The 47,474-nt window shown below is 32.8% G+C and carries 28 protein-coding genes, 1 tRNA gene and 1 pseudogene; 13 read left to right on the top strand and 17 right to left on the bottom strand.

Translation table 11 applies throughout. The annotated features are described in order from the left end of the window. The first annotated feature begins 255 nt into the window (after positions 1-255). From CVD18_RS22545 to CVD18_RS09060, 3 genes are all read left to right on the top strand, one after another. Positions 256-489 (top strand): hypothetical protein, encoded by a 234-nt coding sequence (locus CVD18_RS22545; RefSeq protein WP_103865123.1) that lies wholly within the window; start codon positions 256-258, stop codon positions 487-489. 70 nt (positions 490-559) lie between these two features. Further along, complete coding sequence (locus CVD18_RS09065) at positions 560-814, top strand: Tox-REase-5 domain-containing protein (protein WP_158250418.1); 255 nt, start codon at positions 560-562, stop codon at positions 812-814. Positions 815-978: 164 nt separating this feature from the next. Continuing rightward, positions 979-1,734, top strand: coding sequence for a hypothetical protein (locus CVD18_RS09060; protein WP_103865121.1), 756 nt, complete (start codon positions 979-981; stop codon positions 1,732-1,734). Positions 1,735-1,743: 9 nt separating this feature from the next. Here CVD18_RS09060 and CVD18_RS09055 read toward each other — a convergent pair. From CVD18_RS09055 to CVD18_RS22535, 12 genes and pseudogenes are all read right to left on the bottom strand, one after another. Beyond that, positions 1,744-1,896: pseudogene (locus CVD18_RS09055) on the bottom strand (IS3 family transposase); the annotation flags it as partial. A 101-nt stretch (positions 1,897-1,997) separates the two neighbouring features. Beyond that, positions 1,998-2,954: a type IX secretion system membrane protein PorP/SprF gene (locus CVD18_RS09050; RefSeq protein WP_103865119.1), complete on the bottom strand. Its 957-nt coding sequence runs from the start codon at positions 2,952-2,954 to the stop codon at positions 1,998-2,000. Between the two features lie 86 nt (positions 2,955-3,040). Further along, positions 3,041-18,400 (bottom strand): T9SS type B sorting domain-containing protein, encoded by a 15,360-nt coding sequence (locus CVD18_RS09045; RefSeq protein ID WP_158250417.1) that lies wholly within the window; start codon positions 18,398-18,400, stop codon positions 3,041-3,043. Positions 18,401-18,418: 18 nt separating this feature from the next. Further along, the gene (locus tag CVD18_RS09040; RefSeq protein ID WP_103865117.1) at positions 18,419-21,649 is read right to left on the bottom strand and encodes a PorP/SprF family type IX secretion system membrane protein; all 3,231 of its coding nucleotides are present in this window, start codon (positions 21,647-21,649) and stop codon (positions 18,419-18,421) included. 4 nt (positions 21,650-21,653) lie between these two features. After that, a complete protein-coding gene (locus tag CVD18_RS09035; RefSeq protein WP_103865116.1) occupies positions 21,654-23,759 on the bottom strand; it encodes a gliding motility-associated C-terminal domain-containing protein in 2,106 nt (701 codons plus the stop codon). A gap of 650 nt (positions 23,760-24,409) precedes the next feature. After that, entirely contained in the window at positions 24,410-24,952 is a 543-nt protein-coding gene (locus tag CVD18_RS09030; RefSeq protein WP_103865115.1) for an OmpH family outer membrane protein, read from the bottom strand. Positions 24,953-25,179: 227 nt separating this feature from the next. Beyond that, complete coding sequence (locus tag CVD18_RS09025; protein WP_103865114.1) at positions 25,180-26,031, bottom strand: class I SAM-dependent methyltransferase; 852 nt, start codon at positions 26,029-26,031, stop codon at positions 25,180-25,182. Positions 26,032-26,171: 140 nt separating this feature from the next. After that, on the bottom strand, positions 26,172-26,321 hold the full coding sequence (locus CVD18_RS22540; protein ID WP_158250416.1) for a hypothetical protein: 150 nt from the start codon (positions 26,319-26,321) through the stop codon (positions 26,172-26,174). A gap of 744 nt (positions 26,322-27,065) precedes the next feature. Next, a complete protein-coding gene (locus tag CVD18_RS09015; protein ID WP_103865112.1) occupies positions 27,066-27,533 on the bottom strand; it encodes a hypothetical protein in 468 nt (155 codons plus the stop codon). After that, positions 27,533-29,404 carry a tRNA uridine-5-carboxymethylaminomethyl(34) synthesis enzyme MnmG gene (gene mnmG / locus CVD18_RS09010; protein ID WP_103865111.1) on the bottom strand — a complete coding sequence of 624 codons (1,872 nt, stop codon included), beginning with the start codon at positions 29,402-29,404 and terminating at the stop codon, positions 27,533-27,535. The genes CVD18_RS09015 and mnmG overlap by 1 nt, the downstream gene beginning before the upstream one ends. 112 nt (positions 29,405-29,516) lie before the next feature. Next, on the bottom strand, positions 29,517-29,936 hold the full coding sequence (ybeY, locus tag CVD18_RS09005; RefSeq protein WP_103865110.1) for an rRNA maturation RNase YbeY: 420 nt from the start codon (positions 29,934-29,936) through the stop codon (positions 29,517-29,519). Then, on the bottom strand, positions 29,929-33,318 hold the full coding sequence (locus tag CVD18_RS22535) for a DUF4175 family protein (protein WP_103865109.1): 3,390 nt from the start codon (positions 33,316-33,318) through the stop codon (positions 29,929-29,931). The genes ybeY and CVD18_RS22535 overlap by 8 nt, the downstream gene beginning before the upstream one ends. A 295-nt stretch (positions 33,319-33,613) precedes the next feature. Here CVD18_RS22535 and gltX point away from each other — a divergent pair, with 295 nt between their 5' ends. The 3 genes from gltX to CVD18_RS08985 all read left to right on the top strand — a co-directional run bounded on the left by gltX (position 33,614) and on the right by CVD18_RS08985 (position 37,034). Next, positions 33,614-35,125 carry a glutamate--tRNA ligase gene (gene gltX / locus CVD18_RS08995; protein WP_103865108.1) on the top strand — a complete coding sequence of 504 codons (1,512 nt, stop codon included), beginning with the start codon at positions 33,614-33,616 and terminating at the stop codon, positions 35,123-35,125. Between the two features lie 167 nt (positions 35,126-35,292). Next, on the top strand, positions 35,293-36,237 hold the full coding sequence (locus CVD18_RS08990) for an SPFH domain-containing protein (protein WP_103865107.1): 945 nt from the start codon (positions 35,293-35,295) through the stop codon (positions 36,235-36,237). Positions 36,238-36,524: 287 nt separating this feature from the next. Beyond that, positions 36,525-37,034, top strand: coding sequence for a hypothetical protein (locus CVD18_RS08985; protein ID WP_103865106.1), 510 nt, complete (start codon positions 36,525-36,527; stop codon positions 37,032-37,034). A 65-nt stretch (positions 37,035-37,099) separates the two neighbouring features. Here CVD18_RS08985 and CVD18_RS08980 read toward each other — a convergent pair whose 3' ends face one another. Beyond that, positions 37,100-39,145, bottom strand: a complete 2,046-nt coding sequence (locus tag CVD18_RS08980) for a glutamine--tRNA ligase/YqeY domain fusion protein (protein ID WP_103865105.1) — start codon at positions 39,143-39,145, stop codon at positions 37,100-37,102. A gap of 153 nt (positions 39,146-39,298) precedes the next feature. Between CVD18_RS08980 and folB the strand changes: the two genes are divergently transcribed. Both folB and CVD18_RS08970 read left to right on the top strand, forming a co-directional pair. After that, positions 39,299-39,655 carry a dihydroneopterin aldolase gene (folB, locus tag CVD18_RS08975; protein ID WP_103865125.1) on the top strand — a complete coding sequence of 119 codons (357 nt, stop codon included), beginning with the start codon at positions 39,299-39,301 and terminating at the stop codon, positions 39,653-39,655. Between the two features lie 95 nt (positions 39,656-39,750). Then, a tRNA-Cys gene (locus CVD18_RS08970) sits at positions 39,751-39,821 on the top strand. Between the two features lie 36 nt (positions 39,822-39,857). On the opposite strand, the gene CVD18_RS08965 is transcribed toward CVD18_RS08970, so the two are convergent. The 3 genes from CVD18_RS08965 to rnr all read right to left on the bottom strand — a co-directional run bounded on the left by CVD18_RS08965 (position 39,858) and on the right by rnr (position 43,581). Then, a complete protein-coding gene (locus CVD18_RS08965; RefSeq protein WP_103865104.1) occupies positions 39,858-40,553 on the bottom strand; it encodes a LysE family translocator in 696 nt (231 codons plus the stop codon). A 38-nt stretch (positions 40,554-40,591) separates the two neighbouring features. Then, entirely contained in the window at positions 40,592-41,266 is a 675-nt protein-coding gene (locus tag CVD18_RS08960) for a head GIN domain-containing protein (protein WP_103865103.1), read from the bottom strand. A 116-nt stretch (positions 41,267-41,382) separates the two neighbouring features. Beyond that, a complete protein-coding gene (gene rnr / locus CVD18_RS08955) occupies positions 41,383-43,581 on the bottom strand; it encodes a ribonuclease R (RefSeq protein ID WP_103865102.1) in 2,199 nt (732 codons plus the stop codon). 515 nt (positions 43,582-44,096) lie between these two features. Between rnr and CVD18_RS08945 the strand changes: the two genes are divergently transcribed. From CVD18_RS08945 to CVD18_RS08925, 5 genes are all read left to right on the top strand, one after another. After that, positions 44,097-44,336: a hypothetical protein gene (locus CVD18_RS08945; RefSeq protein WP_103865100.1), complete on the top strand. Its 240-nt coding sequence runs from the start codon at positions 44,097-44,099 to the stop codon at positions 44,334-44,336. Positions 44,337-44,896: 560 nt separating this feature from the next. Next, on the top strand, positions 44,897-45,331 hold the full coding sequence (gene rpiB, locus CVD18_RS08940) for a ribose 5-phosphate isomerase B (protein WP_103865099.1): 435 nt from the start codon (positions 44,897-44,899) through the stop codon (positions 45,329-45,331). Positions 45,332-45,342: 11 nt separating this feature from the next. After that, positions 45,343-46,260, top strand: a complete 918-nt coding sequence (locus CVD18_RS08935) for a cation diffusion facilitator family transporter (RefSeq protein WP_103865098.1) — start codon at positions 45,343-45,345, stop codon at positions 46,258-46,260. Positions 46,261-46,265: 5 nt separating this feature from the next. Next, positions 46,266-46,709 (top strand): GNAT family N-acetyltransferase, encoded by a 444-nt coding sequence (locus CVD18_RS08930; RefSeq protein ID WP_199185061.1) that lies wholly within the window; start codon positions 46,266-46,268, stop codon positions 46,707-46,709. A gap of 80 nt (positions 46,710-46,789) precedes the next feature. Further along, entirely contained in the window at positions 46,790-47,176 is a 387-nt protein-coding gene (locus tag CVD18_RS08925; protein WP_103865097.1) for a MarR family winged helix-turn-helix transcriptional regulator, read from the top strand. Positions 47,177-47,218: 42 nt separating this feature from the next. On the opposite strand, the gene CVD18_RS08920 is transcribed toward CVD18_RS08925, so the two are convergent. Then, positions 47,219-47,474 (bottom strand): integrase core domain-containing protein (locus tag CVD18_RS08920; RefSeq protein WP_146052742.1); only part of this gene is annotated, 256 nt, incomplete at its 5' end.

Here is a 47,474-nt window from a genome sequence, read left to right as displayed (position 1 = left end):
TTTTTGAGTATTAGACCAAAAATTAAAGAAGAAGTAGCTTATAAAAAATTTGAACGCTTTTTGTTATCATTACCCAAGTTTAAGATTCCGCTAGATACTGTAAAAGTAGATGGATTCCACTGACGAGAAAGCATTCCTGTAGACATATATGATAATGAATTAGACCCAAACGACCCATATTTTTATGGAAGTTCAGAGTATAGCTACTCCAATAAGTACCATAAGGATAAAGCAGTTACAAAGTTTAAAAGTAGTGTGTATATAACCATACCCTATGAGGGGTTGGGGCATAAAATCAAGCTGTATATACCTATTGAGCATACTGTGATCAATATGAAGTTCTATCTACAAAAAGAATTACCCATCTATGTAGAGAAGGTAAAGGATGAAGACATGACAGAATATCTTAGGTTTTTTCTTGATTTTAGATTTTTAGAAAGCCCACATATTTCAATAATAGCCACAGAATTTTTAGAGAAAAAGGCATAGGTTATAAACTGCTGAGACTATAGAAGATGGTACAAAATTACCTCCTGTACCAGAAGAATTGGGGGCGGTGGTGAATGATACCAGACCTTCATTTAGGCATGGACAAAGTGATGGTGGTCCAGGTATATGGAAAAAAGAAACAACCCCACAAAAAGGAGCAGAATATCAAGAGCATGTAACTAAAGCACCCAAGGATACAGAATATGTAGTAAAAACAGATATTATGCCTAGTGGTAAAAAGAAATTTGATGGCTATGACCCCGAAACCAATACATTAATAGATGCCAAAGATTGGGATGGATGGCCACCAGAAGGGCAAAGATAGGCAGCAGATAAAGTTGCTAGGGTAGCAAAAAAAGATGCTGAAATAGCCAAACAAGTTGGTGCAAATTTAGAATATCATGTACCTCCGCAACATAAGGCAGATCATTTAGTGATGAAGGTGTGGAAGGAATAAAGGTAGTAGTAACCCCTAAATAAGAAATAACTATGAGAGAAAAAACAATTGTAATGATTCGGTTTAAATCAAGAAGATTAACCGTTCAAGAATATTTAGATTTTAGTAAAGTAGTATTACAAACACTTCAACCTCTACATCCTATTTTTGAAAACTTATGTAGTTGGGGTCATAAAGCAAGTCACTGGACATTTCTAGATAAAAACTTAACCAACTTTGATGCTATAGTGTTTGAGCATATTAATGATACAGACTATACTTACATCAATAAAGATGAGAATGATAAACAAATGCATTTAGATTCTTATGATTCTACAGGGTTTTCGAATAGCTATTCTAATACAAAAAAAGAGAAAGAAGTGCAGGTTTCAGTTGATATTTCAGATGGTAAAGGAGAGGGAATAGGATATATTAATATAGAGTTTCCAAAAGTTGGTTATGATGAATTTTATACAGAAACTTTTTGTATACGGTTGTTAGAAACGTTAATCAAATTAACCAATGCAGAATATGCAGTGATTGTTCCAGATAAATTGTGGGGTAATGTAGAACAATTATACGATAAATTTTGGATAGGATGGTTTACTTATTTCTCAAACAATGGAGTATATAATCATCTGCCTAAAGTAAAGACCCTGCAACGGAGTATTATAAATGAAGGGACATTATTTTGGATTGATAGTATGCAACCCGATAACATGGATGCATACGAAATAGAGCAAGCTAAAGAAATCAAGAAAACCCTTGAAACTTCTCAACTGCTAGAAAATCATTATAGTTTTTCTTGATTTGTAAAAGAGTATTATAAAACCAGTACTTCGGCCTTGGATACCATACTTCTTTTGAGCTTGCTTATAAGTCAACGCTCCTTTCTCAACTTCCTGAACTACAGAAAGTTTAAAGCTCATTGAGTAATCCTTCTGGGTACGTTTTTTATATGTTCTTTTCATTACACTTGTGATTTTGTGTAACGCTATTTCAGGACGGGACAGAATAACAAATAAAAAAAGACTGCCTTTTCAGACAGCCTTTTTTGTTTAAATTTTTAATTCTAATAGGTACACCCACATTTACTTTGTCTACATCCAAAATCAAATCCTAAAGTAATCATATGCGATCCTGCTGCTGTAGTAGGTTGTAAAACTTCATTTACATTAATTTGATATCCATATGAGACATAAAAGTTTGATTTCTTAATTCCCACCATAGGAGAAATAGAAAGAGGTTTAAAATCCTGATCTACCAGAGATCTAAGACTCGCACCTATCCAATAGTAATCACCTCTATGCATTTTACGTACTTTTAGATTAAGATCTGCTGTAGAACGACCATCTCCTGCAAAATTTTGATATAATACAGAAGGTTCTATCTCTATATCACTAAATCTGTGATAAAAGGTATATCCTGTATACAAATAATAATTCTGTATTTGTGACGGCTCTGTCGGATTAAAATCATCTATTTCTTTTTGTAATAAATTAACTGCATTTGCACTCAAAAAGAAACGTCCGATTCGATATAAAAGTCCAATATCAAAATTAGAATCATTGACATTTATACCTGCTAATCCTGGATTAAACGGATTATCGGGATCTCCATTGTTAAACCTTGAGGTATCAATACCAAACTGAGTAAACTTATAACTAATTCCAAATGAAAGATATTGGTTATTATACTCACTCAATGTAAGGTGATGCGCAAAGGATAGTTGAACTCCTTTTTGGGTAGTTGCTCCATTTTGATCATTAAACAAAATAGCTCCTATTCCTGAACGATCCGATATTCTACCATCGATAGATAAGGATTGTGTACCAGGAGAATCCTCAATACTAACCCATTGCTCAAAACCAGAAGCTCTGACCTGCCAACAGTCTCCGATACCCGCATATGCAGAGGATATCAAATATGGGTTATCTGCAATATACTGATTCTGTACAGGGGCCAAAAACTCCTGCGCAAAAGTCCAATAACTTGCAAATAGGCTACATATGATTATATATTTCTTCATCTAACTTTAAAAATTACAGATCGTTAACTCTTCTATATTCTATGGTTCTATACTCAATTCTCATAACTCACTTATATGATTATATATTATCTATATAGTGTAAAGTGACCTGTGAACTCTCTATTATCTATATCATTAAGGATTATAGTATACCAATAATCTCCAGAAGGAAGTTGTTTTCCTTGATATAGTCCATCCCATCCTTGTTGATCTCCTTTAAACTCTGCCAGCTTTCTTCCGTATCTATCAAATACCATTACTTCCATGTTTTCAAAGAAGAAAGGATCATCTGTATTTGGAGTAATCTGTCTAGGATACCATAAACGTTCTTCTGTTGAACTGTTAGGGCTATCTGGAGTAAAGTAATTAGGAATACGGATATTGATATATGTTAAGTTTTGTACTATGCGAATTTCACATCCATCTGCATCTATTACACGTAGTACATAATCTGCCGTTTCTCTAATTACAAAAATGTTTCCTTGTAGTTCTGTAAAATCTGATGATTGTAATTGGTTTACTGTCATTCCATCAGGTAAAATAGTAAATGAGAACGAATAGAAAGGATTATTCTCAAATCTTCTTCCTCCAGAAGCTACAATTTCATATTCATTAGGATCTTCAGGATTATTCGTCATTTCTGCTACTGGGATAGCTAAAGGAATATATTCTTCTATAACAATCCTACCCACATCAACTATACACCCACCTGAGTGTTCCATAGTACCTTCATATTCTCCTGGATTTACCTCAAATCTACCTTCAAGGTTAACATTCTGGGCAGGGTTAACTGTACCATTAACACCAGTAAGAGTATAAATAATATCTGTATCTATAGAATTTTCAAATGTCTCAAAGTCTACAAAATATCTAGGTCCTTGTATAATAACAGACGGATCATTTTCATCTCTTACAGGACATTCTAACCTTGGAACTAAAGTAGCATTCAACATTACACCAGCTGGAATATTTACTGGTAAATCAATTCTACAGTTATTTGCATCTCTTACATAGATAGTGGTAATTCCTCCTGGTAAACCAGTATAAGTAAACATATCCTGTACAAAATCAGCATCATTATTGGTTATATTGGTCTCATAAGGAGCAGTACCTCCTGTAATAATAATAGTAACTTGCCCATCAGAATCACCAAAACATGTTTCTGGTGTTGGATCTCCATCTGGACTTACCATCAATGTATTTGGTTCTAGAATTTCAATATCTCTAATTTCATTACATCCTAAAGCATCCTGAGCAATTACATTATACATTCCTGGTGCCAATTCATCAAATACAAATACACCATCTTCTGCTCCATCAGAACCATCATTTAAAAACTCTCCATTATCAATTGCAAAAGAATATGGAGGAGTACCACCTATCGCTTCAATTCTAATTAAACCATTATCTAATCCTTCACAGGTTACATTCTCTGATGAGAATACTGGTTCAAACAATGGTGGATCAATAATAGTAAATGATTCACTATCAGAACAACTTCTATCTGTATTAACTGTATAGATATAATTTGCAGGAGCTAAGTTTCTAAACTCGCTATTAGATTGTATTATTGGTGTAAATGCTGTTCCATCTGTTAATACATTACCAACTGCACTAAGCGTATATGTATATGCTCCTGTACCTCCAGTAACATTGGCATTAATTATACCATTTGCAGCTCCATTACAATTTACAAATGCAAATCTAGTATCTAATGTAATTTCTACATCTGGAATTGCAATTACTGGTAATGCTCCCGATGGTTGAGACTGACATCCATTGGCATCAATAACATAGAACTGATAATCACCTACTGGTAATGTAAATGTTCCTGTACCATTTCTTTGCAATTCTATAGGGTTTAATGGATCTGCAATATTTAATACTACATATTCTGTGATTGCTACACTACTAGTACCAGTAACTGTAACATCCACTGTAGGATTAGGGTTACCTGTACAATCTACCAAAGTAGCACTAAAGTTAACTGTAAGCTCAGCGGGTTCATTAATAGTAGCTGAAGTGGTATTACTACAATTAAGGCTATCATAAACAGTAACGGTATATGTTCCTGGTGCTAATAAAGTAAACTGATTAGAATCTTGTCTAGCACCTTCTGTTTCTCCTGCTGGAGTAAGTGTATATTCAAAAGGCCCATCACTACCATTTGCAGTAACAGTAATTATACCATCTTGAACACCATAACAACTTACACTACTATCTGGTATTGCTGTAATGGCAACATCATTTGCTGGGGCATCTATTATTATAGTATCAGAATCAGAACAAGTAAACGTACCCATATCATCAATAGCAGTCACCTCGTATGTATTTGCAGCATACCCTTCAAAAACACCATCTGTATTTGTCTCTATTATTGTTGCTGGAGTAGCTAGTAAAGCCAAGGTGTAAGTAACGGTTCCTTGTGCACCCGTTACACTAGCCAAGAAAGAACCATCTGATCCAGGGCTACAGGTCTCGTCTAGATTACCTGGGTCTAAAACAATATTGAAATTATTTGTAGGACCAGAAATCGTAAAGTTGGCTGTACCTGTACAATTTGGTATGCCGTTCTGAGTAATATTTACTGTATAATTACCAATACCTAACCCAGGTTCTGTAGCACGAGGTATAACAAAATTGTCCTCTGTATTCACATCTAGATCAGTATTTTCTGTAGTTCCAGCGACAGCACTATCATATACAGTGCTACCAGATGCATCTACAATTGTATAATCAAATGCACCAGCATATCCTAGAATAAATAGTTCTCCTCTACCATCGTCTGCACCAAAACAGGTTTCTCTACTTTCTTCTTCGGCACGAACTTCTATATTGTCAAATGCGTCTATACGATAATCTACCTCAACAAAACAACCTGTTGTTTGATCTGTAATTCTGAATATATATAGACCTACGTCAGTAAGAGTAAATGTTGTATTCGTCGCATTGGTTTCTATAGCAGGTGTTCCTGGATTATCAGCAGTTCCAGCAGGCACATTATTTTGTGGTGCTACTGCAACAGGACCACTAACTACTTCAAAGTTAAATGGACCCACTCCATCAGTTACGCTTACTATTACCTCTTCATCAACTAGACAAGTGATTGCCGTATCTTGCGTTACTGTAGGGTCTTCCATAATTGGTAGATCTACTATTGCTTGTACGATTGTAGCTAATCCACAACCTTTACTATCAGTAACATTATTAATATCATAAGTACCGCTTTCATCAGCTATAAATTCATACTGTACTCCAACAGCTACTGCATCTGCATCCGTAATATTTGTGTCTGTAACTACTACACCTGATGGTGTTGTGTAAGTAATACTATATGCAGGAGTACCGTTCTGAATGGTAACCGTTACGGTTGGGAAATTTTCATTAGTTCCCGTACATGTATAATTTCCAACATTAGTACTGGCTGTTACCTGAGTTGCGTTTGGTACATTGGCCGTAGCTTGCTCTTCACAAAGGCTATTAGATCGGATAACTGTTACATAATCTCCAACAGGAACATTCGTAAATACAGGATTATCAATTTGATCTGTTCCTACTTGAGCTCCTGGAACACCTCCTCCAGCATCTACAAATAATTGATATGTATATTGTTGCCCATCATCTGTAGTTGGGTCAAGAGTAATAACTACTCTACCATCACTATCACCTATACATGAAACTGCTTCTCCTACGGCTGTAATACTAGGTAGTACAGGTATAGGTAAAGAAACTGAATCATTTACAGAACATCCTGAGCCAGTTGCAGGAAGTACATTACTATCGGTAACACTTACAGTATAAGAACCAGCAGTAATACCGTTAAATATATTTCCACCTGCACCTGTTTGTACAACTGGAGCAATTGGTGTTCCGCTACTATCTGTACCTGTTAATGTAAAGATAAAGTTACCTGGGTTGGCAACAAAGTCCGAACCTCCTGTAACCGTCGCAGTAATCTGTCCATTAACACTTGTTCTACATTCTGGTGTTCCTGTAAACGTAGCACTAATGGTTAACTCTGGTACTATAGTAATTGTTTCATCAGTAGACACACAACCATTTTCATCATATACTCTTACAGTATACGTTCCTGGTGTAGTTACAGTAAAGTCATGAGTAGTTCCATTCACATTTCCTGCTACTTGCCCACTACCCACAGCACCTATTTCAAAAGTTAACGCATTAGTAGCTGGAGCTATTACTGGTACATTACTAGTACCAACCACTCGTATGGTATAGCTATCATCAAACACACAAGAATCTGTCCAAGTTACTGAGTCTACTGTTGGATCTCCTGTTCTAAACACAGTTTCATTAATAGAAACTGGTGTTGATGTACAAGAATTAGTATCAATAGCACTTATTATATATGTAGTTCCAGCGATTGTTGCTGGTAATAAAAATGTTTCAGTAGTATTAGCAGTAGTTGTTTCAAATAAGAATGGAGCAATACCATCATCATCTGCTCTATAGGTATAAGGCCCTGTTCCTCCAGTTACAGAAACTGTTACTCTAGCATCTTCATTACAATTAGCATTGATATTCTCATCTATTGCTAATGTTAATAGTTCTGGTTGTGTAATCGTAAATGGATCTGTAGTAGTATCACAGAAAGGCGCAGCTAATGCTTCAACCTCTACTACATATGTACCTGCTGGCACTCCATTTGCAGGTAATCCTATACGAACTGGATTTGTAAATGGAGCAGTAATACTTCCTGAAGTAACTACTGCTGCTGTAGTTGTATTTACAACTCTAAAATCGAAATCTCCTGTATAATTTAATACAGTCAAATCAAGTTCACCTGTAGAGGCTCCATTACAATTTACTGGAGTAGCTTCTACCGCACTTGCCTCAATAGAATCAAATGGATCAACTCTATATGTTGGTGAATCTACAGGACAAGCTCCGTTAGCGTCTGTATCTGTTATGGTAAACTGGTAAGTCCCTACTGATGGTAACACAAAAGTTGCCACAGTTTGAACACCTGGAACAGCAGTATCTCCTGTTCCTGCAACGATACCATTTTGAGCAGGTACAGCTCCACTAGTTTCTACAAAATTAAATGGTCCTACTCCGCCAGTTATAGTAACTGTAACTGTTTCACCATTATCACAGGAAATTTCTCCATTATTCGTTGCAGAAGTATCTCTAACCACTGTTGGGTCAGTAATTTCTGGGAAAACAGGTATGGTTTCTGTTGGCTGTACTGTAGGACAGTTATTACTATCATATATTGTGAATATATAATCTCCAGGTATAACCGCAACGATCTGAATACCAGCTGCAGGATCAGTATCCAAAGTTGTAGGATCTACTGGAGATGCTACAACTGGAGTACCATCTACCGTATAAGAAATAGTATAGGTGGATCCTGTTCCACCAGAAATATTATCTATTGTAATAACAGGTACGCTTTCTGTTCCAGCTGGACACGAGTAATTTGTGGATGAAATTGTTGCTGATACCGCAGTTGGATCATTTATAATATAATCCTCTGTATCAAAACAAAATACATTTAATGATCCATTTGGTTTCGTAGCCCTAACCTCTACCGTATAAGTTCCATTATCCAAACTTGAGAATACTGAATTCGTTTGATAAGGAGTTGGAACCACTGCTGGTGTTGCAGAGGTTGAAGCTGTAATTCTATATTCATAAACCACCGTTGGATCTGAATCTGTAGAAGCTGGTGTTAATGCCGCAGTAACTACTCCATCAGTATTTCCTATACAGCTAACAAAAGTAGTTTCTGGAACTAATACGGGTTCTTCTGGAGCTTCTATACTTACTGGAGCAGTAAATGAACAGAAAGGAGTTGTTCCTCTACCGTCATCTGTTACTTCTACAATATAGCTTCCTGGAGCAACTCCTGTATATATTCCTGAAGCATCACCTGTTGTATTACCTGTAGCTGTACCTGTACTATCTTGTAGTTCATACGTCAACGTACCTTGTGCAGCTCCTGAAACAATAGTTGTTGCATCAATTACTCCATTAGCCGTATTACAATCAGGTGCAGTGGTAAATTCTGGACTTATTTGTAGTGGTATGTAAACCGTTACTGTATCTGTATTTGTACATCCAGATTCATCTGTAATTGTAATAGTATATGTTCCTGGTGCAGAAACAATGAATTGGTGGTTATTATTGTCAATACTACCAGCGACAGGAGTTCCTGCGCCTAATTGGTATGTCAATGTTCCTAGACCTGTTCCATCGATATCTATTACGTTTGTATTATCATAAGCACAATCATCTATAAACGAAGCTGTAACTGTTGGCAACGGATTAACAACAGTTGTCACCGTAATTGGCCCAAAACTACATCCGTTTGAATCGGCTGCCCATATATCTAAAGTTTGAACTGTATTTCCTAAGTCAATTACATTACTTGTTAAAGGATAAACTCCAGGATCTCCAGCACCCGTAGGTACTACTTCATATCTATATCCATCAGCAGGAGGTGTTGCAAATGGCGTTCCTCCGTTAGTATTCATAATCACTTGAGCATTAGTCCCACAACTATTTGCAGGTGTCTGATTAGTAGCTATTGAATTTAATGGATCTGGAAGATCAATTGAGAAATCATATCTGGTCGGACATTGCGTACCATCAACTTCTTGTATAGCCACATAATATTCACCTGGTGGTAAATTATTAATAGTAACTGGAACATTAGGTATTGCAGGACCAGGTGTAGAGTTATCAGAACCTGTAAACGCGGCTCCAAGACTTACGTTGGTAAAAGCATTAAATACTTCCCATGATATTTCTGTTACTGTAGCACCGTATGCAGAAACATCAAATGTAACACTTCCATCATCTAATGCTGGTGTTTCGTTACAACTTACATTGGTAACCACATCGTTTATTATAACAGGAGAAGACGGAGGGTTTTGAGGAGGAACCATTTCCTGATATAAACATCCTGTTTCATTATCTCTTACTTCTAATATATACGTTCTATTAAAACTCAGACCTGCATAAGTATGATCTCGAATTGGAGTATTTGCGTCAACCGCTGTAGGTCCTCCAACACTATCGTCTAAAGGCACAAAATCTCCTAATCCAGGTGAAGGCTCTCCTACAATACGAATATCAAATCCTGGAGGTGGGTTTGTTGGTGGTGAAGTAACACCAGAACCACCCTGAACATCAATTTCGAATGTTACTCCCCCTGGACAAGTTGCAGAAACTGTAATGTTCTGAACCAGATCATTAGGAGGTGAGAAAATATTAAATGGTCCAAATGGAGCATTATCAGTACATCCATTTGCATCGGTAACAAAAATAAAGTACTGACCAAAATCTAACCCTATAAAGTTAACGGTTGTTCCTGTAGTTGTTGGGTTTGGTGTTGCAACTGCAGTAGTTGCTGGCACTAATGGCCTAACAGAGAAATTAGCGGCTCTAACTAAAGTATAAGTGTAGTTCCCTGTTCCTCCAGCAATTTCTAGATCTATCTCACCTAAATCGGTTACAGTTCCTGAACCACCACAGGTTACAGGAGTTTCTGCGCTGCTTACTTCTGTAATTAATGCTGGTTGATTTACATTCACACTTCCTGGGTATAAACATCCTTTACTACTTCTCACTGTATAGTTATACGTAGATGTGTTTGTGGTTGGATCAGCATCACCTGCATCACCAGCCAAGTTAGGAAACGTAATTTGAGTTCCTGTAATGGTTACAAATCCTGCTCCATTGAAATCAATTTCATATGGTGTTTCAGTACCTGTTACTGTAATTACTACAGTTCCTGTATCTCCAGAACAATCCAAATTAACATCTGGATCTGTTACTGTTGGTGCAACAGGGTCTGTAACATTAAATGGAAGTGTTGTAAATGTACATCCTCTTGCATCGGTAACTCTAAAAGTATAAGTTCCTGCTCCAGAAGTAGCCGTATAATTAGTAAATGGTGGAATAACCGCAGTTAAATAATTTGCAAAAGCTCCTCCATCAAAAGAAACATCAATAGTATAAGGTGCATATCCAGGGTTTGATGCCGGAATCGCTAAAGAGAATGCCGCATTTACTGGATTACCTAATGCATCACAAGTAATATCAGAAACTGGAGTTACCTGTAATTGAACTGGTTCCTCAACTGTTGGAACAGTTATAGAGGTAGGGCATCCATTGGTGTCAAAAATAGTAATTATATAATCTCCTGGTGCTGTCAAATTAGGTAAAGTTGTAAATGAAGGTCCAGGAACATTCGTATCTGGAATTACCACAACACCGCCCAAAGTAACATTATAAGTATAAGGAGGAGTCCCTGCATTAACAGCATCAATATCTACAGTAAAATTAATTGCTCCATCATCCAAACAAAAGTCTGAACTTGCAGCATCTAAAGTTGCTGTAAGTTGTGGCAATTGATTAATATCTAAAGTTTGTGTAGCCGAAATACAACTATTACTATCTGTTACAACAAGTTGATACCCTGTTCCATTAGGAACGTTCAAATATGGATCACTTGCAGGTCTGCTTGGTCCTACTAATGTTCCTCCTGAGTTACTTAACGTATACGTGTACCCTGTTCCACTACCTCCTCTAGGGTTACTTATCGTAACTGTATTGGTGTTGGTAGCACAATCCTGAACCACTGTGTCAATATCAAAATTAACTACATCAGGTTGACCAATGGTAACTGTTGTGGTTACTTCACAAAGAGTTGCTTCATCAGTAACCCTTATTGTATAATTACCTGCTGGCAATACATCTCCTGTAGGAATAGTAACTGCTGTTTGACCCGTTGCTGTAATAGGTATAATTGCAGGTGTTCCACCTGTAATTTCATATTCATATGTTGCGGTTGCTGGAATATCTATTCCAGATACTGTAAATGATAACTCTCCATCTGAACCTCCATTACATGTAGGCTCGTTAACTGGAGTTGCATTTACAACGATTTGATCAATATCTTCTATTATAAAGTTTTCACTAAACACACAACCATCATCTGTTCTTGCTAAAAACGTGTAGGTTCCTGGAGCAAGATTATTAAATAAATTCGACGCTTGTGGGCCTACTGGTGCTGGTGCGGTAATTTCATATTCTATAACACTACCCGATCCTACTATTGTAGGTGTTACTGTAACGTTAGAAGTAAGTGCAGTACATTGAACGGCAGTCGCTGAAAAACTAAGATCTGTTATTTCTGTTACAGCTTCTATCGTAATATTTGTAGGCACTGAACAGGTTTCTGGTGAACCTTGATTTGCTACATGTACGGTATATGTTGCATCTGTACTAATTGGGATATCTACTGGGAATGTCGTAATATTTGTATATCCTGTTGATGGATCCAAAGTATATGCCCAGCTTCCTGAACCTCCTACTATTCCCGAAATACGAATAATCGCATCGGTTGGAGCCACACAACTTAAATCTCTTTCTATATTAATTGTTGGAACAATTGGATCAGGGTCTGTAAGTATTGTTGTAAAATTAAACGTACAAGCTGGTGTACCACCAGAACCATCAGTAATGGTTACAGTGTGAGGGTTTGGAGTATCGCCAACATTATTAAAAGTTACTGTCGTATCTCCAGTAGGCCCTATTTGAGTAGTTAAGTCTCCATCAAGAACATAGGTAAATGGCCCTTGCCCAACAGTCACTTCAACTTGAATGGTTCCATCTGGATTGGTAAGACCAGGACATGAAGGATTAGTAGGGGTTAATGTTGCCACTACTGCATCAAACGGTGTTACTGTTCTCGTATTCGAAAATGCAGTACATCCAGCATCATCAGTTACTCCTATCAAATAATCTCCTGGAGTACTTGTCGCATGTGGTGATGTTATATTTGCCTGTACCAAAGTTGGCGTAGTTGCTGGAGGTACAGGTGGATTATATAAATCGTATTGTGTATACACAGTACTTCCTCCAGAAGCTATAAACGTAATGCTTGCTTCAGAATTACAATCTATATCCTTAGCAAGTGCTGCCGTTATAGTAAGCTCTGGGTTTATTGTAAATGAAACAAGAGTTGATACACAATTGGTTTCTGTATTGGTTACTGTAACCGAATAGTTTCCTGCAATTAAGTTATCAATTTCAAAAGTATTTGCAGGAGCAGATACTGGAGGTGTTGTCGATAAAAATGTTACTGGAACATCGTTTGCTGTTACAGGACCTGTTAATGTATATTCAAATGGTCCTACAGCAGTTGTTGTTGGACTAGGTGTAATTGTTATCCATTGTGATGCAGGATCACTGTCTACACAAGCATCTCCTCCAGCTACCGCTGCAATGGTAGGCGAAGTAGATTGTATTACCTCGGCTGTGGTAGATCTTTCGCAAGCATCAGAAGAATTACCATCTCTAACAAATATAGTATATGTACCTGCTGCCAAGCCAGGAAATACATTATCAGTATTTGGATAATCAATTACTATTGTACTCGCGCTATCTACAAGTCGATATTGATGGCTTCCTCTTCCTCCATTTCCTGTCGCAGTTATAGTACCTGTATTAGCACTACAATCTGTAGAGGTGGCAGTAGCAGAAATTGTAAGTTCTGTTGCAGGACCAGTAATATCAACTGTAGTTGTATCTGTACAATTATTACTTGTTAAGCTAGTGTCTTCTACGGTAATCGTATATGTACCTACCGCTAATGGTGTAGCTGGGCTTTCAATTGTTACCGAACTTGTTGCAGAAGTTCCTGTAACCACTACCGTTAATGCTGGTGATGGTCCTGTTATTGTATAATTAAATGAACCGCTGTTTGCTACATTAAATGTAAAAGCACCATCAGTATCATTAAAGCAAGTTATCGCGCTGGTTTCTGTAGCGCTGGTAATATCAATTTCTGGTAATAAAGCTCTATTGAATGATAACTCAGCATCACATTGATTATCGCTTCTTACCGCTGTAACTGTATAATTAACATTTCTATCAAAAGTAAGTGTCTGAATACCAGCAGTAGTTGTTATATTAAATGTTGCAGGACCTGATGCGGGTGCTGGAGTAACTGTAAATGCAATTTGAACAGCATTACCTACATCTGCAGCAGACAACGCTGGAGAAGCAGAAATATCTCCTACAAAAGTTTGATTTGCACAATCAGAATCTCTCTCATTTGCCAATACCACATTATCAAGATCTAATAGAGCTGGTATAGCAACAGATTGAGGTACTGCACAATCTGGGGCACTTGGATCTCTTACATATATCGTATATGATGTTGCGGTTGTAACACCAGTAGCGTTTATTACCAGTGAAGTACCTACTAAAGCTGTAAAAGGTCCTGCTGGATTTGTAGCCCATTCATAGGTACCTGATACTCCTCCTTGAAAATTATCAATGGTAATCTGTGCTTCTGCATCTATACCTGTATTACAACTTAAAGATCTAGTTAATGCAGCATCAAAAGCAACAGCTATCGCTCCATCAATATCATACGTTCCCATTTCTACAGGACAAATTGGACTGCCCGAAGGATCAGTTGTATTATTATGTGAAACTCTTACCGTGTATCCAGTAGCCACAGCAACACTAGGGAATGTTCTATCAATACTAGTACTTGTTATCGTTTGTACCACTGTTCCTGTACTATCTAATAATTCATAGATAAATGTTCTACCTGTAACAGCAGATGCTGGAGTAAGCTCTACTTGGATTCTTCCTAAGTCTGTAGGGCAAACAGGATCTGTAACTGTAATCGTTTGGATTGCAATAGGTACATAAGGTTCTGGGCCATTCACTCTTGCTTCAATTACACATCCTAGCCTTGTAGAAGTATCACTTACTTCAAAAATAAATTCGTCTGCTGTAGTTGCTGTTGTAGGAAGTGTAAATTCAAATCTATCTATTGGATCTCCACTAGCTGGGCTCTGAAAAACTCCTCCTTGTTCTGCAAATCGATAAGGTCCTGTTGCTGCCCCTGGTTGACCATGAGAAGTAACAATTACTTCTACTATGGCCCCTGTATCACAAGTTGGTGGAGCAATAATACGAGCTACTGCTGTAAAATCAGGCGCATCATTAATAGTTACTACTTCACTATGCAAACATTCTGGATCTGGATTACGATTAGATACCACTTCTATAGTATAGTTTCCTGGTTTTAAGCCAGTAAATAAATGGTCTCCATTATTGAGTTCACTATTACCTGTTACTATATCTATATTATCAGGCCCTCCCGTAATATGATATTCATATTGAGGAGCACCTCCTGTAACCTCAATGTTGATACTTCCTAAAGCATTTCCATTGGTAGTATCAACACATTCAGGATGAAAAGCATCTACATCGAATACTGGTTGAAAAGCTCGTACTGTGCCGTCTATCTCATAAATACAATTTGGGAAAGCTGTATCAACCGCATATACAGTAAATAAATAAGGGTTTACTTGAAAAGCAATTGGGAAAAGACCATCTGTGTTTGTAAATAATCCTAAATCTCCTGGTAAAGTAGGTGCTACAGCCGTTTGATCTCTAATCAAAAATCTTAAGGTTCCACCTGCTGTAAAATTATTTACCTGTACTGATCCATCATTATTACACTCCATATCCACAATATCTACTTGTGGTTGGTAGTTGTTTTTGTTGATATCAAAATAAAATACTTGAGTACATCCACCTTCAAATTCTACAACAATTCTGTATTCACCAGCATCAGTAAATCCGTAACTAGTTGTTTTGGGTGGGGTTGCTATTGTTGTCCAGTTTGCTAAAGCATCACATCCTCCTGTAACCGCAGGACAATTATCACCTCTATCTAGACAGCTATTGTTTGTAAGTTCTTGCCAAGTAATATTAACAATATTATCAGGAGCAAATCCTGAATCAACAGTATATTGCTGGTTTCCGCATAAGTTTATTTTAGCCAAAGGAACATTACATCCTCCGCTAGAAGCATCATAATAAGTTATAAAATTTTCTGTCACTGCATCATCCTGTAATGGATGCGCTATTATAGTAAAGTCTGTGACTACAAATTCTTCTGTAAGTGTCATACACACATTACCTTGACTATCTGGTGTCGTATCTCTCTTAATCACAGAATATGTTCCTGAAACTGCACCAGGTACAGTTACAGTATTTATAGTTGTAGTGGTTGAAAACCCCCCAGGTCCTGACCATACATACTCATCATATCCATCTCCTGCTACCAAAATTAGATCTCCACCACAAAAACTAACGTCTTGACTACATGCACCAACATTTGCTAAAAAATTGGTAGCTAACCCATCAGTACTACCACAAGCTAAAAGAGCACTACTACTTGGATCATCTCTTACAAGTGTATTAGATAAAATACCTCTATAAGTACCTCTGGCAGTATTTGTTATTCTATCGGAACATGCATCTCTTAAGTCATCACAAGTAGCTACCAACTGTACAATAAAATCTATGGTAAGTTCTCCTGTACCTGGTGCTCCAGATTCACTATGTGTGAGTAAATTAGGAGGGACAGAAAATTGTATGGTTTGTACACCTCCCGTTCCTATTCCAGAAGTTGTATAACTTATTGATGGAATTGTAATTAAGTTTCCTGATGGATTCGTACTTACATTAATACCATCTACACTCAATAAATCCACATTTGCGGGTAATTCATCATCAATGATTACATTACCTAAGTAATCTTCATTACCAATATTTTCTACACGTAATCTATATACCAATTGATCTCCTAATCCAACTGAAGAATTATTAATAGGTGTGGATAGATCACTAGGGTTGTACACTTCTTTAAGTATTCTAAGCTCTGGTATAATGTTCTCTACAGAAAATGCTAACAAAAATGACTGATAGGTATCTCCCGTTGTAGATAACCGAAAATTTGCATTGGTAGCGCCATTGGGTATTAGACCATTACTATCATTAGCTAGATCAAAAATATCCGAATCAAAACCAAGTGTGTTTCTAGATGCTGGATTACGATTAGTCGTATACAGTCCATCAACTGATATAGAACTATTAAAGAAATTCCCGTTTGGATTAACAGCATCTACAATAGGTACAAAAGTACCTCCTGCATTTTGAATTAATAAATTATCTCCTGTAATACCATTATCTCCTTCTAATGAGGCAGAACCTAACCTTACATTTACAGGGTTTGGAGCTGGCAAAGTTGTAAATCCAGTAATTGGTAAATTTACAGGGGCAGCACCTGATTGTATTTCTCTAAATCCATCATAAACTGATATAAACCTATTTACTGAAGCAGGACTCGGATCTTCATAAATAACAACTAAGGTCCATCCTCCTGCTGCTCCAGAAACACCAGAGGTAACCCCCAATGTAGCTTTCATATCAGCAACTGTATATCTACCATATCCATTACTTCGTACTATACTTGTAACATCTGCATAACATACATACGGTACATTATCTGTAGCATTAGCATTATTATTTGATACAGTATTACTATATCCATCGTATATTACCCCTGGATGCGTATTTACAATGGCACCACTACCTAGTGTAATGGGCAATGTACCAACCTGAGGTTGAACTGGAGAATAACTAACACTTCCTGAAGGACCAAAACCTAATCTAATATTTTGAAAATCTGCTGTTCCTAATCTACGTACATCGGTTGCTGATAAATTAGTGGTATCCTCATTTCCTGTGGTAGAAAGGGTTGCATTCACTACATTGGCTTGAGCCTGAAGCTGTGTAATTAAGTTACCACCACCTATATCATCATTACCAATTGTAACAGATGGTATGGTTATTTGACTTCCTCCCCCCAAAAGTCTATGTAAATTACCACTAGAGCTTACAATAACAACTCCTATAGCTCCTGCTGCCTGAGCATTTAACACTTTATTTCTATCAGAACAACCTCCTCCTGTTTGTACAACAGCAATATTACCTACCAAAGCAGCACCATTGGTAATCCCACACCCACTAGTGGGTTGTGCTACTACCAAATTAGAAGAAGCTGGTCGTAATCTTATATCAGAGTTATCACTACTAAACTCATCATTTCTTACTGTATATACTCCTGCAATAGTAGTATTGTTAATGGTAAGTACAGTACGTGTATTGGTACCACTACTAATATTAGTATTAGAATAATTATTAGGAAAATCTTGTCGTGCCAAATAATAATTTGCACTCCAATATAAACCAGCAGATACAATACTTGAACACCCAATATTTGGATCTAACAAATCAGCACTACTAGAACTAAATGTAGTATTATCACCATCTATATCAATATATGCTGTATTACGATTAGTTCCACCATTACTAGTTCCCATAATGTTATAAGCACTATTGGGAGGATTATTGGTTAATCCTAAAATAGCATTACCAGCCATTAATACATCTCCTCTCACAGTAGTATCTCTACGATGCTGAAAACCTTGTTGAGAAAACATCAACGCAGCATTAAAAAATAGAAATAAAGCTAAAAATACTTGTTTGTAATTAGCTTTCTTCTCTAGGAGTTTTAAAATATTCTCTATAGATTCCATAGTCATCCATCTTTGGGGTTATTGTACTTTTAGTATATAAAGATCTCCATCATATGAGTTATTGACATTAGAGAATAAGCTTTGTTTCGCTTCGTCTATAGTGCCATATCTCTTCAGATACACATAAATGTAATTATCCTTCGGGTTTCTGAAATATTGCGGCTCCAGTCCCTGAGATCTTAATTTGGCCATTCCTCTTTCAAAATAATTTTCTCTTTTGAAAATATTTGTAATGAGATAATATCCATTTTCTATATTGTGTCCTCCAATAAAAGACAAACTCTCTGTCAAGACTGTATCATCTTTTACAGTGTCTTTTATCAAACGTGTTTCTTGTAATAGTTTTTTATATGATTCTACTCTATTCTTGGCAATATGTAATATCCACATATCTCCAAAATACCTATTATCAATATTATTAAAATACTTTTCTGCTGCTTCATCTTTATCAGTATAGCTTTCTATAGCAACATATTGAAATTGATTTTCTGGATTAAGTATAATCTGAGAGTCATTAAACCCTAAATCTTTTAAGGTTCCTGTAAATTTATCTGCATAAGCTCCTCCTTTAAATACATTACCAATAAGATAATATCCTTCTGGGTATCCAGGTATATATTTGGTAGCAAATTGAGCTTGCGGCCTAGACGTTTCAGCAAATTTCACAAATCTATTCTTTGCAGTAAGCCTTTTTGAACTTGCAGGGTCAGATTCATTTTTAGCTTCTTCTGCATCTGTATCCATACTAACTAGAGATTCTAAAAGCTTACTAAACTCCCTCTTATCAACATTCATACTTGTGTTTAATAATGAATCTCGTCGTGCAAATATTTTATCTGTAATTCGACTACTATTATCTAATTCTTTCTTAATTTCATCTAACCCTTCTTCTTTTTCTTCTGACCTAGATGCTGCGGCTGCTTGTCGTAATCGCTCTTCCTCTGCTAATCGTGCTGCTTCGGCTGCCGCTTCTTGTTGTAATCGCTCTTCTTCAGCCAAACGTGCTGCCTCAGCTGCCGCTTCTTGTCGTAATCGCTCCTCTTCAGCCAAACGTGCTGCCTCAGTTGCCGCTTCTTGTCGTAATCGCTCTTCCTCAGCCAAACGTGCTGCCTCAGCTGCCGCTTCTTGTCGTAATCGCTCCTCTTCAGCCAAACGTGCTGCCTCAGCTACCGCTTCTTGTTGTAATCGCTCTTCCTCTGCTTGTTGTGCTGCTTCTCGCTCTGCTACTTCGCGATCTAATCGTTGCTGTGATGCCAAACGTGCTGCCTCAGCTGCCGCTTCTTGTTGTAATCGCTCTTCCTCTGCTTGTTGTGCTGCTTCTTGAACTGCTACCTCACGTTCTAGTCGTCGCTGTGTCTCTAAACGTGCTGCTTCGGCTGCTACTGCTTGTCGTAATCGCTCTTCCTCTGCTTGTTGTGCTGCTTCTTGAACTGCTACCTCACGCTCTAGTCGTCGCTGTGTCTCCAAACGTGCTGCCTCAGCTGCTACTTCTTGTCGTAATCGCTCTTCCTCTGCTTCTCGCTCTGCTACTTCGCGATCTAATCGTTGCTGTGATGCCAAACGTGCTGCCTCAGCTGCCGCTTCTTGTTGTAATCGCTCTTCCTCTGCTTCTCGCTCTGCTACTTCGCGATCTAATCGTTGCTGTGATGCCAAACGTGCTGCTTCTGCCTTTTGCTCTTCTGCTTCACGCTCTATTTCTTGCTGTGCTGCTAAACGTTCTTCTATTTCTTGCTCTGCAGCAGCTTCTGCTTCTCTTTCCGCTTCTTCAGCTGCTATTCTTTGTTCTGTGCCTCTTTGCTCTGTTGTCTCACGTTCTATTCGTTGTTGTGATGCTAAACGTTCTTCTTCAGCTTTTTGCTGTGCCGTCTCACGTTCCAATCTTTGTTGTGATGCGATACGTTCTTCTTCAGCTCTTTGTTGCGCTGTCTCACGTTCCAATCTTTGTTGTGATGCGATACGTTCTTCTTCTTCCTTCTGTGATGCCTCTTCTCTTTCTAAACGCTGTCTTGATGCCAGACGCTCTTCTTCTCTTCTTTTATTAAGTAGTTTAACTTCTTCTTCACGTTGCAATTCTAACTCTCTAGCAGCCTTAGCTTCTTTTTCTTTAGCTTCTGCAATTGATCTTTCGAGATCACTCATTGCTCTTTGAGATTGGCTCTTAGATTCTCCTTTTTCCTCTTGTAACTCTCTTATTAATTTATTTTGTTCTAAAATTTCCTTTTTAAGCCTTCTAATTTCAGAATCTCGTTCTTCATATGCTTTTTGAGTACTTGATTTTGATTTGCCTCTTCTCTTTCTTGGGCGCTCTTTTTCAAAATTATAAGCCAATCCTACTTCATGAGTAGCTCCAAAATTACTGGTATCTCCAAAACCTGTTTCATATGTATATCCTATAGAGACATTTGAAGTAATATTACCTCCAATACCTACAGAAGCCCCATAAAAACTATTATAGCCTGCCTGTGCCCAACCTAATTCTGGTAAATCGACAATAACATTACCACCGTATCTAAGATTTGAATCTGCACCAGTATCAGGTAACATATTTGCGTATACCATTCCTTTGATTGTCTTATCAGACCTTCTTTGTAAACTTGTTGTATACATAACGTGACCCCTAAAGGCCATGTTATCAGTTAGTAATTCACTAGCTGTTAAATTATACGCAACGAGATTAGATACAGAAACTCCTACATCAAATTCAGCATAATTAAAATTTACTCCAGGGGTTAACTGAAAAACCGAACTTTTTTCATAATTAAGAATAACAGGGTCACTTACTTCTACTCCGCTATTCAAAATAATACTTGTAGCAGCATCAATATTAGATTTTACACCACTTTGTGAAAAACCAAGATTCATACCAAAAGTAAGGTTCATATCTCTATCTATCTCTACATTGTAAGCGAAGTTTGCTATTCCTCCAAAATATCTATAGATACCTTCGTTTTGCTGATGCAAACCAATAGAAACTCCGATTTGTTCATCAAAGTTAGCTGTATAGTTAATTAAATAAGTTTGTGGGTTATCATTAAAAGAAGCCCATTGTGTTTTGTTATAAACATTAATAGATTTTTTATTTTCTCGTACTAAAGAAAAGGTTGGGTTAAAATAAAATCTATTATATTTTACTAAGTTATGAGTAGGGATATCGGTAGGTAGTACACCATAAGTAGTAGTATTCTCGTCTTGTCCTCTAAGAAGGTTAAAGGATATACATACAATTATTAAAAGTAATTTTTTGACCATAAAACTATCTCATTACCGTTATCGAACCTTTTCTGACCACGGAATTATTTTTTGTTATTATATAATAATAAAACGGTTCCTGACCAGAAGATTTTGAATTTTCTTCGGGCCAGTTGTTTTGATAATTCGCTGATGTAAAATCAATTTGACCTCTCGAGTTATAAATTGTAATCTCGACATCTTGTTGATTAAATAATGATGAAGGTAACAACCAACTATCATTGATACCATCACTATTTGGTGTTACTATATTGGGTATAATCTCTGATATTCCTGGTACATTACCAATATTTATTGTTGGTGTATCAAAAGAGCATATTGAAGATGATATTCTTACAAAATAAACTCCTTCTTCTGTAACTTCTATTGTATTACCAGAAGCACCTGCTATTAATTCATTGGTGTCATTTACAACTCTAAACCATTCATAAGTATAATTAGCATTCACAGGAACGGTTAAAGTAACCGATTCATTGTTTGGGATTGTAAGTGAAGAGGCAACTATTTCTATATTAGAAGGTATTGTAGTCAATGTTAACTCATTTGATACGATATCAGTAAATTCTCCAGTAATCAGATTCGCCATCAATGTATAGTTAGAATTCTCTTGAGAAGTTTCAATATCCAATGTAGTAGTAGTAATTCCTGTAGCTTGACCATCTTTATACCATTCAAAATTAAAAAATGAAATTTGATTTTCTGTAAGGGATATTTGTGGCGGAGCTCCACTACCGTTTTGTGTAAAACCAAACATGTCTTTAATTTCTAAAACTACATTGCTATCTTCACATGTAAAATCATCTGATAGTCCAATCTCAATTCCTATTGCAATAGGAGAATAAATATCTGTGGCAGATGTTAAAACACTAGAGCAAGCATCATCTGCAACAATCTGAACTCTATATGTATCTGGGTTATTTATATCTATAGATATTGTGGGATCAGTTAAGGCTAATATACCAGTGAGAGGACTCGTATTTCTAAACCACTGAAAAGAACTAATAGAAGGAGAAACAGGTGCATCTGTTGTAACCTCTAATGTAATCGTTTCTTGTGGTAACAAAATCATGTTTTCTAGCAAAGGGGTTGTAATTGAAGACCCATTATTAACCACTGTAACTGGCGAGGTTGTTATAGAACAATCTTCACTATATGTAACTTCCAGCGTATATACTCCTCCAAAATCATTATCTGGCAATTGATAATCAGAATCTATTGCACCTTCAATTTCAACATCATCTTTAAGCCATTGATACGTATTTCTAAAATCTGTAACACTAGAGTTTAAAGTTTTTCCTATATCCTGTGGGCAAAAATTAACACTTGGCTCTTCAAGAATTCGCACATCTGCAGGGTCAATTAACTGGATCGTAAAATTATTTGTTCTAGAAGATGGAAATTGTGAATTACATGCACCTAAATTAATTTGAGCATAATAGATAGCTTCACCACTTCCATCTAAATCATTTTGAGTAATGTCTATACTTGAGCCTGTTTCACCAGCAATAAGGGTTCCAAACGGAAAACCACCTTTAAACCATTCGTATGTAAATTGATCGGGATTAACAACACTATCATCATCAATATCAGTAATACCGATAGAAACAGTACGTACAAAATTTACAACATTACAAAGAATAACATTTTCAGTGTTATTAATTCTTAAAGATAAATCGTTTCTATAATAATAAATTGGTATTGAACTTGATAAGGCACTTACAATAGTTGTTTCAGATGATGTTATTCTTATTCTGTAGTTATCACCATTTGTATCTTCTGGAATCTGAACACCATCAAAACGAATTTCAGAATCTACAAAATCTACATCATTGGAACCAGTTACTCGAGCTAACTCTAATGGGCTACCAAAATTTCCTGTATCATCAGAAAGTTCTAAAATAAATTCATTGGTAGCAGGAAGAGCAGGTCCAGGGGACATATTGGCAACTACACTAAAAAGACTAATCGGTTGGCTACAAACAGCGGACATTACTCCACCAGATTCATTTACAAAATCTGGTGCACCAACAATACGTTGTGCTCGTATTTCCTGAAAGTTCAGAAACACCAGCATTCCGATTAATAACGATAGGTTAAGTTTTTTTTTCATGATATCACACTTATAATTAAGGTGAATATGCGATATTAACTTTGCGATTTGGGGCGCTTGTTAATAATATTGTTAATATTTTTTTACCAAGTCATAAAATTATAAATTAAATATTTATAACAAACTAAAATTTAAGTTTTTTTTGTAATATTTTTCTCACTTTTTATTAACTTTTTGAATTCAATCAAACATATTACACTCCTAAAAAGCTATCAATATACATAATTTTTTGTTAATCAAACCTTTGAGTACACGTAAAAAATTATTTTATAGCTAAATAAAAGTTGCAAATATACTCCTCTTATTGTTAAAAAAACAAGAGTATTGTCAAGTAAAAAAGTAAAAAAGTATACTTTTTTTATGCTTTTCCTGTAACTACCAATTATTTAGTATTCATTTTTTCTTCGATTAAGTGTAAAAAATAGTGTTGAAATTAGATAAAGCTCTACTTCATAAGTATAACTATTATATCATTACAAATCAATACATAATGTTTCTTTTCTACCTTCTACAAAAATATACTATGTACACATAGTATTACCCAGTAATCAAATATTCAAAGATACTTTTAAGTATCCTATTATACTTACAAATAAGCCCCATTAGAAAAGAATATCTATGGGGCTTAATAAATTGTTATAAAATGAAGATTACTCTTCTTTCTTATCTTCTGTTTTTTCTACAGTTTCACCACCATTCAACTCTTTAAGAATTGCATCTGTAAGGTTTAATTCTTTTTTACCATAGAGTATATTACTGGTTTCTGTATCACCATAGATATAGGTGTATCCATTCTTCTTACCATACCCTTCTATAAAAGTCTTTACTTTACCTATAATAGAATCTATTTCTACCTGGCTTCCTTGCTGAATTTCTTGCATTCTGGCTTGTTGCTCTCTTTGTAACTCCTGTTGCTTTGCCATTAATTCTTGCTCCTTCTTCTGTCTATTAGATGCAGACATAGATTTCATAATATTCTGGTAACCTTGTACCTCTATTTGAAATTGCTTTGCTTTTTCTTCAAGTTCTGCTCGCACTTCATTATTACGCTTTGTCCACTTTTCTTGTGCAACTTTCATTTCTTTAAAATCAGAAACAACTTTGGTATTATTTACATAACCTGTTTTTTCTGTTTGTTGATTACAAGAAGTTAAAATTAATAGCGCACTTGCAAGCCATACTATTTTTTTCATTTTTCAAAAATTTAATTCAAAGCAAAAATATCAAAGTTAGATTGATGTTATCCAATATATCTAGTCAAAAAAACATGTATAAGAAAAAACAATTAATATTGTTTTTATAATATATAAAAACTATTATAAATAAGTCAAAATAAAGCGCTTTAAGCACTTTAAAATAAAAAGATATCTAATTACACCTTATATGGTTAAAACAATAAAAAAACCTTCTAAAAAGAGTTTTAGTTGTTTTTAAGTATATAAATATGTGAAGAATATTCACCCGATCGTTTAGCTAAATAATTTGAACGTATTCCTAGCCAAAATGCTCTTATAAAATTCATTTTACCTCGCTTATATTTCTCTGATAAAAGAGAGACATAAAATGAATCAAACTTCATAGGTTGTATTTCTACTAGGTCTAAACCTTCTTCTTTAAAAAATTTTTGAATTGATGTTTTAGAGAAATGCCATAAATGTCTCGGTACATCATATGCTGCCCAAAACGACTTATAGTAATTTGCATCAAAAGATTTAAAATTAGGAACGGCAATAACAACAAATCCACCTGGCTTTATAGCTTTTTTAATTTTTTTGATTTGATCTTTCAAATCAGGAACATGTTCTAAAACGTGCCACATTGTAATAACATCAAAATGATGAGATTCTAAGCTTAGCATATCAGCCTGTAATGTGACTCCTTTTTGCTTTGCTATTTTTTTTGCTTGATCATTTGGTTCTACCCCTTCTACTTGCCAACCTTTTTGTTTTGCTACATTCAAAAAATCACCTGTTCCTGCTCCTATATCTAGAAGTTTACCTGGGTGATTGTTTAGCTTATAGATAAGTTTAACTTTTTTGTTTAAAGAATATGTCTTTACTGTATGGTAAAGTTTTTCGAAAAAAGATCGTTTGGAATCTGTATGAGAAATATAATCTTCGCTTTCATAATATTTACTCAATTCATTATTATTAGGTTTTGGAGAAGTAATCAACATATCATACTCTTTGTCATAAAGTAATTGAAATTTTTCTCCTGAAACTGTATGATCTTTACATTCTATAAAAAGATCCAACGTCTTCTGCTTGTTCATATAGTAAATACTGTTGATTTAAAATAAAGGTTCTTTTTTTATATTGTTTTTAAGATGAATCAAAAAGGATCGTGTTTTGTCATAAAATAAAGAATGAGTAGATAAACAATTACCACCGTTACTATCAAATATTTTAATTTTCACAAAAACTTCAAATTATTTACCATTTCTTCTGGTTCATCACCATAAATAACAAATGGTAAATAATTTGAAGTAACAGATCTATCTCCTTCAAAACTTATTATAACATTAAAATCCATTTCGAATTCATCAAATAGTTTTGTTTTCAAAATTTTCTAATTTCTGACTATTTTTTAATTTAAACTGTTTTCGTAACGATCGTTTCACATCACCATAAGAAAACGGTGGTTTAAATAAAAATTGCTCATCATTAAACTCATCTTCTAATTCTATTCTAAAATTATCAACTTGTTTAACTCTATGAACAGGAACACATGAAAACAGATAGAATAATATTAACAAGACGCTAATTTTATTTATCATATTTCTATTTTATGATATTTATCTATTATTTACAATAGAATATTTAAATTCTTAGAAAACAACTATCATCCTATTCTGTTTAATCAAATCACATATTAATATTACATTAACCTGTCATACATTTTGATATTTTAGAATTCCATATTCATCAATTCAATAGTTTCAATTTTAATAAGAAATGTATCAGAAATAGTTTTAGGATCAAAAAACTATTCTTGATACAGAGTTTCTCTTCAAACTGATACTTTTTTATAATATTGTTTCAAAACATAAAACAGATCGTATTATACACTTAACAAACACTATTTTAATTTTTTCTTATACAAGAAAACACATTTATAAAAAAATATACATTGCTATTATTACACTTATACTTTTTACTTGTTTTTTTATATAGAAGTGATTTAAACTTTTTCAATTGATCAAAAAATAACTATTTTTCGCCAGAATCAAAAAAAGTTTAAATCACTTTATAAACTCGAATTAGAACTACTAAAAAACATTAACAAAAAAAATGTTCCACGTGGAACTTATTCTTTTGATCTATCAAATACTTCAACTTCTAAAAGTTTTCCTAATTCAATTGCTTTTTCTGAAATGTAGTTATAATCATTATTGATACCTACTGTATCATATTTATTACCAACAAAAAAACGGACAACCCATCTTTTATGCCTACTATGAGTTCCTGATTCACGATCTATACTCAAAAACGAAGCATGAAATATTGAGATATAATCAGGAAATGACACTTCTAACTTAGATTCCCAAATTAACTTACCAAAAAGATATGTCTGAATTTTATTATCAAAATCCTTTGTGATTTTATAGACTTGAGAATATCCTCTTAATACTATTACAACACAAAGTATATAAATAGCTCCAATCAAAAACGAGCCAATCATATAAACAAAAAGACCAATCGCAGCAACTATTAGTATACTCCAATTTAATTCTGTATAAATAGCTTTAGAATTATCTATAACCACATATTCCATCACCTACCCATATAAACTAAAAGTACAGAAATATCACTAGGAGAAACTCCACTAATTCTAGATGCTTGAGAAATAGTTGCTGGTCTTATTTTTTCCATTTTCTCTTTTGCTTCAAAAGACAAGGATTTTAATTTTGAATAATCAAAATCTTTAGGGATTTTCAAATCTTCTAATCTATTTAATTTATCAGCATTATTTTTTTCTTTTTCTATATACCCTGAATATTTAACTTGTATCTCTGTTTGTTCTAAAACCTCTTTATCTAAATCATGATCTTTTATATATTTTGAAACTTTCTCAAAATCTTTAATATCATCTAAAGTAATTTGAGGTCGTGAAAATATCTTAAACAATTTTCCACTTTGATTAATTGGTGAAGAGTTGTTTTTTTCTAAAACAGGATTTATTTCTTGAGGTGTAATACTCGTGTCTTTAAAAAACTGAACAAAGGCAGATGCCTTTTTTTCTTTTTCCTGCATCCTTCTCATTCTCTCATCAGACGCTAAACCTATAACATGCGATTTAGGTGTTAACCTAAAATCTGCATTATCCTGTCTAAGTAACGTTCTATACTCTGCTCTAGAAGTAAACATTCGATATGGTTCTTCTGTACCTTTGGTTATCAAATCATCAATTAACACTCCTACATAAGCTTCACTCCTTTTCAAAATAAAGGACTCTTTTTCTTTTACTTTTAAGGCTGCATTAATACCTGCCATTAGTCCTTGCGAAGCTGCTTCTTCATATCCAGTAGTTCCATTAATTTGTCCAGCAAAATATAATCCAGATATTAATTTTGTTTCTAACGTATGTGTTAATTGTGTTGGAGGAAAATAGTCATACTCTATTGCATATCCAGGTCTAAAAAATTTAACCTTTTCAAAACCTGCTACAGATCTTAACGCTTTGAATTGAACATCCTCTGGTAAAGATGTAGAAAATCCATTTACATATACTTCTACTGTATTCCATCCTTCTGGTTCTACAAAAAGTTGATGCCTATCCTTATCAGCGAATCTATTTATTTTATCTTCTATAGACGGACAATATCTTGGCCCTATACTTTTTATTCTACCATTAAACATTGGTGATCTATCAAAACCTTCTCTCAACAAATCATGTACTTGTGTAGAAGTATATGTCATATAACAAGATCTCTGTTCTATCAAAGGTTTTGTTATATCAGAATAACTAAATTTTTCTGGATTCTCATCTCCTGGTTGTTCAATCATTTTAGAATAATCCAAAGATCTACCATCTACCCTTGGGGGTGTTCCCGTTTTCATTCTACCAGCCTCAAAACCCAAATCAATTAACTGTTCTGTTATTCCAGTAGCAGATTTTTCTCCTGCTCTACCTCCACCAAATTGTTTCTCTCCAATATGAATTAATCCATTTAAAAAAGTACCATTTGTCAACACAACAGACTTTCCTTTTATTTCAATTCCTAGAGAAGTTCGCACTCCTTTGATTTCTCCATTTTCTATAATAAGTCCGCTTACCATTTCTTGATAAAAATCAAGATTTGGAGTTTGCTCTAACATCAACCTCCATTCTTCTGCAAATCGCATTCGATCACTTTGCACTCTTGGACTCCACATTGCAGGTCCTTTTGATTTATTCAACATTTTAAATTGTATTGCGGTCTTATCACTTATAATACCACTATACCCTCCTAATGCATCAATCTCTCTTACTATTTGTCCTTTTGCTATTCCCCCCATAGCTGGATTACAACTCATCTGAGCTATGTTTTGTAGATTCATTGTAATCAACAACGTGCTACATCCTAAATTAGCTGCTGCGGCTGCCGCTTCACTTCCTGCATGACCTCCTCCTACTACTATAACATCGTATTCTATTCCAAACATAATTTTACTACTATTGTTCCACGTGGAACATGATTTTTTTTTAAAATCTATTTTTTTTAATATTATTACAATGTCCCACGTGAAACATTGTAATAATATTAATATAAAATTACTATTGTTCCACGTGGAACAATAGTAATTTTTCATCTTCCTTTGCTGTCATTATATCTTGTTCATCTTCTGTCTTATCCTTGTATCCACAAAAATGTAACACCCCATGAATCAAAACACGCTTCATTTCATCCTGCATAGATACATTAAACTTCTTTGCATTATCCTCTACTCTTTCTACAGAAATAAAAATATCTCCATTAAGCTGATTACCTACTTTATTATCAAAACTAATGATATCTGTATAGGTGTCATGTTGTAAGAATTCTTGATTTATCTTAAGTAAATATTCATCATTACAAAGGATAAAATTGATCTCTCCTTCTGATTTATTTTCAGATAAAATAACTCTGCTTATCCAAGAAGATACTACATCACTGTTACTTAATTTAAAATTTGTTTCGTAAAAAAAATTAATCATTATCTTTATTAAAATACTCTTGTACTTTCTGTTTATAATTTTGCCGCAAAGGTAGTGTTTGTCTGTTTAATATTTCTGTAGTATTAAAATATTGTTTAGCCTTATTAAGTTGAAGTACGCCATTATTATTAAATTGAAATTGATTTGTTTTACTTTCTCTTTTTTCATCTTCTCCTTGTTCAAAAGTAGCGTCTTCCATTTTAAGTAATTCATGTTTTAAATCCAACATTTTACTTAAAGTGTTATTATCAAAACCTTTGTTTAGTAGTTCTTCTTCTACCTCCTTCATCTTTTTTAATAGGTTTCCTCCTTGTTTATTTCCTATTCCTTCTTTTTTAATTTTGTCTTCCAGAGCATTTCTTAATTGTTGCTGTTGCTTATATATTTCATACAGTTCACCATTCATTTCTTCTTTTTGCATTTGAGATTCACCCTCCCCATTTTGATCTTCTCCTCCTTCTTTACCATCCTTTCCTTTTCCTTTTTTATCACCTTTCTTATTTCCATTCTTCCCTTCTCCTTCTTTACCTTTATCACCACTTTTCTTACCTTCTTTTTCACCATCTTTTTCACCATCTTTCTTTCCTTTTTCTGTTCCTTCTCCCATCTTTTTATTAAGCTCTTCCTGCTTCTTGATAATATCTGGTAACTGAAAATCCTTACCCCCACTTTTACCTTTACTTCCTGAAGCAGACATACTGTTTTGCATTTGATCCAATGTTCTACTTAATAAATAAGCAAGATCATTTGATCCAGTAATTGTATATTGCTGATTGGCGGTACCATGTATAATTTGATTCTCTGCAAATGACTCCAAAGATTTGTCGATATTAAATTCAATATCGGTTAATTTCTTTGTTACTATCTCAGTAATCTGTGGTGTTCTTAATGCTAATGCATATAAACTATCATCGATATGTATAAAGTTTTCTCTAAGTATACTTTGCTTTTTAAGTCTTGTAGAATATGCTGGACTATTCATGTCAATCTTTTTGAATTTCTTCATCAGCCCTTCTTGTTCTATAGAGAAATCAACAAGGTTATCCAGAATTTGTCTTAGCATTTGCATGTCCTCTTGCTGTTGTTCTTCACCAGACATATTCATTTGCATATTCATTCCTTTGCTCATTTGTTTCATTTTCTGAGCGGCACTTTTTTGATTTTTCTTTGCTTCTGAATTCTTTTTCTTATCTAAATTATCACTTGCATTTTCTTGTTCTTCCTTTATAGCATTTTCATCCTCCTTCTTTTGATCCATAGACATAGGCTTCTTCAACTCCTTATTATCTTTTTTAAGATCCTCCATTTCCTTTTGAAAATTTTCAAACTCTTTGTTTAATTTATCCTGTTCTTCTTTTGTGTTTTCTTCATCACTTTTATTAGATAATTCTTCTTGCTTCTTGGATAATTCTTCTAATTCATTTGATAATTTTTCGTGTTTCTCTATTACATAATACCTTTTGGTGAGTTCTAGTAATTGTTCCAGATTCTTCTTTAAATTTTTATTTTCCTTTCCTAATTCTTCAAGTTTCTTTGTCAATTTCTCCTTATCAATCTTCTCTGCCAAACGCTCAATTTCTTTCAAAAGCTCTTCATTCTTTTTTAGCTCATTCTCGTTTCTTTCTAATCTTTCTTTTAATGCATCCTTAAAAGGTTCTTCATTTTTTTTATCAAATTGATCTAAATTTTCCTTTAATTGTTTAGAAAAATTCTGCATCATTTTTTCCTGTTTCTTCTGTCTATTTAAAAAATCCTGAAGTTTCTTTTTATCATTATAGTCCAAGTTTTTCTTTTCTTTTTGTAGTTTACTTAAATTTTTCAATTCTGCTTCCTGCTTCTTAAATTTACGTATTGACTTATTTAAACCGGATATTGTTTCGCTTTGTTTTTCTAGTAACTTATTCTCCTTTTCTTCTTTGGTTAATTGTCTAAAATTAAAAATTTGACTTTTTGTTTTCTTATAATTATGCAACACATCATTATCAAAAACCTCAAAATAAAATTCATAATTACCTCCTTCTTTTAAATCTAAATCTCCTGGAAATGAATAAATAAATTCATCAAATTCTGATGTTTTTATGTCTATATTTCTAAATTTTACTTCTGATGAATTATCAGTATCATAATAAGCAAGTCTTAATTTACTTAACCCATAATCATCACTAACTCTTCCAAAAAAATATATGGTTTGATTGTCTATAGAGTCAATCTTTGATTTTAAATTTAATTCAGGATATTGATCCTTTATCACATTTAGATTAAAAGATAGGTTGTCGTAATTTTTCACACTTTGATTGGATGTAGTTATCTCATAATCTAAATCTGAAAAGACTCTTTTATTGTATGAAAAATTATCGCCATTATTGTATAAAGAAATAATTGAATCGTTAGTTTTTAATTCAACCTTATTTGTGTTTCTTGTATATACAATCCAATCAATTTTTGTACCCTCGGGTACGGTAGCATTTCCTGAACTTTTAATTACGATATCTTTCTTTTTAGTATAGGAAGGGTAATCAAGTTTCATTTCAAAATTTAATAAAGCAGGAACAGAAACTATAGATAACATTCGTGGAACAGAATTAATTCCATTGGCATTCAAAACAAATTCTACAGATTGCTTAGGTTGAACAAAAGTGTATTCAAATTCACCAACTCCTACATTTTGTAAAAAATACACTTCTTCATTATATTTGATTGTTGCATTATCAGGAATTATATCTCCAGCCAATTTTACTTTGAGTACAAAATCTTTATTTTCTATTGCATTAAGGTCTTTATTAACAATATAAAACTGAAAAGGTGCTGGTGGCTCATAAGCGACCTCATAGTTTACTACTCTTTTATAACTATCTGAAATCCAACTAGTTTTATTAAAAACAGTTAATAACATTAAAATTATAACCGGAATCGCTGCATATTTCAAATATGTACTGTTTTTATTGAAATTAATGGCTAATTTGAAAGGAATTGGTTTGAGCTCACTTGATTTCTGTTCTATACTTGCCAATAATAAATCAGATGATGAAGTATCATTACTTAATTGTAAAAGGTTTAATAATTTATCATTTACTTCTTGAAAATGACTACCAATAATATCAGAAGCTTTTTCATAATTTATTCCTTTGGCTAGTTTAAATAGCTTTGCAATAGGTATAATTATAAACTTAATAAACAAGCCTAACTCCACTACTATAAACAACCAGAATAAAATTGTTCTTCCAATTCTGCCCAGCCACAAGAAATTCTCTATCAATAAAGTTGCTAAAAAATAAAGTACTCCTATCGCAAAGAATAGTATAACTCCTTTTATTAATTCGTTTATATAATATTTTCTAATAAACTGTTCTAGCTTGTTTTTTATGAACTCAAAATTTTCCATATATCAAGTCTTCCTTTTTCATTAACCTCTAAATCTACAATTTTATTTGCAATGGGATTGTTATATTTATGATAATTCAAACCTCTATCCTACACGTTTTTACTTTGCTTAAGCTTAATTAAATTTATACAATCTTATTTTATATGCTATAAACAATGTTTCACGTGAAAAAAATTTGTCTTATTCTATCAACTAATCTTAGTATATCATAGCAATTCATTTTAATAGCATTATTAAGATTGTATCTTTGTAACTTATTGACAAAACCTCAAAAAAAGTTTAAAAAAATATAATCATGGCGAAAGATATTAGGGTACGATTTGCTCCTAGTCCAACCGGACCCTTACATATAGGGGGTGTAAGAACTGCATTGTTTAATTACCTTTTTGCAAAAAAAAACAATGGAACTTTTATATTAAGAATAGAAGATACTGATCAAAACAGGTATGTTCCTGGAGCAGAAGAATATGTTACAAATTCTCTAAATTGGTGTTCAATACCCTTTGACGAAGGACCTGGTAAAAATGAAAAATTTGGGCCTTATAGACAAAGTGAGCGTAAGCATTTATATAAACAATATGCTGATCAATTAATAAAAGATGGGTTTGCTTATTATGCATTTGATACTTCTGAAGCTTTAGACACCCATAGAAAAGATCATGAAGCCAATGGAAAAACCTTTATTTATAATTGGCACAACAGAGAAAAACTTACCAATTCTCTTTCTCTTTCTAAAGAAGAAGTTACTAAAAGACTAGATTCTGGAGTACCATTTGTTATACGTTTTAAATCTCCTCAAGATGAAACATTGCATTTAAATGATGAAATACGAGGTGATATAAGAATTGATACTAATACCCTAGATGACAAAATCCTATTTAAAAGCGATGGTATGCCTACCTATCATCTAGCAAATATTGTAGATGATCATTTAATGAAAATTACTCATGTGATCAGAGGTGAAGAATGGTTACCATCTATGGCATTACATGTATTATTATACCGAGCTTTTGATTGGGAAACTCCTTCTTTTGCTCACCTACCTTTAATACTAAAACCTGTTGGTAAAGGTAAATTAGGTAAAAGAGATGGTATCAAAGGAGGTTTTCCTGTGTTCCCATTACAATGGACTGATCCTAAAACAAACGAAGTTGCATCTGGTTATAAAGAAGATGGATATCTTTCTGAGGCAGTTATCAACATGTTAGCTTTTCTTGGTTGGAATCCAGGAACCGAACAAGAATTATTTTCTCTTGAAGAACTAATTGCAGAATTTGATCTAAAACGTGTTAATAAAGCTGGAGCTAAATTTGATCCTGAAAAAACAAAATGGTTTCAACAACAACATTTGCAAAGGTTGAATACTGAAATATTATCTGAACAGTTTAAAAAAATACTATCAGAAAAAAGTATTTCTACATCCTTAGACATACCTACTATTATAAATACGGTAAAAGAACGTGCAATTTTTACCAATGATCTTTGGGATCTGAGTCATTTTTATTTTGTCTCTCCTACTCAATATGATGAAAAATCAGTAAAAAAAGCATGGAAGGAAGATACACCAGAATTGATGCATGAGCTAACAAGGATATTAAATGATATCAATGATTTCTCTGAAAACAACGTTTCAACGATTGTAAAAGGCTGGATAAAAGGTAAAGAAATAGGTTTTGGCAAAATAATGATGCCATTACGCATTGCACTAGTTGGCTCCTTACAAGGTCCCGATTTATTTCAGATTGCATCTATGATTGGTAAAAAAGAAACTATACAAAGAATAGAAAATGCAATAGATGTTAATTAAAAAATTCATTTCTATATTGCTAAAGCATCTTTGTTACACAATTATAAACAAAGATGCTTTTTTAATTTTGTAACATACTACTTAAAAACAATACTAATTAGGTAACAATACTAGCACAACATACATTAATAATTTATTAGTACATTCATAACTCTAAATACAAAACAATGAGTCTATATATTATTCCAATAGTAATTTTCGGGTTTATCATTCTGTTTTCAGGTATATTCACCGTTAAACAACAAACTTCTGTCATAGTAGAACGTTTTGGTAAGTTTTTAAGCATCAGAAACTCAGGTCTACATTTTAAAATTCCAGTATTTGATCGTATTGCTGGTCGTATAAATCTAAAAATTCAACAACTTGATGTTTTAGTAGAAACCAAAACCAAAGATGATGTATTTGTTCGTCTTAAAATATCAGTACAATTTCAGGTTATCAAAGAAAAAGTGTACGATGCTTTTTACAAATTAGAAAATCCTCATGATCAAATTACATCTTATGTATTTGATGTTGTACGTGCAGAAGTACCAAAAATGAAATTAGATGATGTTTTTGAGCGCAAAGATGATATTGCTATTGCAGTAAAGCAAGAACTTAATGAGGCTATGATAAATTATGGGTATGATATCATTAAAACACTTGTGACAGATATTGATCCAGATATGCAAGTAAAAGAAGCTATGAATCGTATAAACGCTGCTGAAAGAGAAAAAGTAGCAGCAGAATACGAAGCTGAAGCTGAAAGAATTAAAATCGTAGCTAAAGCTCGTGCTGAGGCTGAGAGTAAAAGATTACAAGGACAAGGTATTGCAGATCAACGTAGAGAAATTGCAAGAGGCCTAGAAGAAAGTGTAGATGTTTTAAATAATGTTGGTATTAATTCTCAAGAAGCTTCTGCCCTAATTGTTGTGACACAACATTATGATACCTTACAATCAATAGGTGAAGAAACAAACAGTAATCTTATTTTACTTCCAAACTCTCCACAAGCAGGAAGTGATATGCTAAATAATATGATTGCATCATTTACAGCATCCAATCAAATCGGTGAAGAAATGAAAAAGCAAAATGCAAAAAAGGGAATTGGAAAAAAATCTGAAAATGATTAATTGATATAGATTTATTAAAAAAATCCGATCAATTTTTTGGTCGGATTTTTTGTTCCACATGATTTTCATAAACTGGAAGAAGTAAAATTCGTTTTTTTACAAAAACTAAATATAAAATACCATACTAACTCTTTTATAAAAATATCATATAATTATATTCTCCTTTTTTTAAAAGCTCTTAAATCTCTTTATCTGAATCTATTTTTAATAATTAAAAACAATGAAAATTTATAAATAATAAATAAATCTTATACTCTGTAAATTGGTTATCTTTATAAAAAAATATCATGAAACATTTTCTTTTTTTTCTTCTCTTCACCACTGGGACAATTTTTAGTCAAAATCTAGAAACTCTAAAAAAATTTGCAATAAGAGATGCAAAAGCAACTTCTCAAGCTTCAATCAATAGAAATTTGAATACTATACTTAAATATACTCATCCTGAAATTTCTAAAGCGTATGGAGAAAAACAATTAAAAGATACAATGGATGAAATTTTCAGAACAATGGATGCTCAAAAAATTAAAATCATCAGTTCTGAGATTAATGAAATAACAGAAATTAAAAAAGAAAAAAAAGAATATCGCTGCTTAGTAAAGAATACAGTAAAAATGGATTTCAACGGGAGATCCGTAACTCTTAAAAGTTCTTTGTTTGGCTTTTATAATAAAAAGAAATCTCAATGGTATTTTGTAGAATCAAATAAATTAATTGATGATCCTCAAACAAAGGAGCTCTTTCCTAATTTTAAAACAGATATAGAAATTCCCCAAGATGAGCATATTGCAGATAATTAAATAAGCTATATTAGTATAGATAAAAAAGGGAAGTTATGATAAGATAACTTCCCTTTTTATTTTTATTAGATACTATACTTAGAGGCAATTTTCTTTGCTTCTAATTGTAATAATTCGTTTTTATCATCTACTGCTTTGTTAATAAAATCTATTGCTAATTCATCTGGTTGTAACCCTTTGTTAGTAAGAATTATATCTAAAGCAATTACAGTAACAATTCTAGTCCCTACTTTTTTAATGGCTGTATTATACAATGGTATTAATTCATCAATTTCTACCGATAAGGCAGCTTCTTGAATTCTCTTTTTAAGCGCTTCTCTTTTAGCATCAGGTAAATTGGTATACTTCTTACCATATTTTTTTATTTCTTCTATTGGAGGTACTTTATTTTGCTCTTTTTGTGGTTGTTTCTGTGTGTTTTGTTTTTGTGTATTCTCAGGTTTTACTTTTGCCCAAGTATCACGCAAGCCAACAGTTTTATTAAAAACTAATGCTTGTGATGTACTATCTGTATCCACATTAAAATATCCTAATCTCTGAAACTGAAACTGGTCTAAATGGTTAGCTTCTACAAGACATGGTTCTACATATCCTGTAATGACCTTAAGTGAATCAGGATTTATAAACTGCATAAAATCTTTATCTTTATGACCATCTGGTGCTTTATCTATAAACAATCGATCATAAATTCTAATTTCTGCAGAAAGTGCATGTTCAACAGAAATCCAGTGTAACGTTCCTTTTACATTACGTTTTGATTCTTCTGTACCACTACCCGATTTACTTTTTGGATCATATGTACAATGAATTTCAGTAATATTTCCTTCAGTATCTTTTATTACATTTTTACCTTTGATGATATATGCATTTTTCAAACGCACTTCTTTACCTAAAGTCAATCTAAAGAATTTTTTACCAGCTTCTTCTTTAAAATCTTCTCTTTCTATATATAATTCTCCAGAAAAGGGTACTTTTCTAGAACCTGCATCCCGATCTTCAGGATTATTTTCTGCTTCTAGCCATTCCTCTTCTCCTTTAGGATAATTGGTTATTACTAATTTTACAGGATCCAAAACAGCCATTACTCTAGATGCTTTTTTATTAAGATCTTCCCGTACACAAAATTCTAGTAACGATACATCAATAACATTTTCTCGTTTTGCTACCCCTACAGTTTCAACAAATTTACGAATTGATCTAGGTGTATACCCTCGTCTTCTCAAAGCAGAAATGGTAGGCATTCTAGGATCATTCCACCCAGATACGATACCCTCTTCTACCAATTTGAGTAATTTGCGTTTACTCATGATGGTATAACTAAGATTAAGGCGTGCAAATTCTCTTTGCTTTGGTCTAATACTATCAGTATATATTTGATCCAAAAACCAATCATATAGTTTTCTGTGTGGTTTAAATTCTAAAGAACAGAGCGAATGTGAGATATTTTCTATATAATCACTCTCACCATGTGTCCAATCATACATTGGATAAATACACCAATCATTTCCTGTTCTGTGATGTGTTTTTTTAAGAATTCTATACATAAGTGGGTCACGCATCAACATATTGGGATCTGCCATATCTATTTTGGCTCTCACCACATGCTCCCCTTCATTAAACTCACCATCTTTCATTCTCATAAAAAGATCTAAATTTTCTTCAACAGAACGATCTCTATATGGGCTATTTGTTCCTGGCTCTATTGTAGTTCCTTTTTGTAAAGCTATGGTATCTGCAGATTGTGAATCTACATATGCTTTATCCTCTTTTATCAATTGAACAGTCCAATCATATAATTGTTGAAAATAATCAGAAGAATAACATTCTCTATCCCATTGATATCCCAACCAAGCAATATCTTCTTTTATTGCATCTACATATTCTTGTTCTTCTTTGGCAGGGTTTGTATCATCAAAACGCAGATTTACTGGTGCATTATATCTAAGTCCAAGCCCAAAACTTATACCTATTGCCTTGGTGTGTCCTATATGTAAATATCCATTAGGTTCTGGTGGGAAACGAAAACGTAAATTCTTTGTATTCATACCTGATTTCAGGTCTTCCTCGATAATGTGCTCTATAAAATTAAGCGGTTTTTTTTCTTCTGACATTTTAAAATCTAATAATACACAAAATTACAAATTCTAATGGTGCATAACTATCTTATAAAAGTCTTTAATTTTATTTATCACCTAATACTATATAAAATAGGGTTTCTTCAGATTTTATTAACAAAGATTATTTCTACATTTGTAAAAAAAATTGTGGGAATCATAAAATTAAAAAATATCAAGGTCTATGCATATCATGGATGCCTTGTAGAGGAAAAAAAAATAGGATCTGATTATAGAGTAGATCTCAAAATTAAAGCTGATTTATCAAAATCAGCAGTTTCTGATAAATTGGCTGAAACTGTTGATTACGTTCATCTTAATCATATTGTAAAAGAAGAAATGGCTATTCGTTCTAAATTATTAGAACATGCTGCAGAGCGAATTTTAGTCAGAATATTAGACGAAATACTATTGGTTGATAAAGCAGTTGTAAATGTTTCTAAAATTAATCCCCCTATAGGTGGAAATGTAGAAATGGTTACTATCACGAGGAGTAAAAAGAGGTAGTTTTTTACTATTAAAATTGTAAGTTTTTTATTTTAATGTGAAATCATTAAAAAAGTAACTATAATTTTTTTACATTTGCGTTCCAATTGAAATTGGGTGTCGTGGCCGAGTGGCTAGGCAGTGGTCTGCAACACCATCTACAGCGGTTCGAATCCGCTCGACACCTCAAGAAAAAATCCTGTATAAATTGTACAGGATTTTTTTATTTGAATCTAGATTCTGGAGTTATTTTTTCAATCTCATCTTGTATTCGTTTTTCCATTGTATCTGGTAAGACTCCTTTTAGTATTAAAAAAATACCAAATACAATCATAACAATACTTATAACTCTTTTGATTACATAAGTTCTTTTTGGGGTTAGCTTTCTTTTTAGCCTCTTTGCTAATAGCATTTTAATGAGATCAATAAAAAGATATGTACCCAGAACCATCATAAAAAAGTAAATAATTCTATTGGTATTCATATCCAATTGTGGTCCTATAACTATTATAATACTAAGCCAAAAACCTAAAACACCAATATTTATAAAATTGAGTAAAAATCCTTTTATAAACAACATTATATAATTCTGTTTATTAATGATCTCTACAGAGGTATCTCTAACTTTATTATAATTTTTTCTTTCCTGAATAAAAGAAATTATACCATATGTAGATAGTAAAACTCCACCAAAAATGAATAATGCTGGATCATCTTTTATTTTCTCTAAAATTTGATTGGTACTGAAATAAGCGATAAGTATAAATACAATATCAGCAAAGATTACACCAAGGTCTACTGCCAAGGCGGCTCTAAATCCTTTGATCGCCGCTGTTTCCAGAAGTACAAAAAAAACAGGCCCTATTAAAAAAGCCAATAAAAAACCCAATGGTATAGCTGCCTGAGCATCCTGAAACATAATCTCTAAGCGTATTTGCTACAAAGTTAAAAAACTAACTAGTTAACTTCAATAATTTTTCCACCTAAAAATTTTTGTGTATCCATTTCTTTTGGATTTCCATATATTCTCACTGTTCCACCAGCTGCAGTATTAGCTTTTACATAGGTACTTGCATTAATACTTGCTCTTCCTCCTGCACTAATACTTACTACCGTATTTTCAGTTTTTAAGTCTTTGGCCATAAATTGCCCACCTGCTTTTACAATTACCTCTTGTTCTCTTACGGTACCTTTTAAAATTAATTCTCCACCAGTTACAGCTTTAACATATAATTCATCTGCATTTATAGTGGCAATTATACTAGCTCCTTCTTGTGCTCTCAAATCAAGGTCATCTGATTCTATACGCTCTTTAGATTTTACTTTTGCGCCCTCATTAACATCTATTTTTGAAATATCTGTGTAATAGACAACTACTTTGGTATTATCATTATCCCAAAGATTATTTAAAGACATTTTTATTTTTAATACTTCGTTTTTGGTAACAATATCAATATCCTTGCGATTCACACCAGAAACAACAACTTTATTATCATCACTTTTGATTAATAAAACTTCTACTTTATCAAATACTTTTAATTCGCTAAAATCACTAATGTTTTTTGTAATTATATCTTGTGCTTGTATTGTTATTGCACATAAAAATGCTAAAAGAACTGTTATTTTTTTCATTGCCTTACATTTAAGATTTAATTTGTTTTACATCTACAAGAATCTCTTGTTAATTCTTTTATAATTAAGAATTAACAAGAGATATGTATCATATAAATAGAATAAAAATTATTCTTCTATTCTATATCTTCTATAGTATCTAATAAGGTAAAATCGAGATGGCGTTTTATGAGATCTGCATTTTTAACCTTTACATATACCTGATCTCCTAATTGATATACTTTTTTGGTTCGCTCGCCAATAATTGCATATTCATCCTGATCAAAAATGTAATGATCATCATTCATATCCTTGAGTCTGATCATTCCTTCGCACTTATTATCAATGATTTCTACATAAATTCCCCACTCTGTAACTCCAGAAATCACTCCTAAAAATTGCTCATCTTCATGATCCTTCATAAATTTTATTTGCATAAACTTTATAGAATCACGTTCTGCACTAGCAGCAAGGTTCTCCATACTACTACTATGATTACATCTTTCTTCATATTCATCTTCTGCAACCGATTTTCCTTTATCCAGATAATGTTGTAGCAAACGATGTGCCATAACATCAGGATATCTACGTATAGGAGATGTAAAATGAGAATAATAATCAAATGCTAAGCCATAATGACCAATATTATGTGTTGTATACTCAGCTTTACTCATACTACGTATTGCTAATGTATCTACAAGATTCTGTTCTTTTTTACCTTGAACATCTTTTAATAATCCATTTAATGATTTGGTAGTTGTTTTTTTATCTTTCAAATCTAACTTATATCCAAATCGTCCTATAATATTTTGTAATGCTGCTAATTTTTCATCATTAGGTTCATCATGTACCCTATATATAAATGTTTTCTTAGGATTTTGTTTTCCTATGAATTCTGCGACCTTTTTATTTGCTAGTAACATAAACTCTTCTATAAGCTTATTAGCGTCCTTAGAAGTCTTAAAAAAGACTCCTACGGGTTCATTCTCTTGATTCAGATTAAACTTTACTTCTACCTTATCAAAAGAGATTGCCCCCTCACCCATTCTTTTGGTTCGCATAATTTTTGCAAGCTCATCTAGTTTAAGTACCGCATCTGCAATATTTTGATCTGCATTGTATGCTTTTCCAGTAAGAGAAATTTCTGCAGGAATACTATTTTCTCTAGTTTCTATAATATGTTGAGCTTCTTCATAAGCAAATCGTGCATCAGAATAAGTTACTGTTCTACCAAACCATTGATTTTTTATTTCTGCTTTATCATTGATTTCAAAAACAGCAGAAAATGTATATTTTTCTTCATTCGGGCGTAAAGAGCAAGCATTATTAGATAATACTTCTGGTAACATAGGTACAACTCTATCAACAAGATATACCGAGGTAGCTCTTTCATATGCTTCATCATCAAGAATAGTTCCTGGAGTAACATAATGTGATACATCTGCTATATGAATTCCTATTTCATAATTACCATTTTCTAAGGTCTGAAATGACAATGCATCATCAAAATCCTTTGCATCTTTTGGATCAATTGTAAAGGTAAGAGTCTTTCTCATATCTCTACGATTCTTGATCTCAGATTCTTGAATTGATGTATCTAATTTATTTGCATATTCTTCTACTGCTTCTGGGAATTCATATGGTAATCCATATTGAGCCAAAATAGAATGAATCTCTGTATTATGTTCTCCTGGTTTACCTAAAACCTTAATAACTTTTCCAAAAGGTGAATCTGCTTTATCTGGCCAATCCTCAAGTCCTACTAAGACTTTATCACCATCTTCTGCATTAGCTATCTTATTTTTAGGGATAAAAATATCTGTATACATTTTGTTGTCTTGTACAGTAACAAAACCATATTTCTTTTGAATATCTATAACACCAACAAATTCATTTCTTTTACGCGAAATTATCTTAGAAATCTCACCTTCACTTTTTCCTCTCCTCTTTCTTCTATAAATATATACCTCTACTTCATCACCATGTAAAGCCTTGTTTAAGTTGTTACTAGGTATAAAAATATCATCTTCAAGATCTTCTACAATAACGTACCCAGTTCCTTTTGATGTAATTTCTATAACTCCTGTATATGTATTAATATTAGGTATAATTTTAAACTTTCCTCTTTCTATCTCCTCGATTTGTTTTTTTGCTGCTAGTTGTGATAATTTCTTTATCACTTGATTTCTACTACTCGCATCATCCACTCCTAGTTTTGAAGCTATTTGTTTATAATTAAAACTTTTACTAGATTCGGATTTGAGTATTCTGAGTATTTCCTGGGTAATATTCTCTATTTTGGTTGACTTCTTTCTTCTTCTACTCTTTCTTTTCATTAATATCTATTCTATATAATTTATGATAAAAGTACTGTTTATCTTTTAACATCAGTAATTTTAAGTTTAAACTTTTATTAAGCATTAGACGATATACATGTTATAACGTTAAAATAATTATATACTTATTAATCAATATTTTATATTTAAAAAAACTGGTTTATATGTTATTTTTTCTTAAAATTTACTTAATTTTAGTACACTATGACTGCTTTTTATTCGTTTGATCATATGACTTATCTATGACTAGAATCAAAAAAATACATAAAATAATACTACTATTTGTATTCATATTTCTACTGGGTATTTATTCTTTTACATTGTATATTAATAATACAATAGATCAAAAAAAAGAATCTTTAGAAGAGTCAGAAATAAATACTTCTACCAAAATTGATAGAGAGGCTAGTCAAATTAATTAATCATTTAATGCTTAATAAGAGCCACATAACTAACCTAATATTAGGCTTATTTTGTATCTTGTAGAAGGACAACAATAAGTAAGTTTATATAGAATGAAAAATTTTATTACCATATCAACATATACATACCCTTTTGAATATGCAATCCTAAAACTTCTTCTTGATCAAGAAGGAATTTCCTATTTTTTTGAAAACGAAACCATGATAGGTGTTTTTCCCTTCTACTCAAACGCATTGGGAGGAATCAATCTAAAAGTTCATCAAAAGGATAAAAACAAAGTACTTGAAATAATAAATGATCTAGATACCAATTCTCACCTTAGAATTGTCTAATTTTCTATTTCAATTCATTTCTCATTTCATACAGTTTTCAACACTTATAATATATATCTTTTTCTTTTTTTAAAATTTAAAATAAATAATAATGATTATTATGTAGTGTGAATAACGGTATAACTTTTTTGAAATTTATTTGTTTTTTTAGTTAGATTGAATTTTCACAAAGCTATCAACAAGATATTAATGATATAATTACTTGATAATCTATATGAAATGAAATTTAATTAACAATTGTTAATAGGTGATAAACACATTATATTTTTGATATTATTACTATAAAATGATAGTTCATAACGTAAATTTAATGTTGGAAAACTTAACCAAAAAAAGTGGAGTTATAATTTTGATTATTGCTTCTTACCATTGTATTGAAATAATAAATCAATTCACCAAAAAAACTTTATGAATTTTAAGAACTGTTTATTCACATCTGATGTTAACATAAGACTAGGAGTTATTAACATTACCGTAATATTAGTTAAATTATTGGTGTTTTGGAGTTTACTTTTTTTAGATTGAATTATCTTTGTTGAACTAAATGAAATCAAAAAATAATGAAAATAGCTATTGGAAATGATCACGCAGGAACATCGTATAAGTTTGAGGTTACTGCATATTTAGAATCCAAAGGAATTGAAGTAGTAAATTATGGTACTAATGAAAACAGTAGTGTAGATTACCCTGATTTTGTACACCCTGTAGCAAAAGATGTAGATTCTAAAAAAGTTGATTTCGGAATTTTAATTTGTGGTAGTGGAAATGGAGTTGCTATGACTGCTAATAAATATGAAAATGTGCGTGCAGGGCTTTGTTGGACTAAAGAAATTACAGAATTAACAAGACAACATAATAATGCAAATATTATATGTATTCCTGCAAGATTTACTTCATCACCTCAAGCTATAGAAATGGTAAAAATATTTTTGGATACCGAATTTGAAGGAGGTAGACATCAAAATAGAGTAAGTAAAATATCTATGTGTATCTAATAAATTGATATATGGGAAAACATTGCGCTCATAATCACTCTCACTCTCATGGCATAGTTACAGGGCGCAATTTATTATTTTCAATTTTACTAAACATTATAATTACTATTGCTCAGGTAATAGGCGGATTACTCTCTGGTAGTTTATCATTATTATCAGATGCGTTACATAATTTTAGTGATGTAGTATCCTTGATTGTAAGTTATTATGCAAATCGATTAGCCAAGAAAGAAGCTTCTATAAAGAGAACATTTGGATTTAAAAGAGCAGAAATCATGGCAGCATTTGTAAATGCTGCTTCTATGATGGTAATTGCTGTAATTCTTATTATTGAAGCTATAGAAAGATTACAAGATCCACAAGAAATAAGCGCACGTGTTGTTATCATACTTTCTACGATAGCAATTTTAGGTAATGGATGTAGTGTATTACTCCTAAAAAGAGATAGTAAGGTAAATATGAATATGAGATCTGCATATTTACACCTTATTACAGATATGATGGCTTCTATTACTGTTTTAATAGGAGGGATATTGATGAAATATTATCAGTTGTTTTGGGTAGATAGTGTTTTGACTTTTGCTATTGCCATTTATCTAATTATTGTTGGTTATGATCTTTTAAAGAGTTCGTTTAAGATACTTATGTTGTATACTCCAGAAACCATAGAATTAGAAAAGATAGTAAATAGAGTAAATGAGTTACCAAAGATAAAAAGCATACATCATATACATATTTGGCAACTTAATGAAGAAGAGACACATCTGGAAGCTCATGTAGATTTTAATGATGATATTCTAATCTCAGAATTTGGTGAAACACTTAACATTATTGAGAATATACTCAAAGAAGAATTTAAAATTAATCATATTACCTTGCAACCAGAGCATGGAACCAAGGATAATAAGGATATTATAGTACAAGATTAGTAAATATGAGTATTAAGTTTAGAGTAAAACGTTTTCAAGAGCTTACAACAGAGGAATTGTATAAAATTTTGCGCTTGCGCGCAGAAGTTTTTGTCGTAGAACAAGACTGTGTATATCAAGATATTGATAATAAGGATCAAAAAGCTCTTCATGTAATAGGTCATAAAAATGATGATATTATTGCTTATACAAGAATATTTGATGGAGGTGACTATTTTGATATTCCTAGCATTGGTAGAGTATTAGTATCTAAGAAAGAAAGAAAATATGGATATGGCCATGATCTTATTAAAGAAAGTATCATAGCTATAAAGACTCATTTTGAAAACCAAAAAGTGAAAATCTCTGCGCAAACATATCTACAAAAATTTTATGAATCTCATGGGTTTAAAATGATAGGTAAAGAATATCTAGAAGATGGAATACCTCATATTGCCATGATAATTTAAAAAAAAGCATAATCATTTTGTAAGGAACTACTAATACTATATATTAGTTGATATCGTCAACTAATATATAGTATTATATCATGAACAAAAAAAATATCAATGAGATAAGGAAATTTAATAGATTCTATACAAAAATAATAGGTCTTCTAGATACTCATATTTTGAACAGTAAATACTCATTACCAGAGGGTAGAGTTATGTTTGAAATATATCATAATCCAGGATTTACAGCCTCTGATATAATTCAACTTTTGGATATAGATAAGGGATATCTAAGCCGAATTTTAAAACGTTTTGAATCCCAAAAATTAATTATAAAAACAGTTTCGTTAACTGATAAACGTGTTTTTACTTTAAAAATAACCAAGTTAGGGGAAAAAGAATTTTTGAAATTAAATCAAAGCTCAGAAGATCAATTAGAAACAGTTTATACACATTTATCTACTTGTGAGTCAAATATGTTTTGACCCCTATAAAACAAGAGTAATCTTTTAAATTTGGATTATTAATTATGCTACTCTATTTTTCATTAAAATTAAGTGTTTGTCTTTGTTCCATTTTTCCATAGGAGTTATTCTTCCCAATAGTCCATGATGCCTTACGTTGTTATAGAAAACCACATATCTTTTTAGTATTTGTTGAATCTCTCCAAATGTTCTATACTCAAATCGTTGAAAGACTTCTTTTTTAAGTATTCCATGATAAGCTTCTACATGTGCATTTTCCTCTGGTGTAGCAACATGAGTAAACTCTTGACTTACCCCT

The sequence above is a fragment of the Aquimarina sp. I32.4 genome, assembly GCF_002924285.1.
Lineage (GTDB): Bacteria > Bacteroidota > Bacteroidia > Flavobacteriales > Flavobacteriaceae > Aquimarina.
This window is presented reverse-complemented; position numbering and strand designations above follow the sequence as displayed.

Bases quoted from the DNA above. Each gene is read 5' to 3' on its own strand.
- CVD18_RS08980 (WP_103865105.1), bottom strand. From the start codon at position 39,145: ATGTCAGAAGAAAAAAAACCGCTTAATTTTATAGAGCACATTATCGAG.
- ybeY (WP_103865110.1), bottom strand. From the start codon at position 29,936: ATGATTAATTTTTTTTACGAAACAAATTTTAAATTAAGTAACAGTGAT.
- gltX (WP_103865108.1), top strand. From the start codon at position 33,614: ATGGCGAAAGATATTAGGGTACGATTTGCTCCTAGTCCAACCGGACCC.
- CVD18_RS09030 (WP_103865115.1), bottom strand. From the start codon at position 24,952: ATGAAAAAAATAGTATGGCTTGCAAGTGCGCTATTAATTTTAACTTCT.
- rnr (WP_103865102.1), bottom strand. From the start codon at position 43,581: ATGAAAAGAAAGAGTAGAAGAAGAAAGAAGTCAACCAAAATAGAGAAT.
- CVD18_RS08965 (WP_103865104.1), bottom strand. From the start codon at position 40,553: ATGTTTCAGGATGCTCAGGCAGCTATACCATTGGGTTTTTTATTGGCT.
- CVD18_RS08935 (WP_103865098.1), top strand. From the start codon at position 45,343: ATGGGAAAACATTGCGCTCATAATCACTCTCACTCTCATGGCATAGTT.
- CVD18_RS09045 (WP_158250417.1), bottom strand. From the start codon at position 18,400: ATGGAATCTATAGAGAATATTTTAAAACTCCTAGAGAAGAAAGCTAAT.
- CVD18_RS08985 (WP_103865106.1), top strand. From the start codon at position 36,525: ATGAAACATTTTCTTTTTTTTCTTCTCTTCACCACTGGGACAATTTTT.
- CVD18_RS08990 (WP_103865107.1), top strand. From the start codon at position 35,293: ATGAGTCTATATATTATTCCAATAGTAATTTTCGGGTTTATCATTCTG.
- CVD18_RS09035 (WP_103865116.1), bottom strand. From the start codon at position 23,759: ATGAAAAAAAAACTTAACCTATCGTTATTAATCGGAATGCTGGTGTTT.
- CVD18_RS09040 (WP_103865117.1), bottom strand. From the start codon at position 21,649: ATGGTCAAAAAATTACTTTTAATAATTGTATGTATATCCTTTAACCTT.
- CVD18_RS09015 (WP_103865112.1), bottom strand. From the start codon at position 27,533: ATGGAATATGTGGTTATAGATAATTCTAAAGCTATTTATACAGAATTA.
- CVD18_RS22535 (WP_103865109.1), bottom strand. From the start codon at position 33,318: ATGGAAAATTTTGAGTTCATAAAAAACAAGCTAGAACAGTTTATTAGA.
- rpiB (WP_103865099.1), top strand. From the start codon at position 44,897: ATGAAAATAGCTATTGGAAATGATCACGCAGGAACATCGTATAAGTTT.
- mnmG (WP_103865111.1), bottom strand. From the start codon at position 29,404: ATGTTTGGAATAGAATACGATGTTATAGTAGTAGGAGGAGGTCATGCA.
- CVD18_RS08930 (WP_199185061.1), top strand. From the start codon at position 46,266: ATGAGTATTAAGTTTAGAGTAAAACGTTTTCAAGAGCTTACAACAGAG.
- CVD18_RS09050 (WP_103865119.1), bottom strand. From the start codon at position 2,954: ATGAAGAAATATATAATCATATGTAGCCTATTTGCAAGTTATTGGACT.
- CVD18_RS09060 (WP_103865121.1), top strand. From the start codon at position 979: ATGAGAGAAAAAACAATTGTAATGATTCGGTTTAAATCAAGAAGATTA.
- CVD18_RS08925 (WP_103865097.1), top strand. From the start codon at position 46,790: ATGAACAAAAAAAATATCAATGAGATAAGGAAATTTAATAGATTCTAT.
- CVD18_RS08960 (WP_103865103.1), bottom strand. From the start codon at position 41,266: ATGAAAAAAATAACAGTTCTTTTAGCATTTTTATGTGCAATAACAATA.
- CVD18_RS08945 (WP_103865100.1), top strand. From the start codon at position 44,097: ATGAAAAATTTTATTACCATATCAACATATACATACCCTTTTGAATAT.
- CVD18_RS09025 (WP_103865114.1), bottom strand. From the start codon at position 26,031: ATGAACAAGCAGAAGACGTTGGATCTTTTTATAGAATGTAAAGATCAT.